General features: G+C 62.9%; 54 protein-coding genes (2 of these 54 running past the window's edge). 23 read left to right on the top strand and 31 right to left on the bottom strand.

Annotated features, from left to right (window positions below):
* The 3 genes from LB516_RS08795 to LB516_RS08790 all read right to left on the bottom strand — a co-directional run.
* Nucleotides 1–687: the 5' portion of a GlxA family transcriptional regulator gene (locus LB516_RS08795; protein WP_263484891.1), read on the bottom strand. Its footprint begins 327 nt before the window's first position; only the first 687 of its 1,014 coding nucleotides appear in the window; its start codon is at nt 685–687; the stop codon falls past the left edge of the window.
* Between the two features lie 328 nt (nt 688–1,015).
* Nucleotides 1,016–1,150: a hypothetical protein gene (locus LB516_RS28835; RefSeq protein WP_013894968.1), complete on the bottom strand. Its 135-nt coding sequence runs from the start codon at nt 1,148–1,150 to the stop codon at nt 1,016–1,018.
* Between the two features lie 451 nt (nt 1,151–1,601).
* Entirely contained in the window at nt 1,602–1,787 is a 186-nt protein-coding gene (locus LB516_RS08790; protein ID WP_023769849.1) for a hypothetical protein, read from the bottom strand.
* A 219-nt stretch (nt 1,788–2,006) separates the two neighbouring features.
* Between LB516_RS08790 and LB516_RS08785 the strand changes: the two genes are divergently transcribed.
* Nucleotides 2,007–2,906, top strand: coding sequence for a LysR substrate-binding domain-containing protein (locus tag LB516_RS08785; protein WP_015317416.1), 900 nt, complete (start codon nt 2,007–2,009; stop codon nt 2,904–2,906).
* Nucleotides 2,907–2,927: 21 nt separating this feature from the next.
* On the opposite strand, the gene LB516_RS08780 is transcribed toward LB516_RS08785, so the two are convergent.
* The 9 genes from LB516_RS08780 to LB516_RS08740 form a co-directional block, all read right to left on the bottom strand.
* Complete coding sequence (locus LB516_RS08780) at nt 2,928–3,938, bottom strand: alpha/beta hydrolase (RefSeq protein ID WP_224523466.1); 1,011 nt, start codon at nt 3,936–3,938, stop codon at nt 2,928–2,930.
* A 229-nt stretch (nt 3,939–4,167) separates the two neighbouring features.
* Nucleotides 4,168–4,353 carry a hypothetical protein gene (locus LB516_RS08775; RefSeq protein WP_140873527.1) on the bottom strand — a complete coding sequence of 62 codons (186 nt, stop codon included), beginning with the start codon at nt 4,351–4,353 and terminating at the stop codon, nt 4,168–4,170.
* A 177-nt stretch (nt 4,354–4,530) separates the two neighbouring features.
* On the bottom strand, nt 4,531–6,660 hold the full coding sequence (locus LB516_RS08770; protein WP_015317419.1) for an ASKHA domain-containing protein: 2,130 nt from the start codon (nt 6,658–6,660) through the stop codon (nt 4,531–4,533).
* Nucleotides 6,611–7,585: a methyltetrahydrofolate cobalamin methyltransferase gene (locus tag LB516_RS08765; RefSeq protein WP_023769853.1), complete on the bottom strand. Its 975-nt coding sequence runs from the start codon at nt 7,583–7,585 to the stop codon at nt 6,611–6,613. Before LB516_RS08765 ends, LB516_RS08770 begins: the two co-directional genes overlap by 50 nt.
* Before the next feature lie 81 nt (nt 7,586–7,666).
* On the bottom strand, nt 7,667–8,758 hold the full coding sequence (locus LB516_RS08760) for a methylenetetrahydrofolate reductase (RefSeq protein WP_015317421.1): 1,092 nt from the start codon (nt 8,756–8,758) through the stop codon (nt 7,667–7,669).
* Nucleotides 8,755–9,369: a methylenetetrahydrofolate reductase C-terminal domain-containing protein gene (locus LB516_RS08755; RefSeq protein ID WP_015317422.1), complete on the bottom strand. Its 615-nt coding sequence runs from the start codon at nt 9,367–9,369 to the stop codon at nt 8,755–8,757. Before LB516_RS08755 ends, LB516_RS08760 begins: the two co-directional genes overlap by 4 nt.
* Complete coding sequence (locus LB516_RS08750; protein ID WP_224719346.1) at nt 9,362–9,664, bottom strand: virulence factor; 303 nt, start codon at nt 9,662–9,664, stop codon at nt 9,362–9,364. Before LB516_RS08750 ends, LB516_RS08755 begins: the two co-directional genes overlap by 8 nt.
* A 202-nt stretch (nt 9,665–9,866) precedes the next feature.
* On the bottom strand, nt 9,867–10,649 hold the full coding sequence (locus LB516_RS08745; RefSeq protein WP_224719345.1) for a formyl transferase: 783 nt from the start codon (nt 10,647–10,649) through the stop codon (nt 9,867–9,869).
* Between the two features lie 122 nt (nt 10,650–10,771).
* Nucleotides 10,772–11,347 carry a DUF4893 domain-containing protein gene (locus LB516_RS08740; RefSeq protein ID WP_224719343.1) on the bottom strand — a complete coding sequence of 192 codons (576 nt, stop codon included), beginning with the start codon at nt 11,345–11,347 and terminating at the stop codon, nt 10,772–10,774.
* Between the two features lie 120 nt (nt 11,348–11,467).
* On the opposite strand from LB516_RS08740, the gene LB516_RS08735 reads away from it, so the two are divergent.
* Nucleotides 11,468–12,388: an NAD-dependent epimerase/dehydratase family protein gene (locus tag LB516_RS08735; protein ID WP_140661053.1), complete on the top strand. Its 921-nt coding sequence runs from the start codon at nt 11,468–11,470 to the stop codon at nt 12,386–12,388.
* 5 nt (nt 12,389–12,393) lie between these two features.
* Here LB516_RS08735 and LB516_RS08730 read toward each other — a convergent pair whose 3' ends face one another.
* The gene (locus LB516_RS08730) at nt 12,394–13,023 is read right to left on the bottom strand and encodes a DUF1638 domain-containing protein (RefSeq protein WP_140661054.1); all 630 of its coding nucleotides are present in this window, start codon (nt 13,021–13,023) and stop codon (nt 12,394–12,396) included.
* Nucleotides 13,024–13,078: 55 nt separating this feature from the next.
* Between LB516_RS08730 and LB516_RS08725 the strand changes: the two genes are divergently transcribed.
* On the top strand, nt 13,079–13,216 hold the full coding sequence (locus LB516_RS08725; RefSeq protein WP_015317428.1) for an entericidin A/B family lipoprotein: 138 nt from the start codon (nt 13,079–13,081) through the stop codon (nt 13,214–13,216).
* A gap of 79 nt (nt 13,217–13,295) precedes the next feature.
* Here LB516_RS08725 and LB516_RS08720 read toward each other — a convergent pair whose 3' ends face one another.
* Nucleotides 13,296–13,994: a corrinoid protein gene (locus LB516_RS08720; protein WP_015317429.1), complete on the bottom strand. Its 699-nt coding sequence runs from the start codon at nt 13,992–13,994 to the stop codon at nt 13,296–13,298.
* A gap of 288 nt (nt 13,995–14,282) precedes the next feature.
* Between LB516_RS08720 and LB516_RS08715 the strand changes: the two genes are divergently transcribed.
* The 7 genes from LB516_RS08715 to LB516_RS08685 all read left to right on the top strand — a co-directional run bounded on the left by LB516_RS08715 (nt 14,283) and on the right by LB516_RS08685 (nt 22,247).
* Entirely contained in the window at nt 14,283–15,857 is a 1,575-nt protein-coding gene (locus LB516_RS08715; RefSeq protein WP_140615930.1) for a trimethylamine methyltransferase family protein, read from the top strand.
* Between the two features lie 97 nt (nt 15,858–15,954).
* Nucleotides 15,955–16,635, top strand: coding sequence for a 4Fe-4S dicluster domain-containing protein (locus tag LB516_RS08710; RefSeq protein ID WP_224719342.1), 681 nt, complete (start codon nt 15,955–15,957; stop codon nt 16,633–16,635).
* A gap of 106 nt (nt 16,636–16,741) precedes the next feature.
* Nucleotides 16,742–17,479: a dienelactone hydrolase family protein gene (locus LB516_RS08705; protein WP_224719341.1), complete on the top strand. Its 738-nt coding sequence runs from the start codon at nt 16,742–16,744 to the stop codon at nt 17,477–17,479.
* Nucleotides 17,480–17,579: 100 nt separating this feature from the next.
* Complete coding sequence (locus LB516_RS08700) at nt 17,580–18,758, top strand: NAD(P)/FAD-dependent oxidoreductase (RefSeq protein WP_224719381.1); 1,179 nt, start codon at nt 17,580–17,582, stop codon at nt 18,756–18,758.
* Between the two features lie 120 nt (nt 18,759–18,878).
* Complete coding sequence (locus tag LB516_RS08695) at nt 18,879–19,439, top strand: RNA polymerase sigma factor (protein WP_224719340.1); 561 nt, start codon at nt 18,879–18,881, stop codon at nt 19,437–19,439.
* A 2-nt stretch (nt 19,440–19,441) separates the two neighbouring features.
* Entirely contained in the window at nt 19,442–21,628 is a 2,187-nt protein-coding gene (locus tag LB516_RS08690) for a vWA domain-containing protein (protein ID WP_224719339.1), read from the top strand.
* A 349-nt stretch (nt 21,629–21,977) separates the two neighbouring features.
* Nucleotides 21,978–22,247: a hypothetical protein gene (locus LB516_RS08685; RefSeq protein WP_224523140.1), complete on the top strand. Its 270-nt coding sequence runs from the start codon at nt 21,978–21,980 to the stop codon at nt 22,245–22,247.
* Nucleotides 22,248–22,265: 18 nt separating this feature from the next.
* On the opposite strand, the gene bmt is transcribed toward LB516_RS08685, so the two are convergent.
* The gene (bmt, locus tag LB516_RS08680) at nt 22,266–23,288 is read right to left on the bottom strand and encodes a betaine--homocysteine S-methyltransferase (RefSeq protein ID WP_224643638.1); all 1,023 of its coding nucleotides are present in this window, start codon (nt 23,286–23,288) and stop codon (nt 22,266–22,268) included.
* A 121-nt stretch (nt 23,289–23,409) separates the two neighbouring features.
* Nucleotides 23,410–24,267: a helix-turn-helix domain-containing protein gene (locus LB516_RS08675; protein WP_140661059.1), complete on the bottom strand. Its 858-nt coding sequence runs from the start codon at nt 24,265–24,267 to the stop codon at nt 23,410–23,412.
* A 228-nt stretch (nt 24,268–24,495) separates the two neighbouring features.
* Here LB516_RS08675 and LB516_RS08670 point away from each other — a divergent pair, with 228 nt between their 5' ends.
* Together LB516_RS08670 and LB516_RS08665 are read left to right on the top strand one after the other, a co-directional pair.
* On the top strand, nt 24,496–25,506 hold the full coding sequence (locus LB516_RS08670) for a fatty acid desaturase (RefSeq protein WP_181166283.1): 1,011 nt from the start codon (nt 24,496–24,498) through the stop codon (nt 25,504–25,506).
* A gap of 94 nt (nt 25,507–25,600) precedes the next feature.
* Complete coding sequence (locus LB516_RS08665; RefSeq protein WP_224719338.1) at nt 25,601–26,428, top strand: phosphate/phosphite/phosphonate ABC transporter substrate-binding protein; 828 nt, start codon at nt 25,601–25,603, stop codon at nt 26,426–26,428.
* Here the strand turns inward: LB516_RS08665 and LB516_RS08660 are convergent.
* The 4 genes from LB516_RS08660 to LB516_RS08645 all read right to left on the bottom strand — a co-directional run bounded on the left by LB516_RS08660 (nt 26,393) and on the right by LB516_RS08645 (nt 32,553).
* Nucleotides 26,393–27,748, bottom strand: coding sequence for a M24 family metallopeptidase (locus tag LB516_RS08660; RefSeq protein WP_224719337.1), 1,356 nt, complete (start codon nt 27,746–27,748; stop codon nt 26,393–26,395). The genes LB516_RS08665 and LB516_RS08660 overlap by 36 nt on opposite strands.
* A 7-nt stretch (nt 27,749–27,755) precedes the next feature.
* Nucleotides 27,756–30,326, bottom strand: a complete 2,571-nt coding sequence (locus LB516_RS08655) for an FAD-dependent oxidoreductase (RefSeq protein ID WP_224719336.1) — start codon at nt 30,324–30,326, stop codon at nt 27,756–27,758.
* A complete protein-coding gene (locus LB516_RS08650) occupies nt 30,323–30,808 on the bottom strand; it encodes an endonuclease domain-containing protein (protein ID WP_140723883.1) in 486 nt (161 codons plus the stop codon). The genes LB516_RS08655 and LB516_RS08650 overlap by 4 nt, the downstream gene beginning before the upstream one ends.
* Nucleotides 30,809–30,975: 167 nt before the next feature.
* Complete coding sequence (locus tag LB516_RS08645; RefSeq protein WP_015317444.1) at nt 30,976–32,553, bottom strand: trimethylamine methyltransferase family protein; 1,578 nt, start codon at nt 32,551–32,553, stop codon at nt 30,976–30,978.
* Between the two features lie 259 nt (nt 32,554–32,812).
* On the opposite strand from LB516_RS08645, the gene LB516_RS08640 reads away from it, so the two are divergent.
* From LB516_RS08640 to LB516_RS08610, 7 genes are all read left to right on the top strand, one after another.
* Complete coding sequence (locus LB516_RS08640) at nt 32,813–34,720, top strand: phospholipase D-like domain-containing protein (protein ID WP_224719335.1); 1,908 nt, start codon at nt 32,813–32,815, stop codon at nt 34,718–34,720.
* Nucleotides 34,721–34,884: 164 nt separating this feature from the next.
* Nucleotides 34,885–36,060: an MFS transporter gene (locus LB516_RS08635; RefSeq protein ID WP_015317446.1), complete on the top strand. Its 1,176-nt coding sequence runs from the start codon at nt 34,885–34,887 to the stop codon at nt 36,058–36,060.
* 96 nt (nt 36,061–36,156) lie between these two features.
* The gene (locus tag LB516_RS08630) at nt 36,157–37,317 is read left to right on the top strand and encodes an MFS transporter (RefSeq protein WP_015317447.1); all 1,161 of its coding nucleotides are present in this window, start codon (nt 36,157–36,159) and stop codon (nt 37,315–37,317) included.
* Nucleotides 37,318–37,415: 98 nt separating this feature from the next.
* Nucleotides 37,416–39,485: a prolyl oligopeptidase family serine peptidase gene (locus LB516_RS08625; RefSeq protein WP_224719334.1), complete on the top strand. Its 2,070-nt coding sequence runs from the start codon at nt 37,416–37,418 to the stop codon at nt 39,483–39,485.
* A gap of 244 nt (nt 39,486–39,729) precedes the next feature.
* Entirely contained in the window at nt 39,730–41,109 is a 1,380-nt protein-coding gene (locus tag LB516_RS08620) for an aspartate aminotransferase family protein (RefSeq protein WP_224719333.1), read from the top strand.
* Nucleotides 41,110–41,243: 134 nt separating this feature from the next.
* A complete protein-coding gene (locus LB516_RS08615; RefSeq protein ID WP_015317450.1) occupies nt 41,244–41,609 on the top strand; it encodes a hypothetical protein in 366 nt (121 codons plus the stop codon).
* Nucleotides 41,610–41,690: 81 nt separating this feature from the next.
* Entirely contained in the window at nt 41,691–42,335 is a 645-nt protein-coding gene (locus LB516_RS08610; protein WP_015317451.1) for a cytochrome c oxidase assembly factor Coa1 family protein, read from the top strand.
* 281 nt (nt 42,336–42,616) lie between these two features.
* Here LB516_RS08610 and mmsB read toward each other — a convergent pair whose 3' ends face one another.
* Together mmsB and LB516_RS08600 are read right to left on the bottom strand one after the other, a co-directional pair.
* Nucleotides 42,617–43,501: a 3-hydroxyisobutyrate dehydrogenase gene (mmsB, locus tag LB516_RS08605; RefSeq protein ID WP_015317452.1), complete on the bottom strand. Its 885-nt coding sequence runs from the start codon at nt 43,499–43,501 to the stop codon at nt 42,617–42,619.
* A gap of 26 nt (nt 43,502–43,527) precedes the next feature.
* The gene (locus LB516_RS08600; RefSeq protein WP_224719332.1) at nt 43,528–44,694 is read right to left on the bottom strand and encodes an isobutyryl-CoA dehydrogenase; all 1,167 of its coding nucleotides are present in this window, start codon (nt 44,692–44,694) and stop codon (nt 43,528–43,530) included.
* A 144-nt stretch (nt 44,695–44,838) separates the two neighbouring features.
* On the opposite strand from LB516_RS08600, the gene LB516_RS08595 reads away from it, so the two are divergent.
* Nucleotides 44,839–45,453 carry a dimethylsulfonioproprionate lyase family protein gene (locus LB516_RS08595; protein ID WP_224719331.1) on the top strand — a complete coding sequence of 205 codons (615 nt, stop codon included), beginning with the start codon at nt 44,839–44,841 and terminating at the stop codon, nt 45,451–45,453.
* Nucleotides 45,453–46,928, top strand: a complete 1,476-nt coding sequence (locus LB516_RS08590; protein ID WP_224719330.1) for a cobyric acid synthase — start codon at nt 45,453–45,455, stop codon at nt 46,926–46,928. Before LB516_RS08595 ends, LB516_RS08590 begins: the two co-directional genes overlap by 1 nt.
* A 167-nt stretch (nt 46,929–47,095) precedes the next feature.
* Here the strand turns inward: LB516_RS08590 and LB516_RS08585 are convergent, their stop codons facing one another.
* Nucleotides 47,096–47,266: a hypothetical protein gene (locus tag LB516_RS08585; protein ID WP_023769888.1), complete on the bottom strand. Its 171-nt coding sequence runs from the start codon at nt 47,264–47,266 to the stop codon at nt 47,096–47,098.
* A 51-nt stretch (nt 47,267–47,317) separates the two neighbouring features.
* Nucleotides 47,318–48,103, bottom strand: coding sequence for a TSUP family transporter (locus tag LB516_RS08580; RefSeq protein WP_140724190.1), 786 nt, complete (start codon nt 48,101–48,103; stop codon nt 47,318–47,320).
* Between the two features lie 114 nt (nt 48,104–48,217).
* On the opposite strand from LB516_RS08580, the gene LB516_RS08575 reads away from it, so the two are divergent.
* Entirely contained in the window at nt 48,218–48,649 is a 432-nt protein-coding gene (locus LB516_RS08575) for a TerB family tellurite resistance protein (protein WP_015317458.1), read from the top strand.
* A gap of 16 nt (nt 48,650–48,665) precedes the next feature.
* Here LB516_RS08575 and LB516_RS08570 read toward each other — a convergent pair whose 3' ends face one another.
* The 5 genes from LB516_RS08570 to LB516_RS08550 form a co-directional block, all read right to left on the bottom strand.
* Nucleotides 48,666–50,288 carry an ABC transporter ATP-binding protein gene (locus LB516_RS08570; protein ID WP_224523110.1) on the bottom strand — a complete coding sequence of 541 codons (1,623 nt, stop codon included), beginning with the start codon at nt 50,286–50,288 and terminating at the stop codon, nt 48,666–48,668.
* Nucleotides 50,285–51,154 carry an ABC transporter permease gene (locus LB516_RS08565; RefSeq protein WP_140615978.1) on the bottom strand — a complete coding sequence of 290 codons (870 nt, stop codon included), beginning with the start codon at nt 51,152–51,154 and terminating at the stop codon, nt 50,285–50,287. Before LB516_RS08565 ends, LB516_RS08570 begins: the two co-directional genes overlap by 4 nt.
* Entirely contained in the window at nt 51,151–52,098 is a 948-nt protein-coding gene (locus LB516_RS08560; protein ID WP_224719329.1) for an ABC transporter permease, read from the bottom strand. The genes LB516_RS08565 and LB516_RS08560 overlap by 4 nt, the downstream gene beginning before the upstream one ends.
* 34 nt (nt 52,099–52,132) lie before the next feature.
* Nucleotides 52,133–53,611: an ABC transporter substrate-binding protein gene (locus tag LB516_RS08555; RefSeq protein ID WP_224719328.1), complete on the bottom strand. Its 1,479-nt coding sequence runs from the start codon at nt 53,609–53,611 to the stop codon at nt 52,133–52,135.
* A 161-nt stretch (nt 53,612–53,772) separates the two neighbouring features.
* Nucleotides 53,773–55,053: an acetylornithine deacetylase/succinyl-diaminopimelate desuccinylase family protein gene (locus tag LB516_RS08550; protein WP_224719327.1), complete on the bottom strand. Its 1,281-nt coding sequence runs from the start codon at nt 55,051–55,053 to the stop codon at nt 53,773–53,775.
* A gap of 215 nt (nt 55,054–55,268) precedes the next feature.
* Here LB516_RS08550 and LB516_RS08545 point away from each other — a divergent pair, with 215 nt between their 5' ends.
* Nucleotides 55,269–55,697 (top strand): L,D-transpeptidase, encoded by a 429-nt coding sequence (locus LB516_RS08545; protein ID WP_224719326.1) that lies wholly within the window; start codon nt 55,269–55,271, stop codon nt 55,695–55,697.
* A gap of 66 nt (nt 55,698–55,763) precedes the next feature.
* Here the strand turns inward: LB516_RS08545 and LB516_RS08540 are convergent, their stop codons facing one another.
* Together LB516_RS08540 and LB516_RS08535 are read right to left on the bottom strand one after the other, a co-directional pair.
* Nucleotides 55,764–56,747: a lipid A biosynthesis lauroyl acyltransferase gene (locus LB516_RS08540; protein WP_224719325.1), complete on the bottom strand. Its 984-nt coding sequence runs from the start codon at nt 56,745–56,747 to the stop codon at nt 55,764–55,766.
* Between the two features lie 126 nt (nt 56,748–56,873).
* Nucleotides 56,874–56,940 carry the 3' end of a zinc-binding dehydrogenase gene (locus LB516_RS08535; RefSeq protein WP_224719324.1) on the bottom strand. The gene runs 962 nt beyond the window's last position, so only the last 67 of its 1,029 coding nucleotides appear in the window; its start codon lies beyond the right edge, outside the window; the stop codon is at nt 56,874–56,876.

The following is a 56,940-nucleotide window of genomic DNA, read 5'->3' as shown; positions in this document are numbered from 1 at the left end:
CGAGTTCTGCACGCCGAGGCGGGCGCGCAGCGGCAGGCGCTGGCGGTCGGTCGGACTGCGCACACGATCGGTCAGCACCTGCTCGCACACGCGGTTGACGAGGTTCTCGTCGAAATCGTCGCCGATCAGCTTCAGCATCATGTCGAGCGCGGCGGTGCCGCCGGCGCAGGTGTAGATGTTCTGGTCGATCTCGAACAGGTCGGCAAAGACATTGGCCTTCGGGAACGCTTCGGAAAAACCGGGCAGGTTTTCCCAATGGATGGCACAGCGCTTGTTGGACAGGAGCCCGGCGGCGGCGAGGATATGTGCACCGGTGCACAGGCCGCCGACGGCGACGCCGCGATTGTATTCCTCGCGCAGCCAGGCAAAGGCGGACTTGTTCTGGTAGCGCTCGACATTGGTGCCGCTGCAGACGATGGCCATATTCGGGCGATCCGGCCCCGCCATCTTCTTGCGTTCCTCCTCCAGCGAGGTGTTGACCGCACACTCGACGCCGTTCGAGGCGCGCACCGGCTTGCCGTCGATGCTGGCGAGGCGCCAGCGATAGGCCTCGTAGCCGAGCATCCGATTGGCCGAGCGCAGCGGGTCGAGCGCTGTCGCAAAAGCGATCATGGTGAAATCGGGGATAAGGAAGAACACAAACGATCGCTTGATCGGATGCTTGACGGCGTTCACGGGGAACCTCATCTGGCCATGACGCGAACAGGATGTCGCGAATAGCATAGCGTCATCAGGAAAAACCATTCCTGTCAATCGTCTAGACGGCTTTGGGAAGATTAAATTTGCGACATGGGTCGCAAATGGGCAATCGCCGCGCGGTGCTGCTCGAACCAGGCCACCGTCAGGTTGTGAAAGGCGATGGAAGCGCAACAAAATAAACGCCGCCTCGGCGGACCGAGGCGGCGGCAGTCAACCCTGAAGCCGCGGCAGGGGCGCGGCTCTGGAGGTGTCTTGTATTTTCGATTTCTACGCAGTTCCGGCCGGGAAAATACGGTTTTCCTGGAACCGCGCTCGCTCAGGCGACGAAGCCGAGACGTGCCGCGGCCATGGCGCCGGTCTGGCCGGGCATGGTGTTGGCAAGACGCTGACGCTCGAGAGCGGTGGTCAGGTTCATTTCGCGGCGGGCGAAGAGGCGGGCAAAAAGCTTCATGATCATCTCCAATCGGTTGCTCGCGCGTCGGCCCGAAAATCGAATTGATTTTCGGAAAGCACGATGCGCAGACTCAAAGTGTTAGAGCGTACTTTGTGCGTCCAATAGGACGCACGTCGCTCTAAACGGGTCGCCTCCGCTTGATGGAATGGGGCAGCTCGTTTGCTGACGGTGATATAGGCTTGTGTGAGCAGGAACTAAATCGCAAAAGCGAAGCGCTTGATATGAAAAGCGACACCAGATGCGACAAATTTTGGCAAGCTACGAGCAAGATGCCTAGGATTTATGAATTTTTACAGCGGGTTAATCAAAAAATCGAGCTGCTATGCGGCTTGCTCATATGCGCCATGCAGCGGCGGCATGGCTCATGAATTCGTTTGAATACAAATAAAATAGAGAAGGCCTGCCGGGCGGGCTGCGCGGCAGGCCTTCAGCACGGGGTACACACGATTTACTTTGCTCCAGCCCAGGATCCGACGCCGCTGCGAATGCCGGTCTTGGCGTCGGAAGCTTCCGGCCAGCCGATATCCTTCTGCAGCTCGATCGGCAGTGAACGGATGGCGCGTTCGGTCTGGTAGCGGGCGCGGGCCGCGTTGAATTCGGTCGCGATGCGGCCGAGGGACGATAGGATAGACATTTCGATCTCCTTTGCTACGGCACGGCAGGCGCCGGCAATGCGTTACGTCAGGTCTGTTTCAGCTTCATTTCACGTCGAATGCAGGTCTGCGCCGTGGTCGTTTCGTGGCCGCTTTTGGCAGCATGCTGCTTCGATGGAGTTGACTATGCTCCCGGTCTGATGTTCAATCAAACGAAATGGAATGATGTTTTGTATCAGAAAAATTGAAGGTCGATCGTCATGAACGCCCCACTCAATCACCCGCTGCCGCTGCTCGACCTCGACGTTTTGCGCACCTTCGTGGCGATTGCCGAGACCGGCAGCTTCACCACCGCGGCCAATGCGGTGTTTCGGACGCCGTCGGCCGTCTCCATGCAGATCAAGAAGCTGGAGGATATTCTCGGCCGCTCGGTGTTCGCGCGCGACGCGCGTTCGGTGACGCTGACCACGGACGGCGAAATGCTGCTCGGCTATGCCCGGCGGCTTTTGTCGATCAACCGCGAGGTGGTGTCGAAGTTCATCATCCCCGATATTGTCGGGGTGGTGCGGCTCGGCTCACCTGACGACTATGGCGAGCGCGTGCTGCCGCATGTGTTGAAGCGTTTCGCGCAGTCGCATCCCTCGATCGCCGTCGACGTCACCATCGACCAGAGCAGCAATCTGCGCCGGCGCATGGATGACCGGGCGCTCGACATCACGCTGTTGACCAATTCGTACAAGACCAGCGCGCTCGGCGCCGAGGTGCTGTTGACCGAGCCGATCGTGTGGGCCGGCGCCAAGGGCGGCTGCGCGCATCTGCGCGAACCGCTGCCGGTTTCGCTTTGGGAAGAGGGCTGTGCCTGGCGGGCCGGCGCGCTCGAGGCATTGGGCCGCGAGGGCCGCAACTATCGCGTCGCTTATATGAGTGCCCATACCGCAGGCCAGCGCGCCGCGATCATGGCCGACCTCGCGGTCGCGCCGCTGCCGAGATCGTTCCTGGGTAACGACATGGTCGAACTCTGCCCTAAGGACGGAATGCCCGATATCGGCACTTACAATCTTGCCATGGTGGTGGCGCCGGACGCCAGCGCGCCGGTCAAGGCCGTCGCCGACCACATCCGCGCGACCTTCGAAGTGTTCAGGGAAACCGGCAAGTTCTGATCGATGTCGTGGGGCCGAGTTTCAATGCTCGGCGATCTCGTCACGTTCGCCGAGCCGATTGATCGTCTGGCCGAAATGGTTGGTGTGCTGGGATGAAGCTTTGGTCGACGACTTGACCGTTTCCCTTTCAGCCCGAGTGTAGGCGTCGTCCGTGAGAAACGCGACGATGTGCTGACGCGCGCGCCGCGCTTCCGGCATGTCAATCAGCGGCCAGACGTGGAACATGCCTTCCTCGTAGATCAGCTCCACCTCGACACCGGCGGCGCTGGCTTTTTGTGCAAAGATGAGATTGTCGGGCGTGAGAAGATCGCGGGAGCCCGTCAGGAGCAGTGTCTTCGGCAATACCGACAGATCGCCATAGACCGGGCTGATACGCCAGTCTGTCGGATCCAATCCGGCACTATAGAGCCGGATTGCCTCACGCCCGCCGGCGATGCCCAACCATGGATCATTCCGCTCCGCCTCAAACACTTCGGGGTTCGCGAGCGAGACGTCGAGGCCGGGTGAAATCAGCACATGGCGCGACGGCACCGGCAAACCCTCGTCCGCCGCCATCATGGTCAGCACCACGGCCATGTTGCCGCCGGCGGAATCGCCCATGAAGACGATATCTTCCGCCTCTGTCTCATCGAGCATCTGGCGGTAGACAGCGCCGACCATGCCGAACATGGCGTGGAAATCGTGTTCCGGGGCGATGGGGTAGATCGGCACGGTGATGCCGTAGCCCAGCCGGTCGGCCATGTCGGCGATCAGATACCAGTGATAGGGCGTGATCTCAAAGACATAAGCGCCGCCATGCAGGTAGAGTATCCGCTTGTGCTCTCCGGCCTTGGGGGCGATTTCGTAGACCGGAAAACCGTCCACGCTGCGCGTCTGGATTTCGAAACGCTGATGCAGCGCGGCCGGCGGATGGTGATCCTCCGTCTTGCGCGCGGCGACGATCCAGCGCTGCAGGTTTTCCGGGCTGGAAAAGGCTTGCTTGCGGCTGTGCCTGAGCACGAAGGACACAACGTGGCTTTTCAAACTTGGCATGCGAATACACGAACTTCGGCTGCAGCCGACTAAGAGAACTCCCCCTTGTAACGAAGATCGTGCCTTGGCCGAGAATGTCAAGATTTACGGCGTGCCCACACGCTGGTGTGATCCGCGCGTCGTCGGCGCCGCGGCAAAAGTGCCGTGCGCAATCGGTTGCTGGTGGCCATCGGGGATGTGTGGGATCCCCGGTGGACGCCGAGCAATTTGTATTTGTCGGCGAACGTCGTCACCGCGTGGAGCCTAGCAGCAGCGAGGCGAGTGTGGCCTGCGGATCGTTCGGCGGCGATGCCGGCCAGCCGATGTCCTTCTGGACATGGGCCGGCAAGCTGTTCAGCGCGCGGATCGATTTGTTCCTGGCGTGGGCTTGCCTGATGGCCACACCCAAGCGGCCGAAATTTTCGAACATCGACATTTTCATCTCCCCTGAAGAACGGCGATGGCCAAGGACTGTCCTCAGCCGCCGTTCGATGTGCGGGTAAATGCGCTGTGCATGTATCTGCTGGATTTCGCGAAAACAGCGTTTCGGTTTCCGGATCTGACGATCCGGAAACATTTGCATACAAATAAATCGAGGGAGTGGCCGGCGCGTCTATTCGCGGCTGCGCCGAGCAGCATGACCTTCGCGGGAGCGTCGGCGCGGTGCTGCATCTCCGGCGATGCCATCCTCGCTCACCGTCTTGCGCGGCGGCAGCTTCACCGCCGCCGCCAGTTTCGGGAACGGGTCGACCTTGTTGGGCAGCGCCATGGCGTAGACGAAGTGCTCCTGGAATTTCGGCTCGAGCGCCGTCTCGATCTTTTCGATCTGGCTCACCGTCTCCTCGATCTCGCGGCGATAGCCGCGATTGAGCAGCGCCATGCGAGCACCCGCGCCGGCGGCGTTGCCCACGGCCGAGACCTTGTCGAGGTCGCAATCGGGGATGAGACCTAGCACCATGGCGTATTTCGGATCGATGAAGGAGCCGAAGGCACCGGCGAAGTGGATGCGGTCGACATGCTCGGTGTTCTGTTTTTCCATCAACAGCTTGGTGCCGGCATAGAGCGCCGCCTTGGCCAACTGAATGGCACGCACGTCTGTCTGGGTGATGGTGATCTTGGGTTCGCCTTCCTTCAGCACGTAGGAGAAGGTGCGGCCGTTGGCAACGACGCGCGGCGAGCGCGCGGCAAGCGATCCGTCGACGACGCCATCCTCGGAGATGACGCCGGCGAGATACATTTCGGCGACGATCTCGATGATGCCGGAGCCGCAGATGCCGGTGACGCCGGTCGCCTGCACGCTGTCGAGGAAGCCGGGCTCGTCGGACCACAGTTCCGAGCCGATGACGCGGTATTTCGGCTCCAGCGTGTCTGGATCGATGCGCACGCGCTCGATGGCGCCGGGCGCGGCCCGCTGGCCACCGGAGATTTCGGCGCCTTCGAAGGCCGGACCGGTCGGCGAGGAGGCAGCGACGACCCGTGTGCGGTTTCCGAGTACGATCTCGGCATTGGTGCCGACGTCCACGATCAGCATCATTTCGTCCTGGCGGTGCGGACCTTCGGACAGGGTCACGGCCGCCGCGTCGGCGCCGACATGGCCGGCGATGCAAGGCAGCATGTAGAGCCGTGCGCCCTGGTTGAGCTTCAGCCCGATGTCGGAGGCCTTGATGCGAACGGCGCCCGACACGGCAAGCGCGAAGGGCGCGCCGCCGAGTTCGGTCGGATCGATGCCGAGGAACAGGTGATGCATGATCGGATTGCCGACGAAGACGGAATCCAGGATGTCGTTGCGCTGGACATTGCCTTCCGCGCAAACCTTATCGACGAGGCCGGAGATTGCCTCGCGGACAGCAACCGTCATGCCTTCGCGGCCATCCGGGTTCATCATCACATAGGAGACGCGGCTCATCAGATCCTCGCCGAAGCGGATCTGCGGGTTCGACGTTCCGGACGAGGCGGCGACCCGGCCCGACAGCAGCGACACCAGATGCATGGCGATGGTGGTCGAGCCGATGTCGCAGGCCAGGCCATAGGCCTCGTTCTTGAGGCCCGGCCACAGCGCGATGACGCGCGCTGTCTCGGTGTCCGTATCCTTGTAGATGGCGGCGGTCGCCGTCCAGTTGCCCTTGCGCAAAATACCTTGCACTTGCGGCAGCAGATAAAAATCGAAGTCCAGGCTTTTGAGGTTCCAGTCCTTCATCAGGGCGATCTTCAGGCGGTCGAGATCGCCAAGCGGCTTGTGCATGTCTGGTTCTTCGATCTCGACGTAGCACATGCGGATCGCGGAATCGCGGGCGATGACCCTGGTGTCGGCATCCTTGCGGATGGTCTGGGCGTTGATGACAGTGTCCTGCGGCACGTCGATGACGAGATCGCCGAGTATCTGGGCGGAGCAGGAGAGGCGGCGCCGTTCGGGCAGGCCGCGCACACGTTCATAGCGCTCTTCCTTGGGGCCTTTGGGCGATATGTGGTCGTTTGAGGAGGTGATCTTGTGCTTGGCGAAATTGCCTTCCTGCACCTCGATCTGGCAGCGCCCGCAAGTGGCGCGTCCGCCGCACACGCTCTCGACATAGACGCCGAGCTGGCGCGCGGCGTCGAGCACGGGCGTGCCGACAGGGAACCGCCCGCGCTTGCCTGACGGCATGAACAGCACGAGCGGATCGGTTATGTTTGCAGGCGAATTCACGATTGCGCGCTTATCCCCGGCCCATGCGGGCTTCACGGCCACCGCGTCGGCGGCCGCCATTGCCGCCGCCTTCGCCCGGCGCATTGACCGCTGTCGGCGCCGCCACCGCGTGGCCGCCTTCGGCCGGCTTGTAATCCTTGTAGGTCTTGATCCATTTGGTGCAGTTCTCGTCGGTGCCGTTCAGCACGTTGGCGCCGCGCACCGCTTCCATTTCCTGCGGGCGCACCGGGTTCATGATCGCCGAGGTCATGCCGGCGCCGATCACCATCGGGATGAAGGCGGCGTTGATGCCATGGCGGTGCGGCAGGCCGAAGGAGATGTTGGAGAGGCCGCAGGTGGTGTTGACCTTGAGCTCTTCGCGGAGCCGACGCAGCAGGGCGAACACCTGGCGGCCGGCATCGCCCAGCGCGCCGATCGGCATCACCAGCGGATCGACTACGACGTCATGCGCCGGGATGCCGAAATCGGCGCAGCGCTGCACGATCTTCTTGGCGACGGCAAAGCGCACGTCCGGATCCATCGAAATGCCGGTCTCGTCGTTGGAGATGGCGACGACCGGCACATTGTATTTCTTGATCAGCGGCAGGATGGCCTCGAGCTTTTCCTCCTCGCCGGTGACGGAATTGACCAACGGGCGGCCCTTGGCGACTTTCAGCGCGGCTTCGATCGCGGCGGTGACGGAACTGTCGATCGACAGCGGCAGATCGACCAGGCCCTGGACGATCTCCAGCGTCTGCACCAGAAGGCCAGGTTCGGTTTCGTTCGGGTTGACCGAGGTGACGCCGGCATTGACGTCGAGCATGGTGGCGCCGCAGGCGGCCTGCTCCAGCGCGTCCTTGATGACGGTCTCGAAATTGCCAACCACCATCTCGGCGGCGAGCTTCTTGCGGCCGGTCGGGTTGATGCGTTCGCCAATCACGCAGAAAGGCTGGTCGAAGCCGATGATGATTTCTCGTGTCGCCGAGGCGACGATGGTCCGGGTCATGAAATCTCTCCGTCGTGATATAAAGAGTTCTTTATATCGTTATCTCTTGTCGATCAAGCGAATGGTCGCTCTCCGCGGAAGTCAATGCGCGGTCTTCACCATGTCCACCTGGGTTTCGGTAATGTCGTCGTGCAGGATGCGGTCCAGCCGGTCGGCAACCATCTGGTCGTCGCGGCGGATCTCGCGTTTCCACGGCTGGCGGCCCTTCAGCACGCCCGATTCATCGACGATCTCGGCGACATATTCCTCCTGGCGATAGGCCATCACATGGATGCCGGAGACACCGGGAATTTCCTTCACCTCGTTGATGATGTCGGTGCAGAGCTGCTTGCCTTCCTTCTTCTGGTCCTGGGCGCCTTCCAGCCGCTTGATGATAGCGTCAGGGATATGGATGCCCGGCACGTTGGAGCGGATCCATTTTGCCGTCTTGGCGGAAGCGAGAGGGCCGACGCCACACAGGATGAACACTTTCTCGGTGTGGCCGAGATCACGTGCCTTCTGCATGAAGGTCTTGAACATCGGCACGTCGAAGCAATACTGCGTCTGCACGAACTGCGCGCCGGCGGCGATCTTCTTGCCGAGATGGATCGGGCGAAAGTCGAAAGGCGGCGCGAACGGATTGACGGCAGCGCCCAGGAACAGCTGCGGCGGCGTCGTCAGCTTGCGGCCGGACAGAAACTTGCCGTTGTCTCGCATGATGCGGCAAGTTTCCAACAGCGACATGGAATCGAGGTCGAACACCGGCTTGGCGCCCGGCTGGTCCCCGGCCTGCACGCCGTCGCCGGTCAGGCACAGCATGTTGGCGACGCCCATCGCGGCGCCGCCCAGCACGTCGCCCTGGATGGCGATGCGGTTCTTGTCGCGGCAGGCGATCTGCATGATCGGGGCGTAGCCCATGCGGGTCAGAAGTGCACAGATGCCGACCGACGACATATGGCAATTGGCGCCGGACGCATCGACGGCGTTGATGGCGTCGACCCAGCCGTCGAAGATCTTCGCACGGTTGTAGACATCCTCCGGATCGGCGCTGTCGGGCGGGTTCAGTTCGGTCGTCACCGCAAACTCGCCGCGCCTGAGCACGCGCTCCAGCCGGCCGCGCGAGGTGTGGCCGGGCAGGGGATCGAGCGGCAAATGGATGCCGGCCGGATTTTCGTCGAGCTGGCGGCCGGTCACGCGGAGGCTCCGGTCTTCGCGGCAGCGGCGGCTTCACGGGCTGCCGCGGCCTGCGCGGTCACCCGCAGCCAGGCAGAGGTTTCGCGCAACGACTGGTCGACCGGCTTCTGCACGGTGAGGATCCTGTCGGAGTTGACCATGTTCTGCGAACCTTCCCAGGCCTTGACCCAGACGCAGGGCATATCGGGTTCGACCTCGCAATTGCCGTTGGCGCGCACGCCGCCGCAAGGGCCGTTGCGCAACTGCTTGGGGCAGTTCATCGGGCAAGACATGCCGGTCGAGGACAGGATGCACTGACCGCACATGCGGCAGTCGAACATGAAGCCTTTTACGCGCTTTTCGACGAACTTGATTGGAGCCTCGACGCGGCCATAGCCGATACCCTTCCACAACGGGTGCAGCAGCAAGAAGGTGTCGGCGAAGCGGGCGTAGAACCATTCGAGCAAGCGCGAATGCCTGATCGACCACAGCCGTATCGCGAAGGAGCGCTGTACGCGCCGCTGCGGCGAGACATCGGCCGGCTTGTAGTCGGACTTCGGCGCCGCCTTCTTGACCTGAGTGGCCTGCGTAATGGCCACGCCTTCCTTGCTGACGGGAGTGGTTTCAGACATTTTCTTTGCCGCCGGCCTTGACCAGAGCGACCAGCCGCTCGCGGTCATATTTCGCGTCGATCTCGTTGAAGGCCTTTTCGACCTCGGCTTCGAGATCGTTACCGACCGGAACTGGATCAGCCTTGCGCCATTCGGCCAGATAGTCGTCCGTGCCGCCGGCGCCGGTGCGCATGGCGCACATGTCGATCGCCTCGGTGAAGCGCAACGGCAGTTCGCGCTTGGCGTTCTGCCGGCCCTTCCTGACGATGACCTGGGCAGGAATGTCGCGCCAGTAGACGACGATAAGATCGGCCATGAATTCTCGCTCCTCGATCCCCGAGCATTGCCGCAAGCGCAGTGGGCCCGCTTGTTATGGGACGACGCGCGCGCATTCAAAAGCGACGCATTTGGATGTCGTAAAATGAAAGGTGCGTTTATTCGTTTGCGACCCATGCCGCGACGGGGTCACTGCAGCGGTAATGGCGGCGGAATTTGCGCTGTTCCGGACACTGGATACGTTACCAAATGCCGGTTCTCAGCCCTGTCCAGACGTAGAACCAGATCGTCGGGTGGTACCACTGCTTCGATGGCAGCCCTGGATCGAACGTTGCAAGTTTTCCGGCCAGCGCGTCGCTGACCGCCTCGACGCAGATGTCGCGCGAAAACGCCGCCTGGCGCAGCGCATAGCTTGAGATGGTGTCACCTTGTTTCGGCTCGCCGCGCACCTGCTTCAGCACGCCACCAGTGTCGACGCCCGCATCGACCAGATGGACGGTGGTGCCGAAATTCTGCGGATCGCCTGACGTCAACGCCCAATAGCCGCCATTCATGCCGCGATATTTCGGGGTGATGCCGGCATGATAGTTGAGCACCGGACACGGCATTTTGGCCAGCATCTCCCTGGAAATCAGCCGGCAGCCGTTCAGCAGCACGACGCCGGGCTTGATCGTCTCGATTGCCTGCAGACATTCCGGCCCGTTGGCGGATGCCACATGGATGATGACCTGGCCTTGCCGCGGTTCCGTTTCAAGCTTCTCCTCGGCAATCAACCGGGCGGCGTGTTTGACATTAAGCCGTTTGCCGAGCCTGCTCAGCACCATAGTGCCGAGCTGGCCGATGGCAGAGATCCAGCCCTGGCGTCGGGCGCGGCCGCGCAGCAATTGCTTTTTAGATTCAGGGATTTCGAGGACGACGCTGACAGGGCCGACGCGGTCGGCGAGGTCGTTGATCATGGCCCAGACATGCGCGCCGCCACCGGTGACGACCACAATAGGTCGCGGATTTGGTTGCGACGCTGCCATTGATCTTTCCGTGCTCCAGGGACCGGCCGATGTGGCCGGACCTTAGGGCGGGCGGGTTAATCCTTGGTATGCCGGAAGCCTTACCAACCCATGAAGACCCCGGTCAGCGCATGAAGACCCGGTCAGCGCTTGAACTCCATGATGTCGAGCTTCGATTCATAATAGGGCGCGGGGAACTCGATGCGCCATTCCTTGGCGCTGTTTCGGAAGGCGTAACCGACCTGGTCGGTTTGCGGGCCGCTGCCATAGGGCTTTGCCCGATCGTCGTTGACGGAGCCGGAGCCAAGATAGATCGAGCGCTTGTCGCCGTCGTCGAAGAAGCGGCCCTGGGTGCGCTGAGAACCGCTGATCTTTTCCAGCCGCCAGCCGGAGCCATCATCGGTGACCCTGCATTTGAACCAGCCATAGACAACGAGCGGGCTCAGTCCGCCGGCCTTGATCGTGCGGCACCGCCAGTTGCCCGTGAGATCCTTGTCGGAGAAGGCGACCAGCGGCTTGGCCAACAGCGTGTCGAGCTGCTTGAGCTCGGCGGGGTTGCCCGCCTTTGCTTCGGCGAGCGCCCCCTTGCGGGTGTCGCCATATTTGTCGAGCCGCGCCTTATCGGCAGGCGTGATCAGTTTTTGCACTTGTCCGTCGGCAAGGGCGGGCAAAGTACAGCAGAGGAGACCAAGGGCGGCGATCAATGAGCGAAGGATCATCAAAGAATTCCCTGTTTTGTCTGGAACGGCGCTGCCGCCGCCTGGCGCATAACTTACCGGGTCGCTGGCGCCTGTCATCCGTGCTTAACAGCGTCTCGGTCAAAACTCATGGTGTGACGCATGCGAATCTTGCTTACGGGATCGTCGGGTTGGCTGGGCAGCGCGCTGGCGCCACTCCTGCGTGAGCTTGGACATGACGTGACCGGCCTCGATCCCGTTCCATCGGCCGAAACGCGGATCGTCGGTTCGATTGCCGACCGTGACCTCGTCATGCGTGCCGTCGGAGAAAACCGGATAGAGGCCATTATTCACAGCGGCGCGCTGCACAAGCCCAACATAGACAGCCACGCCAACAGCGATTTCATCGCGGCCAACGTGCAAGGCACGCTAAACCTGCTCGACGCGGCGGTGGCGGCCAATGTGCAACGCTTCGTCTTCACGTCAACGACCTCGCTGATGATCTCGCAGGCGATACGCGACGGCTTCAAGGGCGGTGCGCGCAAGGCGGCGTGGCTGACGGAAGCGATGTCGCCCGAGCCGCGCAACATCTATGGCGTCACCAAGCTATCCGCCGAGCATCTCTGCCGTCTCTACCACCTCCAGCACGGCCTGCCGGTGGTGGTGCTGCGCACGGCACGTTTCTTCCCCGAGGCCGACGACATGGCGCATGCCATCGAGCAGTCGGACGCCAACACCAAGGCGAACGAACTGCTGTTTCGGCGGCTGATGGTAGAGGACGCGGCGCAGGCGCATGTCGCCGCCTTGGAGAAGGCACCGGAGCTCGGCTTCGACACCTTCATCATCTGTGCGCCGACGCCGTTCCAACCCGAAGATTGCGAGGCGTTGATCAGGGACGCGCCGTCCGTGGTGGCGCGGTATTTTCCTGAATTTCCCGCTCTCTACGCGAGGAAGGGCTGGACGATGTTTTCCTCGATCGACCGGATCTATGACGCGTCGCGGGCGAGGGACAGGCTGGGTTTTGCCTGCAGGACGAGCTTTGCCGACGTGCTGGCGGCGCTGGCAGCCGAAGACCCGGCCTGAAGCCGTCAGGCGTTCGCGGCCGCCCGCGCCAGGCCTGGCGTCAGGTCGCCAAAACCGGTGGAGCGGCGCTCATAGGCGAGGCCGAGCAGGGCGGCGGCCTTTTCCGCGACCTTGTCGAGCTCCGGATCATCGGTCTGCGCCAGATAGATCAGCTTCTCGTAATTGCCGAAATAGTCCTTGATCAGCTCCGGGTGCTTATCCAGCCCGAGCGGCTTCATGAAGAAGGCATCGAACTGGCGGCACAGGAAGTCCGTCATGTAGAAGGACATCATGTCGTCGTCGGCGACCTTCCCATAGGCGTCCATGCCTTGATAGAACGCGAAGCAATGCGGGCCGGCCATGCGTTCGACGCCATGCTTCTCCAACACGCGGTCAAGCAGGCCGCCAGTGCCGCAATCGGCATAGCCGACGAAGATGTGTTCATAGCCTTCCGCCCTGGCCTTCTCGATCGCCTTTTCCATGGCCGGCGCGATGCGGTCGGGATGGAAATGAAACTCCGCCGGCAAACACGTCAATTCGAGGTGATCCAGCCCGAGCTGTTCCTTGACGGCCAACACCTCGCGCGCAATCATCCCGCAGGCGATGACGAGCAGCCTGTCTGTCTGATTCGGTTTTGTTTTTTTCGTCTTGACCAAGTCGAGCCGGCTTTTCGCTGTGGGGCTAATTTATCTGTCGAGGGAGACACCGTCCATGAAACTGCTACGCATAGCGCCGATGGCTATCCTTGCCTGCGCTCTTGCACTTACGGCCTGCGCCAACACCGTTCGGGGTGTCGGCAAGGATGTCAAATCGACGGCGAGGGCGGTCAAAGACACCGTCGCCAATTGATCGGCGGCCGTCCCTCATCTGGGGACAAAAAAGCCGCGCTGCAAGGCGCGGCTTCTTTTCGTCGCCCTGATGCCTTGGATCAGGCCGAAGCACGCACGTTGTGCTTGCGCTTCATGAAATCCTTGGCGGTCTCGACCGCTACCGCCGCGTCGCGGCAATAAGCGTCGGCGCCGACGGCCTTGCCGAATTCCTCGTTGAGCGGCGCGCCGCCGACCAGCACGACGTAGTCGTCGCGAATGCCCTTTTCCTTCATCGTGTCGATGACGACCTTCATGTAGGGCATGGTGGTGGTGAGCAGTGCTGACATGCCGATGATGTCGGGCTGGTGCTTTTCAATCGCGTCGAGATACTTTTCGACCGCGTTGTTGATGCCGAGATCGATGACGTCGAAGCCAGCACCCTCCATCATCATGCCGACGAGGTTCTTGCCGATGTCGTGGATGTCGCCCTTGACGGTGCCGATCACCATCTTGCCCTGTTTCGGCGCGCCGGTGGCGGCGAGCAGCGGACGCAGGATGAACATGCCGGCCTTCATGGCGTTGGCGGACAACAGCACTTCCGGCACGAACAGGATGCCGTCGCGAAAATCCTCGCCGACGATACGCATGCCTTCGACCAGCGCCTCGGTAAGCACCTTGTAGGGCGCCCAGCCGCGCTCGAGGAGGATGTTGGTGCCTTCCTCGATCTCTTCCTTCAGCCCGTCATAGAGATCGTCGTGCATCTGCTGCACCAGCTCGTCGTCGGAAAGCTCGGAAAGGATGATCTCGTCGTCGGACATTTTTATCCAGCTCCTCACGGCATCGCGACTGTGTCGCAAGGCACAAAATAATGGTGTTCATACCTAACCCGCAACGGGCGGGTATCCATAGCTGATTTGCGACTTCCCGCAAAAGGAAAGCGACTGGAAAATCTATCGGTTTTCTTGTCGATTTTGCGACAGGCGTTGGCGCGGACGGGCCGTTTCGAATAGGGTGCATGGCTACGATCCGGGCAAAGCCGCGTCATGCGGCCGCAACGGTTACGGACCAGCCATAGTCAGGCGGGCCATATTCAGGGAAGAGCGATCATGAGTGAACACGCGGCAGTCGACCAGGAAGCGTCAAACGCGCGGCGTGGGCGCGGCGCCAGTGGCGGAGCGGCGGCCAGGCGTGCGGCGCGCTCAGGCGGCGGCCCCGGCACCCAGCTCACCTATATCAAGCGCAAGATCAACGTCTACGAGGTGCTGAACGAGGAAGGCCTGGCGCTGATCGAGAAGAACACCGACACGGTGCTGGAAGAGATCGGCATCATTTTTCGTGATGACGCCGAAGCACTGCAGCTCTGGAAAGAGGCCGGCGCCGACGTCAAGGGCGAGCGCGTGCATTTTCCCAAGGGGCTCTGCCGTTCGCTCTTGAAGACCGCGCCGCCCATCTACACCCAGCATGCCCGCAATTCAGAACGCTCGGTGCAGATCGGCGGCAATGCGACGGTGTTCGCGCCGGTCTATGGTCCGCCCTTCGTGCGCGATCTCGACGGCGTCAGGCGCTACGCGACGATCGAGGATTTCCAGAATTTCGTGAAGCTTGCCTATATGGCGCCGTCGATCCACCATTCGGGCGGCACGGTGTGCGAGCCGGTCGACGTGCCGGTCAACAAGCGTCATCTCGACATGGTCTACGCGCACATCAAATATTCCGACAAGCCGTTCATGGGTTCGGTGACCGCACCGGAGCGCGCCGAGGACACGGTGGCGATGGCCAAGCTCGTCTTCGGCGACGACTTCGTCGAGAACAACACGGTGCTGACCAGCCTGATCAACGCCAACTCGCCGATGGTGTTCGACGAGACCATGCTTGGCGCCCTGAAGGTCTATTCGCGTCATAACCAGGCCTGCATCGTCACGCCGTTCATCCTGGCCGGCGCGATGAGCCCGGTGACGGTCGCCGGCACGCTGACGCAGGTCCTGGCCGAAGTGCTGGCCGGCGCCTCGTTCACGCAGCTGATCCGTCCGGGCGCGCCGGTGCTGTTCGGCACCTTCGCCTCGTCGATCTCGATGCAGTCGGGCGCGCCGACCTTCGGCACACCGGAGCCGTCGCTGGTCTCCTATGGCGCTGCCCAACTCGCCCGCCGGCTCGGCTTGCCGTTCCGTACCGGGGGCTCGCTCTGTGCTTCGAAAGTTCCGGACGCACAGGCAGCCTATGAGAGCGCCAACACGCTGAACTCGACCATTCTCGCCGGCACCAATTTCGTCCTGCATTCGGCAGGCTGGCTCGAAGGCGGGCTGGCCTCCTGCTACGAAAAATTCATGATGGATATCGACCAGCTCGGCATGACCCAGAAATTCTCCGAGGGCGTCGACCTGTCGGAGAACGGCCAGGCGATGGACGCCATCCGCCAGGTCGGCCCGGGCAGCCACTATCTCGGCTGCGACCATACCCAGGCCAATTTCCAGACCGCCTTCTACCGCTCGTCGATCGCCGACAACAACTCCTACGAGCAGTGGCTGGCCGAGGGCCAGAAGACCGCACCGCAGCGCGCCAACGATCTGGCGCGGCGCTGGCTGGAGGCTTACGAAGCGCCGCACCTTGATGAAGGCATCGATGAAGCCCTGAAGGATTTCATCGCCAAGAAGAAGGGGTCGATGCCCGACGCCTTCACCTGAAAGGAGCCCGAGTCAGGCGGGGCTAAAGTCGCCAACATCATCCACAAGGAAGTCTGGCGGAGCGCCTTCTCCGATCCGGACAAGAAGGGATGATTGCGTGCGCGGTATGATCGAGGAGATCACGGCCGCGCTTGGCGCCAACGGCCTCATCCTGCGTGGCGGCTTTCTCTTTCCCGATGACGAGGGTGGCCCTGATGGCGCCTCGGGTGAGCCGGCAAAGTCTGTCCTGCTGGTAGGGCAGGCGGGCGCCGCGCCTTGGCCGCATTTCCTGCGCTGGCGGGGCCAGCAGCCACAGGCGATCGCCGATCCGCTCGACACCTGGTCGCGGGAGGTCATCGGCGAGGTGGCGCAAGAGTTTGGTGCCCGCGTCGTTTCGCCGTCGGACAAACCTTACCTGCCGTTCCAGCAATGGGCTGTTCGGGCGGAAGGGCTGAGGCCGTCGCCGCTCGGGATCCTCATGCATCCGCAATACGGGCTTTGGCATGCTTATCGCGGCGCGCTGCTGTTCGAGGACGAGATAACGCTTCCGGAATTTCGGGAGACGATCCATCTTTGCGACACCTGCGTCGACAAACCTTGTCTGAAATCCTGTCCGGTCGCCGCTTATTCGACGGATGGTTTCGCCTACCAGGCCTGCCTCGCGCATGTGCGGGGGGCGAATGGCGAGCCGTGCCGGGCCGGTGGTTGTCTTGACCGCAATGCCTGCCCCTATGGCGCGCAGTTTCGCTATCCGCCGGAGGTCCAGGCCTTCCACATGGCTGCGTTCGCTGGTCCTTAGCGCATCACGCGATCCCGCACGAAATGTTGACCGCCGGGCTCAGGGAACGCCTTGCCGTGGCGGCTTGCGCGGATATGTATCGCGCATCTGGCAAACGGAGCACGCAATGATGAAGCAGGACCTTCACATCAAGACCCGTGACGGTGTGGCGAAGGCAGGCCTGTTCCGCTCGGCCAAGGTTTCTTCAGCCAAGGCTGGCGTCATTCTCTACCAGGACGCCTTCGGTCCGCGCCCGGCGCTTGACCTGATGGCGGAACGGCTGGCGGGCGAGGGCTATGCGGTGCTGGTGCCCGATCTCTTCTACCGCGATGCTCCTTATGGCCCGTTCGACGCCAAGACCGCTTTTGTCGAAGAAAGGACCAGGGCGCCGCTGATGGCGCTGGTCACCGGCACGACGCAGGAAATGACCATCAGCGACAGCGCCGCCTTTGTCGACGCGCTCGCCGGCGAAGGCGTCACGGGACCGATCGGCACGGTCGGCTATTGCATGGGCGGGGCGCGGGCGCTCAACGCGGCCGCGACCTACCCCGACAGGATCAAGGCCGCCGCCAGTTTCCATGGCGGCAACCTCGCCAGCGATGCCGCCGACAGCCCGCACCGCAAGGCGGCCTCCATCAAGGCGCGTGTGTATGTCGGCATGGCGGGCGTCGACCGGAGTTTCCCACCGGAGCAGTCGACCAAGCTGGCCGAGGCGCTGAGGACGGCGGGAGTCGACTATCTGCTGGAGAATTATGTCGGCATGGCGCATGGCTGGTGCGTGCCCGACCACAGTGTCTACGACGAAGGGGGAGCCGAGCGTCACTGGAAACGGCTGACGGCGCTGTTTGCCGAGACACTGACCTGAGTCTCGCGCGGCTATTCCCGCCTGTTGGCTGCCCGATCCGTTCGCGGTATCAGGGCGGTCTCGCTGAATGAGCGGGAGCCGCGCGGGAACGATCAACCTGATGCAATCCTATGATGTCGTGATCATCGGCGCCGGCGCCGCCGGAATGATGTGCGCCGTGGAAGCCGCCAAGCGCGGCCGTTCGGTGCTGATCCTCGATCACGCGGCGGCACCTGGCGAAAAGATCCGCATCTCCGGCGGCGGCCGGTGCAATTTCACCAACATTCATGCGAGCCCGAAGAATTTCATCTCGAGGAATCCGCATTTCTGCATCTCGGCGCTCAGCCGCTATACGCAGCGCGACTTCATTGCGCTGGTCGAACGCCACGGCATTGCCTATCACGAGAAGACATTGGGGCAGCTGTTCTGCGACGGCTCGGCGCGCCAGATCATCGATATGCTGGTCTCGGAAATGCGGGGCAGGGGCGCCGAGCTGGTATTGTCGACCCGCGTCGAGGCTATCGGTAGAACCGAGGAAGGGTTTGAACTCGCCCTCTCCACGGGCTCGGTTTCCTGCCAGTCCCTGGTCGTGGCCTGTGGCGGCAAGTCGATCCCCAAGATGGGCGCGACGGGCTTCGGCTACGAGCTTGCCGAACGGTTTGGCCTTGCCGTCGTCGAAACACGGCCTGCCCTGGTGCCGCTGACCTTCGACGCAAAAACGCTTGAGCGGCTTTCGCCCCTGGCCGGAAACGCGGTCGACGCCGAGATTGCCTGCGGCAGGACGCGGTTTTCCGAGGCGATGCTGTTCACGCATCGCGGCGTCAGCGGGCCATCCATCCTGCAGATATCCTCCTATTGGCGCGAGGGCGATGAGATCCGCATCGCCATGCTGCCGGGCACGGATGTGGCTGAACTCATCCGCGCTGCCAGGCGTGGCAATGGCCGGCAAGCGGTGCAGACCGTGCTGGCAAATCATTTGCCGAAACGACTGGCTCAGGCGATAGCCGAGCAAACCGGGCTGGACGGCAACCTCGCCGATCTTTCCGAGGCTCAGATCAAAACCGTCGAGGCTGCGGTCAACGACTGGCGCATCAAGCCAGCCGGTTCGGAGGGCTACCGGACGGCCGAAGTGACGCTCGGCGGGGTAGACACCAACGGCCTCGACCAGAAGACGATGCAGGCGAAGCTGGTGCCGGGCCTGTTCTTCATCGGCGAGGTCGTCGACGTCACCGGCTGGCTCGGCGGCTATAATTTCCAATGGGCGTGGTCGTCGGGCTGGGCGGCGGGCCAGGCGTGTTGACATTCAGGTGAGGCCGGCCTGCCCTCACTCGGTACGCCCTGGACGCAAACGCCCAAATTCGAGAAAAATCTTTCCATCACCCCAAGGATTAGCCATTAGCCTTCGTCCAACAGGCAAATGATGGCGATGATACTGGATGAGAGCGAAGCCTCCGACGCCGAACTGATCGGGCGGGCGAAGGGCGGAGACAGGGGGGCCTTCGGCAAATTGCTGGAGCGTCACTATGACTTCGTCTATCGCGTCGCCTATCGCTGGTGCGGCAGGAAGGCCGATGCCGAAGACATCGCCCAGGAAGTCTGTGTCAGGCTGGGCAAGGCGATCCGCGATTATCGCGGCAGCGGCGCGTTCACGACATGGCTCTACACCATGACGATGAACGCCGCGCGCGACACGATGCGCAAGACCCAGCGCGAGACGGTCAAGACCGAGGCCTATGGCGTCCATGCGCTGATTTCGGGCGAAGGCCCGGCCGAGGGTGAAGACCCGACCGAGGCGTTGTGGGCGGCGGTGCGGCAATTGCCGGACAAGCAGCGCGATGCCGTGATGCTTGTCCATGGCGAAGGCTTGAGCCACGCGGCCGCCGCCGAGGCGATGGCGATCTCGGAGACGACGGTTTCCTGGCACATCCATGAAGCGAAGAAACGGCTGAAGACGTTGATGCGTTCAGCCGGGGAAGTGTGACCATGGTCGACGACAACGAACTCAGAAAGCTGCGCAATGCAGCGGTACCGGCGCCGGGCGAGAGCGCGAAGGCACGCGCCTTCGAAGCTGCCCTGCGCGCCTATGATCAGGAAAATATTTCCGCCGTCACCCAAGGATCGGTTGGCGGCCTTCGTCTCACGGAGCGAGCACAAAAGCTCTGGAGCGAGATCATGCAAAAGAAACTCATTGCCACGCCGGCCCTTGCCGGGCTCGTCGCCCTGCCGATCGCTGGGTACGCCACCTTCCATTTGCTGAGGGAACAGCCGTCGCCGTTCGGCGGCGACGAGAAGATCACCGAGACGCTGGCCGACAAGCCGGCGACGCAGAAGCCAACCGTCGCCGAGCCGAAACAGGCTCCCACGGCGCTGGAGAAGGACAAGAAGGCAGACTTGGATGTGGAAAGCCGCGACGCCAGCAATGCTCTTGCGCCGGCCGCACCACCGAACTCCGAATCGGGTGCCGCCGGTGGCGCAGCACAACCGAGCGCGCCGGTGAGCCCCACTGTATCGTCGAGGTTTGACCTAAAGACCTACAGCGGCAAGAAGGTGGAGTATGGGACTTTGCCAACCTCCAGGCCGGCCCCCGCACCCAGTGGTGAGGTTTCACGGGAGAGTGCCGGCCTCATGCCAAACGCGCCTAATGCCGCGCGGGCCAATCGCGTCCAGCGAGCCGAGCCCAAGCTTATGGCCCCGCAGCAGCCGGCGGCCATCCCGGCCGACCAGATCGCGCCGCAGGAGGAAAACCGCGATCGCGTCCAGGATTTCAAGACCAATCCCGTGCATGCGGCACTGCAAGACCCGGTCTCGACCTTCTCGATCGATGTCGACACCGCGTCCTATTCCTTCGTGCGCGGCTCGCTGAAGCAGGGCTACCTGCCGCAAGCCGACGCGGTCCGCGTCGAGGAGATGATCAATTACTTCCCTTATGACTGGAAGGGGCCGGAATCGGCCTCAACGCCGTTCAACTCGACCGTCAGCGTCATGCCGACGCCGTGGAACGCGCACACCAAGCTGATGCACGTCGCCATCAAGGGTTTCGACATCAAGCCGACCGAGCAGCCGAAGGCCAATCTGGTCTTCCTGATCGACGTGTCGGGCTCGATGGACGAACCGGACAAGCTGCCGCTGCTCAAGTCGGCGTTCCGGCTGCTGGTCAGCAAGCTGAAGGCCGACGACACCATCTCGATCGTCACCTATGCGGGCGATGCCGGCACCGTGCTGATGCCGACAAAGGTTGCCGAGAAGGACAAGATCCTCAATGCCATCGACAATCTGCAGCCCGGTGGCTCGACGGCAGGCGAGGCCGGCATCAAGGAAGCCTACAAGCTTGCCCAGCAGTCCTTCATCAAGGATGGCGTCAACCGAGTGATGCTTGCCACTGACGGCGACTTCAATGTCGGCCAGACCGATGATGACGACCTGAAGCGGCTGATCGAGAGCGAACGCAAGACCGGCGTGTTCCTGTCGGTGTTCGGCTTCGGCCGCGGCAATCTGAACGATGAAATGATGCAGACCATTGCCCAGAACGGCAACGGCACCGCCGCCTATATCGACACGCTGGCCGAGGCCGAGAAGGTGCTGGTCGAAGATGCCTCCTCGACGCTGTTCACCATCGCCAAGGACGTCAAGATCCAGGTCGAGTTCAACCCGGACAAGGTGTCGGAATACCGGCTGATTGGCTACGAGACCCGGGCGCTCAACCGCGAGGATTTCAACAATGACCGCGTCGATGCCGGCGATATCGGCTCGGGCCGTTCGGTCACCGCGATCTACGAGGTCACGCCCAAAGGCGGTGGCGGCGAGCAGATCGATCCGCTGCGCTACGGCCAGGCGACAGTCAACAATGGTGGCGTCGCCAATGCGGACGAATATGCCTTCGTCAAGATCCGCTACAAGCTGCCCAACGAGGACGTCTCGAAGCTGATCACCTCGCCGGTGACCTCGGCCAACGAGATCGGGTCCTTCGATCAGGCGAGTACCGACCAGCGTTTCTCCGTCGCCGTCGCGGCCTTCGGCCAGAAGCTGCGCGACGAGGATGCGACCGCGAAGTTCGGTTACGACAAGATCATGGAGATTGCCACTGCCGCCCGAGGAGCCGACCCGTTTGGGTACAGGTCCGAGTTCCTTTCGCTTGTGCGCCTTGCCTCGGCGCTGGGCGGCAACCGGTAGTGGCGATGACAGCCGGTTTCTTTCAGATGATGGGATCGTTCTGATAACCGGCCGACGGGCGCTGAGGCAGGCCGGCGAGGGATCTTTGCCCTTGCCGGCCTTTTTTCGGATCTGTCGATATTCAGGTGAGACCGGCCTGCAAACAGTGGCTCCTGCGCTTCCGGCGCTCACGTACTTAAGTACGCTCCGCTCCGGTTCTCGGAAGTCACTGTTTTCGGCTCGGCCTGACCTGAATCTCAACCGATCCAGGAGCAACGCGCAGGATCGTTAAATTGCTCGGCATTTCCGGTACCGGATCGCAATTTCCTCTCGCTACACCGGTCATGTCTAAGGCTTGAGGGAGCCGGAATTGAAAATCACAACCATCGCAAACCCGACTCCGCCGGCACGGGACGCTTCGGCGGGTTTATCAGCCCCGTCAGCCGAATCCAGACGCATCAGCGACGATGTCGCGCAGGCGCGCCACACCGCCATGTCGGCGCTGACCAATGACCGTTTCCGCGCCATGCTGGAGCAGATTTCCGATCCGAGCGCATCCAGTGCGCTGGCAACAATGCGCGGCGACAACGTGGTCGATTTCCAGTCGGCGCAGTCAAGCTACGCCGACAACAGCGAATAACCGCAAAAAGAAATCGCCTCAGGCGCGGCTGCGCCGCCGCTCGCGGCGCGCTTCGCTGGTCTCGGTGGTGTTTGCCGTCGCCACCTTGTTGCGCATCGGGCCAATGCGCTCGACGATTTTTTCGACGGTCGGGCGATCCGCCCTGGTGTGGGCGTCGAGCGCCTTGCGCATCGCGGCCAGATGCTGGAACGAGGTGCCGCAGCAGCCACCGATGATCTTGGCTCCGCCATCCACGGCGAGCCGGACATAATCGGCCATCAGTTCCGGCGTGCCGGAATAGTGGATCTCGGTGCCACGGAATTCGGGAATGCCGCAATTGCCTTTGACGATGACAGTCGCCTCCGGCTTGGCCTCGGTCATGTCGAGCAGCGAGGCCAGGATGTCGGAAGCGCCGACGCCGCAATTGGCGCCAACCCCGAGCGGCGCTTGCGACAGGCCGTCGGCGACGCCGTGGATGTCTTTCGGCAGCAGGCCCATCATGGTGCGGCCGGCGGTGTCGAACGAGCCGGTATAGGTGTAGGGCAGGCCGACGCGGATGGCGGCTTCGGCCGCCGCGCGGATCTCGTCGGGAGCCGACATCGTCTCGATCCAGGCGACTTCGGCGCCACCTTCCTTGAGACCCTCGATCTGCTCGGCAAAGGCGTCGACCGCTTCGTCATAGGTCATGGCGCCAAGCGGCACCAGCAATTCCCCTGTCGGACCGACCGAGCCGGCGACGATCACCTTGCGGCCGGCCTTGTCGGCGACAGCGCGGGCGATCTCGGCCGCGCGCTTGTTCAGCGCATGCACGCGGTCCTGCGCATGGTGCAGTTTCAGCCGGTGGCGGGTGCCGCCGAACGAGTTGGTCAGGATGATGTCGGCGCCGGCGTCGACGAAATTCTGGTGCAGGCTGGTGATGGTGTCGGGCGCGGTTTCGTTCAGCAGTTCCGGCGCCTCGCCGGCCTCCAGACCCATGGCGAACAAATTGGTGCCCGTGGCGCCATCGGCCAGCAGCACACCCTTTTCAGCCAGCAGCGCATCGATCGGATTGCTCGTCGTCATCGGATTGGCTTTCGTGTCCTGGAATTCGAACCGTGTCTTGGAATTCGAACATGTCTGGGAATTCGAATAAGGATATAAAGAAGTCTTTATGTCCAGTCAATGAAAATGCGGTGCTGAGCGCTCAGGCAGAGCCTGATGCGAACGACATGCCGGCCAGGTTGCGCGCGAAGGCGGCCGCTTCGTGCGGATTGATGTCGGCGGCGCGGATCAGATTGTCGAAATGTTGGGTCAGGGCCTGGACCGGCTGGGTGGCGTTCAGCACCACATACATGTCGCCGACATAGATCGCCGCGCGATAGGGGCCGAATATGGTCAGCGGGATCGAATAGCGCATGCGGCCATCATAAAGGAACAGGCGGAAGGTCGGGTAGAGGTCGTCGAGCAGCGTCGCCATATGGGCAAGCTGCTGCTGGCGGTCGGCCGCCGGGAAACGGTCCCACACACCGAGGCCGCGGGCGAAGATCTCCAGCGTGTGGCGCGGCATGCAGACTTCCATGTCGGTTTCCGGCCGCCGGTTGTACTCGATGCGGTATTGCGTTTCGCTGGCCTGCGCCAGTCGGCTCCTGTTGGTGATGTTGGCTTCGTAGTCGACGAGCGCGTGGGTGCGCAGGAGATCGGGAATGCCAGCCGGCACATAGCGGATCTTCGTGCCCGCCGCTTCCGCGAACCATTTGGCGAGCAGCGTGCGGTCGAAACCGTCGGGCGCTTCCTCGATCTCCAGGCTCTCGCGGATTTCGCCGGTCACGCCCTCGTCCTGGCTAAGACCAAGCAGCCAGTCTAGCGACACTTTGAATTCGGCGGCGATGTTGAGCAAGGTTTCGGCGCGCGGCAGGCGGGTCGAGGCACCTGACATCAGTTGCGACAGCGCCGACCTGTCGATGCCGACTGCTGACGCGAAAGCCGATTGGTTGAGGTCGGAGCGTGTCAGGAGGAGCTTCAGACGCTCCCGGAAGATTGCCGACAGGTCGCGCTTGTCCATCATCTCACTCCTTGCATCGGGAGGAAAATTTTTCGCCGAAGCGGCCGAAGAAGCGCTTCAGGCGTAAACGAATCCCTAAGACTGTTTACAATGTATAACATATGCAGCCAAGAATGCGCAGACGCAACATTTTGTGCGCTTTGTCGCGTTGAGTGGAATCATATCTCCTGACACAATGCTGTCAGGAGCCGGTTGGGGTTCCGGCGACTGAGGACAGTGGTCGATAGCATGACTGGCAAGAGCATCCGTCGAAGCAGCAGATCGGCCATCGAATGGCCGACCGTGGTTCTCGCTTTCTTCTGCTACGGCACATGGTTGGCCGCCGGCTTCTTCCTCTGGCCGTCATATCCCATAGCTGCACTGATCGTCATGGCCGTCACGCTGGCTTTGCAATCCTCTATCATGCACGAGGTGCTGCATGGTCACCCGACCCGCAACGGCCTCGTCAATGAAGCTTTCGTCTTCCTGCCGATCGGCCTTGCCTGGCCGTTCCGCCGTTTCAAGACCATTCACCTGCGCCACCACGCGGACGAGCGGCTGACCGATCCGCTCGACGATCCCGAGAGCTATTACCAGGCGCTCTGGATGCACGAAGAAATGCCGCCGCTGATGAAATTCGTGCTGAAGGTCAACAACACCATGGCCGGTCGCCTCGTCCTGGGGCCATGGCTGTCCTGCATCGGCTTCTTCATCGATGACGCCAAGCACGTGATTGCCGGAGACAAGGCGATCCGCAAGGCCTGGCTGCTGCATGCGATAGGCCTTGCCGTGGTGCTGCCGGTCGTGCAGTTCGGCTTCGGCATGCCGGTTTGGCTCTATGTGCTGGTGCCGGTCTGGCTCGGCCAGTCGCTGATCTCGATCCGCACCTATGCCGAGCACCAGTGGTCGGAGCATCCGGAAGGCCGCACGGTGATTGTCGAGCGCTCACCGCTGTCGTTCCTGTTCCTCAACAACAATCTGCACTTCGTCCATCACAAGAGCCCGACCATCGCCTGGTACCGGCTGCCGAAGCTGTTTCGTGACCGGCGTGAGGAATGGCTGCGGATGAACAATGGCTATGCCTATCCGAACTATTTCGCGCTGCTCAGATCCTATGCTTTCAAGGCCAAGGAGCCGATCGTGCATCCGGTTCTGCGGCGCGCGCCCGAGCCGGGCAGGGCGTTCAAGCCGCGCGTCAGGGCGCGCAGCATCAGTGGGCTTGGCAGCGCGCCGGTTCCCGCCGAACCGCCCAAGGAATAGTATCCGCGTGTAGAGTGGATAACGTGTCGGCCAATTCTGATTGGGCGCCGCGTTTTTGCGATCCTTTGTCCCGGCATGGTGGTTTGATATCGGCATGAGCGAATTGATTGCGGCGTTGCCAATGTATGACTGGCCGGAGGCGCGCGACGAGGTCGACGCGCAATGGGCGTCGTTGCGCGATTCATTCCGGCGAAGGGGCATCGATGCGCCGCAATCCATCGTGCGCCGCAATGGCGACCTGCCGCCGGTGCCGGGCGGCATTCGGGACGGTGAAGGTAAACTCGTCGCGCCCGATCCGGTGACGCTGCCGCCGGACGAACTCGATTTCCACAAGCTCTGGATGCATCCGGCGCTGCTGTTCGCGCAGACCTGCTGGGGGCCGATGGAACTCGGTCTGTCCCGGCATGTGCAGGTGGTCGGTCAGCCAAGCTATGACGCTTATGAAGGCGGGCAGGGCGAACTTTATTCGAGCGCGCTGGTGATGCGGTCGGGCGAGGGGCCGGAGGTTCGGTCGCCCACCGATGGCAAGGCCTTGCTGCCGCTCGATCTCATCCGGGGCAGGCGCTTCACCTTCAACAGCCTCGATTCCATGTCGGGCATCATCGCGCTGACGCGCGACCTGAAAGCGGCCGGCGAAAAGCTGGACATATTTTCATCGCACAGCGAAAGCGGCGGCCATCGCGACTCGATCGTGACGGTCGCCGAAGGCAAAGCGGACGTCGCCGCGATCGATTGCGAAAGCTGGGCGCTGGCACGGCGTTTCGAGCCGGCGGCGCGCAAGATCGTGATCGTCGGCTGGACGGCGCGACGCAAAGGCTTGCCCTACATCACCGCCAGGACGACGCCGGAAAAGACCGTGCGCGCGATGCGCGAAGCGCTTGCCGGGCTAGCCGAGCAGCCTCGAATCCAACGGGTAGGTTGAAAGCTTTTCGTTGCCGGTGTCGGTGATCAGGATCTGTTCCTCGATCTTGACACCCTCACGCCCGCCAAGCCGGCCGATATAGCTCTCCACACACAGCACCATGCCCGGTTCCAGCACGCCGTCGGGTGTGTCGGATGTCCAGTCGCTGGCATGCGGCAAGGTCGGATATTCGTCGGCCAGTCCGACGCCGTGGTAGAGTACGCCGTAGCGGGTTGGGAAGCAGTCTCCAGGCGGTACAGCCGAGCGTTCGACCAGTTCGTGAAACGAGACGCCGGGCTGCATCAAAGCGGTGTTGTACTCGATCTGGTCGGCGGCGATGCGGAACAGGTCGCGCTGTTCGTTGGTCGGCTTTGTATCGCCACAGAGCCAGGTGCGCGAGAGATCGGCGCAGAAGCCGTAAGGGCCGATCAGATCGGTATCGAAGGCGACGAGATCGCCGGCCTCCATGATCCGCGACGAGCATTCCTGGAACCACGGATTGGTGCGCGGTCCCGACGTCAGCAGCCGCGTCTCGATCCATTCGCCGCCGCGCGCGATGTTGCCGCGATGGAGTTGCGCCCACAATTCGTTTTCGGAGATACCAGGCTTGAGCGCCTGTTCCATCTCGCCCATCGCCGCCTCGCAAGCGACGATGGCGCGGCGCATGGCAAGGATTTCATCCGGCGATTTGATCAGCCGCGCGTTTTCCATCACCGCCTCGCCATTGCCGATGGAAATGCCGAGGCGGTGGAGTTCTTCAACGCCTTCCGGATTGATGTGATCGACGGCGATGCGGTTGTGGCCGCCGCCATGCTCCCTGATCAAATCGGTGATACCGGCGGCCCAACGGCGGACTTTCTGCTCGGTCAGCTCGCCGCCATAGAGATACATCCACGACACGGCCGGCCGCACTTCGTCGACGATGCCGGAATGGTCGGACAGGTGCTCGCAGGAAAAGTAGTCGAACAGCACCACCGGCCCGTCGGTGGCGACGAAGCAATGCCGCGTCGGATTGTGCGCGACCCAGAGCTGCATGTTGGTCGAGTCGGTCGCATAGCGGATGTTGACGGGATCATAGAGCAAGGCGCCGGCGTAGCCGCGGCGCTTCAGCTCGGCGCGGATGCGCTCGAGCCGGTATTTTCGCATTGTCGGCAGGTCGGGCGCGCTAACACCCGCCGCCGCCCATTCCGCTTCGGCTTGCGCGCCATAGCCCAGCACATGCTGGTTGAGCGAAGCCGCCTTCTCGCGGGAGGCGTCGCGCAGCGCCTCGATCGAGCCTGATACAAACGGCATGATCTTGCGGTGTCGGCCGAAGCTTCCCTTTGGCGCCCCGCTGTCCATCCCGTCCTCAGGTCCGCATCTTCTCGCCGCTTGGGTCGAAGGGTGCCTCGACATTGATGCGGGCCGGACGCCGAGACCCAAGAATCTCGATCTCGAACAGCCCCGCGCTTTCATCCTCGGCAAGGGCGGCCGGCACATAGCCTTGCGCCATCGACTTTTGCACGTAGTGCGCATAGCCGCCCGATGTCACCCAGCCGACCACGCGCCAGTCGCCGTCGACGATGCCGCGCACGGCCGACGCGCCTTCGGCGGCCTTCGAGCCACGTATTTCCTTGCCTGACGTGTCGAAGCGCGGCGCGCCGTAGCCATGCGGCTTTTCAACCGTGCCGTAATCCTTGTCGACCTTGGCCCAGATCGGCTCGTCGCCCATCACGTCGGCATCGGCGGCGTCGACGATGAAGGAGACGCGACGCAGCTTCGGCCCTTGCGCCTGTTCCTTGGCGGCGGCTTCACGGCCGATGAAGTCGTTCTTCTCGAGCTTGATGAAGCGGTCCATGGAGCCTTCGAACGGCCCGTAGATCGGCCGCAACTCGCGGAACCAGGTCGGGAAATTCTTTTCCAGGCGCATCGACAGCAAGGCGCGCATGCCGAAATCGACGATCCCGAATTCCTCGCCAGCGTCCTTGATCGCCTTGTAGACAAGGCGCTCATAGGCTGGCGCCATCCAGATCTCGTAGCCGAGGTCACCGGTATAGGTAATGCGGTTGACCAGGCAGGGCGCGCCGCCGACCGCCATTTCGCGGAAATCCATGAAGCGGAACGCCTTGGTCGAGATGTCGACATCGACCAGCTTCTGCAGGAGGTCGCGCGATTTCGGGCCGGCGATCGACAGGCCGACCAGTGTCTGGTCGAAACGGTGGATGCGCACCGAACCATCCTTGGGCAGGTGCTTTTCGAACCAGCGCATGTGGTATTTCTGCGCTGCCGACGAGCCCCAGATCATGAAGCGGTCTTCACCGGCCTTGGCGATGGTAAAGTCGCCGATCAGCTTGCCGAACTCGTTGATCATCGGTGTCAGCACGATGCGGCCGGTCTTCGGCATGCGGTTGGTCATCAGCCGGTTGAGGAACTCTTCCGCGCCCGGCCCCGACACTTCGTATTTGGCGAAGTTGGCGATCTCGGTGACGCCGACGCGCTCGCGCGTGGCGCGCACTTCCTCACCGATCGGTCCAAAGTCGTTGGAGCGGTGGAAGGAGACGACGTCTTTCGGCTCGCTGCCCTTAGGCGCGAACCAGAGCGGGGTTTCGAGACCCCAAGAGTCGCCCATCACGGCATTGTTGGCGAGCATGGTGTCGTAGAGCGGCGTCGTCTGCGCCGGGCGGGCAGCCGGCAGTTCCTCGTTGGGGAAGCGGATCGAGAAGCGGCGCGAATAGTTTTCGCGCACCTTGGCGTTGGTGTAGCGCAGCCCAGCCCATTCGCCGAAGCGGGCGACATCCATGCCCCAGACGTCGAAGCCCGGATCGCCATGCACCATCCAGTTGGACAACGCCAGGCCGACGCCGCCGCCCTGGCTGAAGCCGGCCATGACGGCGCAGGCGCACCAGAAATTGGTCAGGCCCTGCACCGGGCCGACCAGCGGATTGCCGTCGAGCGCGAAGGTGAAGGGGCCGTTGATGATCTGCTTGATGCCGGCCTTTTCGATGCCGGGGAAATGCTTGAAGCCGATTTCCAGCGACGGCGCGATGCGGTCGAGATCGGGCGGCAGCAGTTCATGGCCGAAGTCCCACGGCGTGTTGACCGGCGACCACGGCTTGCAGGCCTTTTCATAGGTGCCGAGCAGGATGCCGTTGCGCTCCTGGCGGGTGTAGATCTCGCCCTTGAAGTCGAGCACACCGATCATTTCGCGGCCGGTCGACTTGTTGAACTCCTCGACCTCCGGCATCGGCTCGGTCAAGAGATACATGTGCTCCATGGCCAGCACCGGCAGCTCGACGCCGACCATGCGGCCGATCTCGCGCGCCCACAGGCCGCCGCAGTTGACGACATGTTCGGCGTGAACCGTGCCTTGTTCGGTGACGACGTTCCAGGTGCCGTCCGGCTGCTGTGTCAGGTCGACGACGCGGTTGCGCAGCACGATTTCGGCGCCGAGTTTTTTGGCCGCCTTGGAATAGGCAATGGTGGTGCCGGAGGGGTCGAGATGGCCTTCGACCGGATCCCACATGGCGCCGACGAAATTGGTCTCGTCCATCAGCGGGAACATCGCCTTGGCCTCGGACGGCGTGATCAGTTCGGTGTCCATGCCGAGATAGCGGCCTTTGGCGTGGGCAAGGCGCAGGAAGTCCATACGCTCGGGCGTATCGGCCAACATCACGCCGCCGGTCAGGTGCAGCGAGCAGGACTGGCCCGAAATCTCCTCGATCTCCTTGTAAAGCTGGACCGTATAGGCCTGCAGCTTGGCGACGTTCGGATCGCCGTTCAGCGTGTGGAAGCCGCCGGCCGCATGCCAGGACGAGCCGGAGGTGAGCTCCGAGCGCTCGATCAGCATGATGTCAGTCCAGCCGGCCTTGGCCAGGTGGTAGAGCACCGAGCAGCCGACGACGCCGCCGCCAATGACAACCGCTTTTGCATGGGATTTCATGAGGATACGTCCGTTTTTGAAGAGATTGAATCGGAGGAATGGGACACGAAGACAAAGCGGAGGTCGGATACAGCGATGTTTTCGATCAGCTTGCCGTCAAGCGCGGCAAGGATGGTTTCACAGACGGAAGTGCGATGTTTCACGACGTCATGGCTCCAAAGGCGCAGGATCGAATAGCCCTGAGCGCGCATGAAGTCGTCGCGGCGGCGGTCATAGGGACTGTCCGCATGCTGGTGTCCGTCGACTTCGACAACAAGCCATTTTTCGCGGCAGGCGAAGTCAGCGTAGTAGGGTTCGATAGAGAACTGTCGCGTGAACTTGTAGCCGCCAAGCTTGCGGGCTTTTAGTTCGAGCCAAAGCAGTGCTTCCGCTTGATTGTCGCCTTGCCTGAGTTTTCTGGCTCTTTGGGTTGTGCCTGTTTTTCGGCGACTGCGCGTTTGAGGAGCGCCTTCCCCCACTCCGTCGCTGCTTCGCAGCGCCACCTCTCCCCCCTCCGGAGGGAGAGGAAGGGAGCCAACTGGGCTAGGCTCGCGCTTTTCCTCTCCCCCGTCGATCGGGGGAGAGGTGTCGAGCGAAGCTCGACGGAGTGGGGGTCGACTATTCATCGAATCCATACGAATGATCGGCTCATCAAAACGAACACTGCCGCTCAAAAATCGGTCGGCGCGCCGCCTTCGGCTGTGCGCTTCGCAACAAAGGCGTTGAGCTCCTCACGGATGGCGGGATCCATGTAAGGTTCGTCATAGGACGCCAGCCGCTCCTTCCACACCTTGTTGGCCTTTTCCATTGCCGTTGGCGAGCCGGCTTCCGCCCAGGTCTCGAAATTGCGCCAGTCCGAAAGGATGGGCGAATAAAACGCGGTCTTGTAGCGGTCCTGCGTGTGCTGGGTGCCGAAGAAGTGGCCGCCGGGGCCGACCGACTGGATGGCGTCGAAGCCGAGCGCTTCATCGGAAAGGTCAAGCGGGGTCAGGAATTCGGCCACCATCTGCAACAGGTCGATATCCAGAATGGTCTTTTCGTAGGAGCAGCGCAGGCCGCCTTCCAGCCAGCCGGCCGCATGCATCATCAGGTTGCCGCCGCCCTGGACGGCGCCCCACAGCGAGAACACGCTTTCATAGGCTGCCTGCGCATCGACGGTGTTGGCGGCGCAGGTGTTGGAGGTGCGGTAGGGGATGTTGTAGCGGCGGGCCAGCTGGCCCCCGACGAGCTGTGCCTTCATGTATTCGGGCGTGCCGAAGGCCGGCGAACCGGACTTCATGTCGACGTTAGAGGTGAAGCCGCCATAGCCGACCGGCGCGCCCTTCCTGACCATCTGGGCGAAGGCAATGCCGGACAGCGCCTCGGCATTCTGCTGCACCAGCGCGCCGGCGATGGTGACGGGCGCCATGGCGCCCGAGAGGGTGAAGGGCGTGACGATGACGACCTGGCCCTTGCTCGACATCTGGATGATGCCTTCCATCATCGGCACGTCGAGCTTGAGCGGCGAATTGGTGTTGATGATGGTGAAGACGGACGGTTCCGCGAGCAATTGCTCATGGCTGATGCCGCGCGCGATGCGGGTGATCTCGATGCCGTCGACATTGCGCTCCTTGCCGAGCGAATAGATGTGGAACACCTTGTCGGTCAGCGTGGCGAGGTCGCGGATGCATTCGAGATGGCGCACCGACGGGTGGATGTCAGTCGGCTCGACCGGATAGCCGCCCGTGCAATTCAGGATGTTGTGCATCTGCGCCAGCCGCAGGAAATTGCGATAATCCTGCTGGTTGCCGGGCCGGCGGCCACGATCGATGTCGGAGCAATTGGGCGCCGAGGCCATCATCGAGATGATCAGATTGTCACCGCCAAAGCGCACATTGTGCTCGGGGTTGCGGGCATGGATGGTGAATTCGGACGGGCAGTTCGACACCAGCTCCAGGATCATGTCGCTGTCGAAGCGCACGCGCTCCGAGCCCTCGCGTACGTCGGCGCCGTGAGCCTTCATGATGCTGCGGGCTTCGTCGTGCAGGACGTCTACGCCAATCTCGCGCAACACCCGCAAGGAGGCGAGGTGGATCGATTCCAGCTCGTCCTCGGACACCAGCTTGGTCGGCGTCAGCGGATTTTTCAGTTGGCGGAAAGCCGGCTGCTCGAACGCGGCCGAGCCACCGGCGCGCTTGCCGGCGCGACCGCCGCGGCGGGCACGGTCGGGCGCCAATGCCGGTTCTGAGGGTTGTAGGGCGGCGGTCATGATGGTCCTCGTAGGATGCGATAACGGGCGGCATAATGGACCGGCGCCCCTCCGGCCATTGCGGAGGCGGCGACCACTAGAGCGAGGGAAGCGACATGCCGGAACGGCAGCCAGGTGGCCGCGACTCCGCCCTGGCCACGCCGGCGCGCCGGCAGGCGTCTGAGTGAGGCCGTCGGATGGTGCAGATTTAAAGAGGCGTTACAGTACCGTCTTTTACTTCTGACATACTTGCGCGTTGAACTGTTTTTGGAGGGACGCCATGCCTGACGTCGTCAAAGTGCGTGCCGCGACAAACAACGAAGTCGCGTTCCTTTCCTGGGATCTTGACGGGATGATCCCAGGCTGCCTCGGTTTCGAGATCGTGCGCCTCTATCCCGATACAGGCGAGGAGCGTTGCCTTGCGTCCTGGGTGCCCTTCAAGGGTCAGCGCAATCCCCGATGGATTCCTCAGGATACCGGTGTCTGGCCGGTGCAGAAGACATTCTGGCGCGATCTGACTGTCAGGCGCCGCCGCGACAGCATAGGCGTCAGGCCGGACGGCGAAATGATCGCCTACCGCGTGCGTCCCGTTGGCGACATGAAGGCGGGCCTCGATCCCGTGCCGGTGCGCCCCGATCAGGTCGTCGACGGCAAACCCGCCTATACCGGACCGGCGCGGCCCCTTGGCTATCTTGGGCAGGGCGCGGTCAGTCCGCCAATCTTCCTGGGCCAAATGTTCGGCAAGGCACGCGTTGCCTTCACCAACGGCGTGCTTTCGACGCAATGGATGTCGCATGCGCTGGCGGAAGCCGGCATCAAGGTCGGCCAGCGCGACAAGATCAGGGCGGTGCTGCAAGACCCGACCAGCAAGATCCGCGCCTATCTGCATGGCGACGTGCCTGACGTGCTGACCAGCCTGTTGAAACGGGCCAAGGCCGAAGGCGGTACGGTCAGGCTTGCGCTCTATGAGCTCGGCGACGACGAATTGTGCGACGCCATCATCGCGGCCAGGGATGTAGTCGAAGTCATCCTCTCCAATTCGGGCAGGGATGACCAGACCAAGGCCTGGGATGCCGGCAACGCACCCTACAGGAAGCGTTTGCACGATGCGGGCGTCGTGGTGACGGACCGCCTGTTCAACAACAACCATATCGGCCACAACAAGTTCGCCGTCTACCGCGACATCCAGGGCAACCCGCAAGCGGTCATGACCGGCAGTACCAACTGGACGTCGACCGGCATATGCGGCCAGTCCAACAACGCTTTTGTCCGCGACGATCCGGCGATGGCGGAGGTGTTCGACGGCTATTGGGAACGCATGAAAGCCGATGGGTTTCCGCCACCGGCTTCGGAAAGTGCTGCCGGCCACGTCGCGCAGACGCAGGGCGTGCCGTTCCGCAAGGAGAACCACATGCCAAACCCGCTCAACGGCGCCTCGGCGGTGTTGGACGGCATGACGGTGTGGTTTTCGCCCAACGACCCGAACCGCAACAAGAAGGACATTTCGGTACGTCCGGTCGACCTCCAGGACGTCTTTGCCCGCATCAAAGCGGCGAAGCGGGCCGTACTGTTCCTGGTGTTCAACCCTTCGCTGCTCGGCGAAAATTCGATCGTAGACCAAGCGGTTGCGGCGGCGAAAGCCGATCCGAACCTCATCGTGCAGGGCGCGATCAGCGACGAAACGGCCATGCCCAACTATGTCGCTCCCACCAAGGATCCGGTCACCCACAAGTCGAACAAGGACGGCAAGTCGCCCTTTGTTTATCCGGAGAAGGTCTGGGAGGCCCCGAATGTCTCCATTGTACGGGCGGCGAACCTGACCGGGGCCACGATCGCGACGGATTTCCAGGCCGAAGTGCTCACCGTCGGCCACGCGATCGTGCACGACAAGATTGTTATCATCGATCCGATGGAGGACAACGCCACCGTCATTACCGGCAGCCATAACCTCGGTTACAAGGCGTCCTACGAAAACGACGAGAATTTGGTCATCGTGGAAGGCGACAAGACCTTTGCCGCGGCCTATGCCGTGCACATGCTCGACGTCTTCGACCACTACAAGTTCCGGGCCTGGCGCAGGACGATCGGCAAGGGGCCTTCCGACGCTGACGGGATTGCCATCGACGACAAGTGGCTGAAGCCCTATGCGGACGGCAAGAAAGGCGCAATCGCCCGCTACTTCCCGTAGCCGTCGCGTTCTGCATCCAAGTTCATTCGGGACCGATTGGCGTCGGCCGGTCGGTCGATTTCCTTGGTGCAAGCGGATCTCCGGTTCGGCTCTTCCTTTCCTCTGGTCGAACCAGTAGCTAGTCGTGCTTGCTGGCCGATGGCCGCATTGACATGGATGACGGCATGGTCGCGACCGGCTCGAGCGAAGGCGAAGCGGGAACGCAATGGGCGGCGCTCGCGGGCGTCACCGCCGCATTAGCCATGTTCGGAGCGGCGCAAGGGTTGAGCTCGCCGCTGTTCACGCTCCTGATGCAGAAGCAAGGCATGTCGCCCGCCCTGATCGGCTTGTCGGCGGCGATGATGCCGGTTGGCCTGATTCTTTCGGCCTCTTTCGTGCCGGCTGCCGTGCGGCTGGTCGGGGCGCGAAACCTGGCGGTTGGCTGCTCGCTGATTGGGGCGATGTGCTTCCTGGCCATCTTCTGTCTGCAAGACTGGGTTGCCTGGTACGTCATCCGATTCATCATCGGCATCGTCATCAACCCGCTCTATGTGCTGGGCGAAGTCTGGGCGCTGTCGCTGGCGCCGCCGTCGCGGCGCGGGCGAGTGATGGGCGTGTTCAACACACTGATGGGCGCCGGCTATGCCGCCGGCCCCTTTACGCTCACTCTGGTCGGTATCGAGGGCTGGGCACCTTTCAGTGTCGGCATTGGCGGGTTTGTGCTTTGCGCCGTCATTTTGCGCCTTGTCTCCTCGAAGCTCGCCGGTTTCGAAGATGACGGCCAGCCTGCCGGCAGCTTTGTCGGTTTTGCCCGGTTGGCGCCGGCGCTGCTGCTGGCGGTGCTGGTCTCGGCCGCCGTCCAGCAAAGCACCTATGCCCTGGTTCCCGTGTTTGGGGCCGGCTATGGCTTGCCGGAGGCGGTGCTCGCCGCGCTGGTGATGTCGCTGTCGCTGGGCAACATCCTTCTGCAGATCCCGCTCGGCCTGCTCGCCGAACGCTTCGGTGGCCGACCGATGATCCTGGCCTGCGCGGTGGCGACGACCGTTTGCGCTGTTCTGCTCCCGCTGCTGATTACCACACCGCTGATCTGGGGCGTGCTTCTGGTGATGGGCGCGGTGGGCTACGGTGTCTATACGATGGCGCTGGTCGAACTCGGCAGCCGCTTCAGGGGTTCGCTGCTGGTCACCGGCAATGCGGCGTTCGCCTTGCTATGGGGTGTCGGCGGTATCGTTGGTCCGCCGGGCGCGGGCCTGCTGATGCAGGCGATCGGGCCGGTGGGTTTGCCAACCGTGATCATTGGCCTCGACGCTTTGCTGGTCGCGTTCGCGCTTTATAGATCGGCCAACCGCGGAGGGTCCTGACAGGGTCTGGCTGGAGCCGGGCATCCGTCCGGGCCGCGGGGCTTACCGCCGCCGGGCCGAACCGCTAAGTCTGCAACCGCGACAGCGTTATGGATCATGGACCTGGTGGATACGAGAAGCGACGAGACGATGCAATGGGCAGCGATCACCGGTGTGATCGCGACCGTGTCCGTTTTCGCCATCGCGCAGGGCCTGTCCTATCCGCTGCTGAGCTTCATCCTGCAGCGCCAGGGTGTCTCGCCCGCGATGATCGGCCTGTCGGCGGCGATGACGCCGATCGGGTTCATCGTCTCGTCGCCAATTATTCCAGCGCTGGCGAGGCGGTTCGGAGCAGGGCGCACGGCTCTGACTTGCGCGGCGCTTTCGGCTGTCGTGCTGGCGCTGATCGGCTGGACGCAGAACGTCTATCTCTGGTTTCCGCTGCGCTTGCTGATCGGCGTCGTGACCAACCCGCTCTATGTGCTCAGCGAAATCTGGGTAATCGCGCTGGCGCCGCCGGCCCGGCGCGGCCGCATCATGGGCCTCTATTCGACGATCATTTCCGCCGGCTTCGCGACCGGTCCGCTTTGTCTGCTCGCCGTTGGCACAGAAGGCTGGCCGCCGTTCCTTGTCGGCATTGGCGCCTTCGTGCTCTGCGGCATCTGCCTGGCGTCGGTTCTGCCACGGCTGCCCAGAGTAGACGAGGCCGGGCATCAGGTTTCGGTGATGGGTTTCATGCCGCTCGCCTGGCTGCTTCTGTCGGCGGTGGTCGTAGCCGCGGGCTTCGAGCAGGCGGTGCTGGCGCTGCTGCCCGTCTACGGCACGCATTATGGCATCGCGGAGGCTCGCATGTCGGCGCTGCTATCGGTCATGATCGCCGGCAACATCGCCATGCAGGTTCCGCTTGGCCTGCTGGCCGAGCGGCTGACGGCCCGTTTCGTGCGCTTCATCTGCGTCCTGCTGACGCTGTTTGGCTGCGTGCTTTTGCCGATGCTGATCGAAACGCCGCTGATCTGGCCTTGCGTCTTCGTCTGGGGAGCTGTGTCCTACGGCATCTACACGATGTCCATCATCGAACTTGGCGAGCGCTTCACCGGTTCGGCGCTGGTTGCCGGCAATGCGGCATTCTCCCTGATGTGGGGTGTCGGCGGCATTGTCGTCCCGCCGCTAGCGGGCGGCATAATGGATGTGACCGGTGCGAGCGGCCTGCCGCTGACGCTCGGCGCGATCTGCGCCGCGCTTGCGTTGGCGACGATCATCCGTCGGCGGGTGCGGTGAAGCAACGCCGCAAGGGCCGCGAAAGGCCGTATCGCACCTTGAATGTCAGCGCCGCCAACGCAATGTAGGCGAAGCCGTTCAAAATCCCGGAGACCTGCATGACCGCTTCGACAACCAGAGCCCAGCCCTTTCAGAAGACCGGCGATCCGTTCCTCTGGCTGGAGGACAGGACAAGCAAGGAATCGCTCGACTGGGTGCATCGCCAGAACGAGGTCACGGTGGCGGAATTGCAGGGCGATCCATCCTATCAGGCGTCGTTCCAGACGGCGCTCGACCTGATGACGGCCGAGGACAATATCGCGGTTGGCGCGGCGATCGCCGGTCATGTCTACAATTTCTGGCAGGACAAGACCAATGCGCTCGGGCTGTGGCGCCGCACGACGGTCGCTTCCTACAAGACCGACAAGCCCGACTGGGAGACGATCATCGACTTCGACCAACTGGCTACGAAGGAGGGGATAAAATGGGTGTTCGGCGGCGCCGTCAGGCTCTACCCCGATTTCAACCGCTGCCTGGTCTCGATGTCGCCCGATGGCGGTGACGCCAGCGCGATGCGCGAGTTCGACATCGCGGCCAAGTCCTTCGTGGAAGACGGTTTTCACGCGCCGGCCTCGAAATCGGGCTTCGGCTGGCTGGACGAGGATACGGTCATCGTCTCGGCCGCTTTCGAAGAGGCCGACAAGACAGAGTCCGGATATCCGCGTGTGGTCAAGCTCTGGAAGCGGGGCACGAGGCTGGAAGAGGCGACCCCGATCTTCGAGGGAGAGATCGAGGATCTTGCTGTTGGCGCCGGTGTCGAGTTCGACGGCGAGAAGCGTCACCTGTTTCTGGCGCGGACACTCAATTTCTTTGCATCGCACAGTTTCCTGCGGCTGCCTTCGGGCGAGAACCGCCGTATCCCGCTGCCCGACGACGTCACCGACACCTCGCTCTTTAGGGATCAACTGGTGTTCGGGGTGCGCACACCATGGACGGCGCCGGACGGCACCGCATGCCAGCCGGACGGGCTTTACTCCTTCGACTTCGCGCATTGGATCGAAAACGGCGATTTTGGCGCCATCGAAACCTTGTTGGCGCCGGCGCACCGGGTTTCCATTGCCGGGCTCGCCAGAACGCAGGACCGCCTGTTCATCAGCTTGATGGACAATGTGCGCGGCAAGGTTCTCGTCTGCGAGCGCGAGCGCGGTGCCTGGTCGCTGAAACCCCTCGTGCTGCCTGAAAACGGCACTGTCGGCATCAGCCATGCCGAGCATTTCGGCTCCACCGTCTCCTTTTCCTTCACCGATTTCCTGACGCCAAGCTCGATCATCTGGTCCGATGACAATGGCGAGACGCTGGCGACCGTGAAATCGCAGCCAGCCCGCTTCGATGCCTCGCCGCTGATCTCGGAGCAGTTCGAGGCGCGCTCGAAGGACGGCACGATGATCCCTTATTTCGTCGTCAGGCGGCGCGACCAGAACGGTCCGGTACCGACATTACTCTACGGCTATGGCGGTTTCGAAGTGCCGCTGTTGCCCGGCTATGCCGGCGTGCGCGGCAGGCTGTGGCTGGAGAAAGGCAATGCCTATGTGCAGGCCTGCATTCGCGGCGGCGGCGAGTTCGGACCGGCCTGGCACCAGGCGGCGCTGAAAGGCAAGCGCCAGAACGGCTTCGACGACTTCTCGGCGGTGGCCGAAGATGTCGTCAGGCGCGGTATTGCCACGGCTCAATCGCTCGGCATCCAAGGCGGCTCCAATGGCGGCCTGCTGACCGGCGCTTCCCTGACGCAGCATCCCGAGCTTTTCGGCGCCGTCATCATCGAGGTGCCGCTGCTCGACATGCTGCGCTACACCGAATTGCCGCCGGGCGCTTCGTGGATGGCCGAATATGGCGATCCGTCGAAGCCGGAAGACGCCAAGTGGCTTTCCGCCTATTCGCCCTATCAACATGTCAAGGCCGATGCCGCCTATCCGCCGGTGCTCTTGACGACCTCGACCGCCGACGACCGGGTCCATCCCGGCCATGCGCGCAAGATGGCGGCCCGCCTGCAGGAGGCAGGACACGGCAGGACGCTGTTCTTCGAGGAGACCGAGGGCGGACATGGCGGGCGCGGCGACCGCCGGCCGCAGGCGGCGCAGACGGCGATGAAGTATGTCTTCCTGCAGCGGGCACTGGGCGGAAAAGCCTGACCTCATTCCATGGCACCCCTGAGCAAAGGGTGGTTCACCTCGACCGCCCTTTGCTCTAAGGTACCTTCATGGCTCTCGCTAGACTATCAGCTCGCGCATTCCGGGTCGCGGTGACACCGTCGTCACGCACGCTGCGCGCCGAGCTTTTGCGGCTGTGCGCCCGCATCGGCTATTCGCCGCCTGCCGTCCTCTGACGAATTCGCCCCGGCACCGCCGGAATGATTTCAGAGGAAAGACCAGATCAATGACCTATCAGAATTATTCGCTGAAGCAGCTTCAGCAGATCGACGCCGCGCATCACCTGCATCCCTTCACCGATCATAAGGAGCTGCGTGAGGCAGGCGCCCGCGTCATCACCCGCGCCAATGGCCCGTTCATCTACGATTCCGAAGGGACGGAACTGCTGGACGGTATGGCCGGCCTGTGGTGCGTCAATATCGGCTACGGCCGCGACGAGCTGGCCGAGGCCGCCTATGCACAGATGAAGGAACTGCCTTACTACAATTCCTTCTTCAGATGCTCCACGCCGACGCCGGTGCTGTTGTCGAAGAAGCTGGCCGAGATCGCACCACGCAACGTGAACCAGGTGTTTTACGGCTCGTCCGGTTCGGAGGCCAACGACACCGCCTTGCGCCTGGTGCGCCATTACTGGGTGCTTGAGGGTAAGCCGGAGAAGAACCGCGTCATCTCGCGCAAGATGGCCTATCACGGCTCGACCATTGCCGGCACTTCGCTCGGTGGCATGGATGCCATGCACAAGCAGCTCAACGGTGCGGTGCCCAACATCGTCCATGTGATGATGCCCTATGCCTACGAGCTGGCTCTGCCGGGCGAAAGCGACCACGATTTCGGCCTGCGCGCGGCAAAGTCCGTCGAGGACGCCATCCTCGAGGCCGGCGTCGACAAGGTCGCGGCCTTCATCGGCGAGCCGGTGATGGGCGCTGGCGGCGTCAAGATACCGCCGACGAGCTACTGGCCCGAAGTGCAGCGCATCTGCCGCAAATACGATGTGCTTTTGATGCTGGACGAGGTCATTACCGGCTATGGCCGCACAGGTGAGTGGTTCGCGGCGCAGACCTTCGGCATCGAGGCGGACACCATCACCACGGCCAAGGCGCTGACCTCGGGCTATCAGCCTCTTTCGGCGCTGCTGGTTGGCGACCGCATTGCCTCGACGCTGGTCGAGAAGGGCGGCGAGTTCAACCATGGCTACACCTATTCGGGGCACCCGGTGGCTTGCGCCGTGGCCTTGAAGAACCTGGAGATCATCGAGAGGGAAGGGCTGGTCGACCGTGTCAGGAACGACACCGGACCTTATTTCGCTAGCGCGTTGCAGGAGCGTATTGCCGGGCATGATCTGGTCGGCGAGGTGCGCTCGATCGGCCTGATGGGCGCGATCGAGATCGTCAAGGACAAGGCGACGAAGGAGCGCTTCCTGCCGTCGGGGAGTGCCGCGGTGACGGTGCGCGACCACGCGATCGCCAACGGCATGATGCTGCGCGCCACCGGCGACACGATGATCCTGTCGCCGCCGCTGATCTGGACCCGCGATACGATCGACATGGCTTGCGAGCGCATCGGCAAGGCGCTCGACCTGGCACAGGCGGACCTGCGCAAGCGATAGGAGCAAACCTCGATTGGGCGTTTTTGCGAAGAAACGCCCAATCCCGGAAATATGCGCTATGAGCGGGAACGAATTTCGCCTTCGGCGCGTAATGTAAGGGGCGGCCGATCCGGCCGCGACAGGGGATTGCCCACATGAGAAAGACCGGCAAAAGCCGACGCGTGCAAGAGGCGGCCAGCCTTGGCGCGGACCTGATGCTGGCGCCGCTGGTGGTGATGATGCGGCTGCCGCTGATGGCCATGGAGGCGCGAAGCGGCGAGCCCTGGAGCGCGGAGACGGCAATGGCTGTCAGCGAGAAGACCGTCGCCATGGCCGAGGGCGCGCTTGCGGCGCAAATGTCTTTCCTGCAATCGGCGTCACGTTTCTGGCCGGAGGTTCTCTCGGGTCGAACGCCGTCGCTGTTCAACGGCGTCGCGGCCGAACGGTCGATCAGCGCAGCGCTGAAGCCGGCCGGCCGCGCGGTGAGGGCAAATTTTCGCCGCCTTTCCACAAAGGGTTGAGGCGGAAGCCCCGGAACTTTTTTGCGCATCGTCGAAGTCTTGCGCTAGAACCAATCGGCATACACGCCGATGGGGAACAACATGGCCGGACAACCGCTCAACCAACCGGCTGAAATTCCAGCCGAACTCGATCGCTGGAACTGGGGCGCCTTCTTCCTCAACTGGATTTGGGGCATCGGCAACAGCACCTTCATCGCGCTGCTGGCGCTGATCCCCGTCGTCAACCTCATCATGATCTTCGTGCTCGGCGCGCGCGGCAGCCGCTGGGCTTGGCAAAACCGGGCTTGGCGCGACGCCGAGCAGTTCCGCAAGACGCAGCGCAATTGGGCGATTGCCGGCCTTGCCGTATGGGTGGTCAGTATCGGCGGTTGTGCGACGATGGTCGGCAGCATCCCTTTCGTGCTCAAAGGCAGCGACGCCTACCGCATGACCATGGACGCCGTCCGCACCGATGTTCGGGTCAAGGCCGCCATCGGCGACGATTTGGCCGACAATTTCTGGGTCGGCGGTCATCTCAACGTCAATGCAAATGGCGCGGGCGACGCCCAGTTCAGCATTCCCGTCCACGGCGCCAAGGGCAAGGGCACCGTATATTCCCATCTGGTTCGCAATGCCGGCACATGGAGCACGCGCCTGCTCGTGGTCCGCGTCGACGGCGTCGATGCACCGATCGTGCTGACCAATGAAGACCATGTGCCGATCCCGGGTGCGGCGATCGGAATATAGACGGATCGTCGGTAATAAAGGGGCCGGAAATGCAAAAACCGCGCCCCATCGGGAACGCGGCTTTGCCAGATACGCATGGCGTTTCGCTACCAAGACACTTGCGAAACTTACGGGCTCCGGTACGCGAGACCTGATCCGGAGCGCCGGGCGGATGCGATATGTCCGCCTCGCAATCTGTTTTACAGGGACATCGTTACCGCGGAGTTATCGAGAGCTTAAGCAAATCTAAATTTGCGGCCTTGGTCTGGAAGAACCCGAAAAAACTAGACTAAATCCGCTGTTTACGCCGAGTTGCCGCGCAGAAAATTTATTATGCCGGAGAAATCGGCGCCGCCATGGCCCTGGGCGTTGAAAAGGGCATAGAGCTGCGCCGCTTCTGCGCCAAGCGGTGTCACCGCGCCCGCGCCAAGCGCTGCTTCCTGCGACAATTTCAGGTCTTTCAGCATAAGAGCCGCCGCAAATCCGGGCTTGTAATCCCTGTTGGCGGGCGAAGTGGGAACCGGGCCAGGCACGGGGCAATAGGTGGTCAGCGACCAGCACTGGCCCGACGAGGTCGAGGCGACGTCGAACAGCGCCTGATGCGACAGGCCGAGTTTTTCCGCCAGCACGAACGCCTCGGCGACGCCGATCATCGAAATGCCGAGGATCATGTTGTTGCAGATCTTCGCCGCCTGTCCGGCGCCGTCACCGCCGCAATGGACGATGCGGCCGGCCATCGGCTTCAGGATCGGCTCGGCGGCCGAGAAAGCATCGTCGGCTCCCCCAGCCATGAAGGTCAATGTACCGGCCGTGGCACCACCGGTGCCGCCCGAAACCGGCGCGTCGATGGACAGCAGGCCGTGCTTTGCTGCAATCGTATGCGCCTTGCGCGCCGATTCGACGTCGATCGTCGAGGAATCGATGAACAGCGCGCCGTTCCTGGCCTTGGGAGCAATGTCCCCATAGACCGACAGCACGTGCTTGCCGGCCGGCAGCATGGTGATGACCACGTCGGCATCCTTCACCGCCGCGAGCGCATTGGCCATAACGACGACGCCATGTTCGCGCGCGACCGCGAGGTTTTCCGGCATCAGGTCGAAACCGTGCACGGCATGCCCAGCCTTGACCAGGTTTGCGGCCATCGGATTGCCCATATTGCCGAGGCCGATGAAGGCGATCGTCGTCATAGTCTCTCTCCCGGAGTTTGCTGGCGTCAGCGGCCGATCAGGGCGCGCGCGATGATGACGCGCATGATTTCGTTGGTGCCTTCGAGGATCTGGTGCACCCTGAGATCGCGCACCAGCTTCTCGATGCCGTAATCATGCAGGTAGCCGTAGCCGCCCAGCAGTTGCAGCGCGTCGTTGGCGACGTTGAAGCCGGTGTCGGTGACGAAGCGCTTGGCCATTGCCGACCATTTGCCGGCGTCCGGCGCCTTGCGGTCGAGTTTGGAGGCCGCCGCATAGAGAAAGATGCGCGCCGCCTGCAACTCTGTCTCCATGTCGGCCAGCCTGAACTGCAGCGCCTGGAACTGGTTGATCTTCGAGCCGAATGCCTTGCGCTCGGCGGTATAGGACAGCGCCTTGTCGAGCGCCGACTGGGCGCCGCCCAGCGAACAGGCGGCGATGTTCAGCCGGCCGCCGTCGAGCCCGGCCATGGCGATGCCGAAGCCGGCGCCTTCGCCCGACAAGAGGTTCTCCGCCGGCACCTTGCAGTCCTCGAAGATGACCTGGCGGGTCGATTGCATGTGCCAGCCCATCTTGTGCTCATTGGCGCCGAAGGAGAGGCCGGGCGCATCCTTGGGCACGACGATGGTGGAGATGCCTTTCGGGCCGTCGGCGCCGGTGCGCACCATGACGGCATAGACATCGCTGTCGCCGGCGCCGGAGATGAACTGCTTGGCGCCGTTGAGGATGTAATCGCCGCCGCTTTTCACCGCGCGCGTCTTCAGCGCCGCCGCATCCGAACCCGAGCCAGGCTCGGTCAGGCAATAGCTCGCCAGCCATTCCATGGAGGTGAGCTTCGGCAGGAAGCGCTGGCGCTGCTCATCATTGCCGAACCGGTCGATCATCGAGGCCACCATGTTGTGGATCGAGATGAAGGAGGAAAAGGCCGGGTCGGCGTGCGACAGCGCCTCGAAGATCAGTACGGCGTCGAGCCGGCCGAGCGCGGAACCGCCGACATCGTCCCTGACATAGATGCCGCCGAGGCCGAGCGGCCCCGTCTCGCGAATCACATCGGCGGGGAAATGTCGCCTGCGGTCCCAGTCGAGCGCATTGGGCGCCACGCGATCGGCGGCGAAGGCCCGCGCCATCTCCTGGATGGCACGCTGTTCCTCATTGAGTTCGAACTGGCTGGTGCTCGCATCGACCGCGGCGTCCATGGCGTGCTCCCTGTAGGCTGGCCAGCTAGCCCGCTGGCCTGTCGTTTTTGGCTTTGCGCGCGCATCAATCTAGACCAATGATGCCGCCGCGCAACCCGACCTATCGCGGAGCGGCTGTGCACCAATGCATGCCCGGAGCAAGATGTGACGACAAAATTCGATAAGCTGCTGGAAAAGTTCCACGCCTATCTCGCTTCCGTCGATGACGCTCTGGTGCGCGACGCCGTGGCACGCACAGGTTGGGACATGCCGGCCCGAAAGTTGGAGCCGCATGCGCTTGGCTGCCTGCGCCATCTTGATCGCGGGGCCGGACTGGCACCGCCGGATGCGAGGCCGCTGGTGCGATTGCTGGCCGAGCAGCGCAACGAACTGCATTGGGGACAGACCTACACCGAGGCTGATTTCGGCAGGGCCTTCATCGACAATTACGGCTGGCTGGAAATCTTCGGCACGCGTGGGCACTTCGTCAACGAAGAGGCTGCCGCCGGGCTGCTGATTCTTGGACCCGGGATCGTCTACCCCGACCATCATCACGTCGCCGAGGAAATCTATATTCCGCTGACCGGCGGTACGGAATGGCGCATGGGCGAAAGCGGTTTTCGCAGGCGGGAGGCCGGCGAGGTCGTCCACCATGCCTCCAACGTCAACCATGCCATGCGAACGGGCAAGGAGCCGCTGCTGGCGCTCTATATCTGGCGCGGCGGGCCGTTGGCGCAAAAATCCACGATCACCGGCACCGCGACGCAGGTCAGAGGCTGATGGCCAGGGCAATCATGCTGCAAGGCACAGGGTCGGATGTCGGCAAGACGGTGCTGGTCGCAGGCCTTTGCCGCGCCGCGAAAAAGCGTGGCCTGAAGGTGCGGCCATTCAAGCCGCAGAACATGTCGAACAACGCCGCCGTCGCCGATATCCCCGGCGACAACAACCATGGTGGCGGCGAGATCGGCCGCGCGCAATGGCTGCAGGCGATCGCCTGCGGCGTGCCGCCATCGGTGCATATGAACCCGGTGCTGCTCAAGCCGCAGACCGATGTCGGCGCGCAGGTCATCGTCCAGGGCAAGGTGTTCGGCGAGGCGCGGGCGCGCGACTACCAGGCGCTGAAGGGCCGGCTGATGGATGCAGTGCTGGAGTCCTGGGGCAAGGTCGGCGAGGGCGCCGACCTCGTCATCGTGGAGGGCGCCGGCTCGCCGGCCGAAATCAACCTCCGCAGCCGCGATATCGCCAATATGGGCTTTGCCACGCGCGCCGATGTGCCGGTGGTGCTGGTCGGCGACATCGATCGCGGTGGCGTCATCGCCTCGGTCGCGGGCACGCATCTGATCCTGCCGGAAGAAGACCGGCGCATGATCGTCGGCTATCTCATCAACAAGTTCCGGGGCGATGTCTCGCTGTTCGATGACGGCATCAAGGCGATCGAGAAGTTCACCGACTGGCGCTGTTTCGGCGTCGTGCCGTGGCTGAAGGCCGCGGCACGGCTACCCTCGGAAGATTCCGTGGTGCTGGAGCGGCTGGCATCCGGCGAGGCGCGCGCGCTCAAAGTGGCGGTGCCGATGCTTGGCCGCATTGCGAATTTCGACGATCTCGACCCGCTCAAGGCCGAACCGCAGGTCGAAGTGGTGTTCGTGCCGCCGGGAAAGAAGCTGCCGGCCGATGCCGGGCTGGTGGTCATTCCCGGCTCCAAGTCGACGATCGGCGATCTCCTGAAGTTGCGCGAGAATGGTTGGGATCGGGATCTTGCGGCGCACCGCAAGCGCGGCGGCCATGTCGTCGGCATCTGCGGCGGGTTCCAGATGCTCGGCCGCATGGTACGCGATCCCGACGGCATCGAAGGTTCCGTCACGGAAGCCGAGGGGCTCGGCCTGCTCGATGTCGAGACGGTGATGGAGCCGGAAAAGACTGTGCGCAATGTCACCGCCCGCTCGGTACCGTTCGATCTGCCGCTCGAAGGCTACGAAATCCACCTCGGCCGCACCACGGGTCCGGACACCAGGCGCCCGTCGGCGATCATCAATGGCGCCGAGGATGGCGCGATCTCGGCGGACGGCAAGGTGATCGGCACTTACATGCATGGCCTGTTCGGCGCCGACGGCTTTCGCGGGAAATTCCTCGAAAGCCTAGGCATCAAGGGCGGTGGCCTCGACTATCGTGCCGAAGTCGAGCGGGCGCTGGACGAAGTCGCGGCCGAGCTGGAGACCCATCTCGACTGCGACGCGATTTTTTCGCTGGCGCGTTGAAGGTCGGGCCTTCTCGCTGGCCTTCGGCCAGTACGTGCCGAACGACCAGACATCTCGATTGGCATTGCCCATCCTTCCGCCAAGCGAATCTAGCAGAGCCCGCATTAGAATCAAAAACGCCCGGCTTGGCCGGGCGCTCTCAGTCCCCGCTTGTCGAGGGAAACTTGTCAGGCGCCGCGCATCAGGCAGCCGGCGGCCAGCACGATGTAGGCGATAAGAACAATCCACACCGATGCGATCGGAATGAACGCGAGGACGCCAAGCGCGGCAAGAATGCCGATGATGGCGATGACAACGGAGATGATGAAAACAATCTGGGTAGGCGCGCTGAGATTCATGTCTGGCTCCTCCAACATGATTCGAACATCAGCACTGTAACAGGCGCGTGATCACAGACCAATCATGACACGCAACGGGTTGGCCGGATCGGCCAGCAGCTTCACCGCCAGAGCCACGCAGACGATGACCAGCAGCGGCTTGATCAGCTTGGCGCCGATACGCATGGCCAAGCTCGCGCCAACGCGGGCGCCGAGGAACTGGGCGACGCCCATCATCAGGCCAATCTTCCATGAGATGACGCCTACAGCGGCAAAGATGATGAAGCCGCCGATGTTGGAGGCGAAATTGAGCAGTTTGGTGTGCGCCGTTGCCTTGAGCACGCCGTAGCCGGCGAGCGTCACGAAGGCCAGCATGTAGAAGGAACCGGCGCCCGGCCCGAATACGCCGTCATAGAAGCCGATGGCCGGCACCACGGTCACGCCGAACAGGAAGGGCGACAGGCGCTCGGCCCGGTCGACATCGTTCATGTTGGGCTTGAGCGCGAAGTAGAGCGCAATGGCAATCAGCACCAGCGGCAGGGCCGCGCGTAACAGGTCGCCGGGCACGACCGTGGCCAGCAGTGCGCCGATGGCGCCGCCGGCGAGGGCAAGCAGCGCCGATGGCAACTGCCGGCGCAGGTCGACATGGCCTTTCGAGGCGTAGTGGATCGTCGCCGACCCGGAGCCGAACATGCCTTGCAGCTTGTTGGTTCCAAGCGCCTCGACCGGCGAAAAACCGGCGAGCAGCAGCGCCGGAATGGTGATCAGCCCGCCGCCGCCGGCAATCGAATCGACAAAGCCCGCGGCAAAGGCGGCGAAAGCGAGCATGGCGATGGTCTGGGCGGTGAGGTCGATCATCTGATATGTCGAGATGTCCGTCGGCTGCAGCGCGCGTTCGACCACGGCCACCCCGTTTGCGCAAGGCCGATTCCGCGCTAATTCTGTTGACGAGGAATCGGAAAGGGGCCGTTCATGGCATTCGCATTGCTGGACCAGATACGCTCGATCTTCGACGGCGACCCGGGCGTGCGCAAGGTCGCGGACGATCCCGTCCTGTCGGCGGAACTGCTGATGCTGTTCCGGATGATCCTGGCCGATGGCACGGTGAGCGAGAGCGAGATGATCGCCTTCCGGCGCATCTGCAAGGATGCTTTCGGCATTCCGGAAACCAGCATCGACGCGGTCATCGAATATCTCAACGAATTCGGCTACGAGACCAACGGCTCGCAGGCGATCGCGCTGTTTCGCGACCTCGACGTCGGGCGGCGCAAGCAATTGGCGCAGCACATGGCGGAAATCGCCAAGGCGGATTCGCAACTGGCCGAGACCGAGGTGCGCCTGTTGCGCCGCACGCTCGATTTGCTCGACATCAGCCCGGTCGATGTGGTGAAGCCGGAAGAGTAGCGGGCGGATCGGCAACTCACCCTTGTTCCTGCATCCGTTTCGCGATCGCCCGGCGCAGATCCGGCGCCGCAGCGACAAGCGCCTTGGCCGCCTCTGATTGTGGCTGATCGAGCAGTTCGCTCGTCCTGCCGCGCTCGACGATCTTGCCGTCATGCATGACAAGCACCTCATCCGTGATGGCGCGGGCGACGGCCAGGTCATGGGTGATGAAGAGATAGGCGATGCCGAGTTTCTGGTTGAGTCCGGCGAAGAGGTCCAGGATCTGTGCACGGATCGAGACATCGAGTGCCGAGACCGGCTCGTCGGCGACGACAAGCTTGGGGCGCGTGATGATGGCGCGGGCGATCGACAGGCGTTGGCGCTGGCCGCCGGAAAATTCGTGCGGATATTTGTGCATGTCGCGTTGGTCGAGGCCGACCTCGTGCAGCGCATGCGCCACCATCTCGCGGCGCTCGGCGCGCGTCGGTTTTTTCTCCAGGACATGCAGGGGTTCGGCGACCAGTTTTTCGACCTTCTGGCGCGGATCGAAGGAGCCGTAGGGGTCCTGGAAGACAACCTGCATATCGCGCCTGGCCGGCTTCAGCTCGGCCTCGCTCCTGCCGGTGATGGGTTCGCCGCGAAAGCGGATCACGCCCGAACTCGGCCGGTCCAACGCCAGGATCATGCGGGCAAGGGTCGACTTGCCGCAGCCGGAGCGGCCGACCAGCGCCACCGACTGGCCCGGCGCCATCGACAGGGAGACATCGTCGACCGCACGTATGTCGGGCGCGCGCCTGAACAGTGAGATGCGGCGGCCGGGGTAGTCGCGGCTGACGCCCTCAACCTGCAGCAAGGGTTGGTCCATCCCGACACGATGAGGCTTGGCGCGCGCCGGAACATGCATCGAGGCCTGTGCCAGCTGGCGCGTATAGGGGTGGAACTGTTCCGAGAGCGTACGCGCCGTGTCGCCGGCGTCCATCACCTCGCCATGGCGCAGGATGGTGATGCGGTCGGCCATCTCTGTTACGACAGCGAGATCATGCGAGACCAGCAGCAGACCCATGCGGTTCTCCGCCACGAGATCGCGCAGGAGGTCGAGGATCTGTGCCTGCAGCACCACGTCGAGCGCCGTCGTCGGCTCGTCGGCGATCAGCAGCTTCGGCTTCAGCGCGCAGGCGATGGCGATGACGACGCGCTGGCGCTGGCCGCCCGACAATTCGTGCGGATAGCGCGACAGCGGGAATTTCGCTTCGGGCAGGCCGACGCGGTCGAGCATTTTTCGCGCCCGCTCCTCGGCGTCGGCACGGCTTGCCCTGGTGTGCCAGCGTATGCCTTCGGCGACTTGTTCGCCGATCGTCTTGACCGGATTGAGCGCCGTCATCGGCTCCTGGAAAACCATGCCGATGTCGTCGCCGCGCAAGGCACACATCTGGTCCTCGGTCGCGCCGAGAATATCGATGCCGTCGAATGTGATGCGCCCGGTGGCGCGTGCGGCATGGGGCAGGAGCCGCATCACCGTCAGCGCGATCATCGATTTGCCGGAGCCGGATTCGCCGACCAGCCCCATCACTTCGCCGGGCGCGACGGAGAGCTCCATATCTTTCAGGATCTGTGTGTCGCCGATGACCAGCGACAGATTATCGACTTCGAGCAGGCTCATCGCTGCCGCCGCGACTTCGGGTCGAGAATGTCGGCGATGCCGTCGCCCAGAAGATTCAGGCCGAGCACGGTGACGACGATCGCCATGCCGGGGAAGATCGCCATCCACGGCGCCACCACCATGCGCGTCTGGGCGTCGAACAGCATGCGGCCCCAACTCGGCATTGGGGGCTGAGCGCCGAGGCCGAGATAGGAAAGCCCAGCTTCGGCCAGGATGCCCAGCGCGAACTGGATTGTGCCCTGCACGAGGAGCAGCGTGGCGATGTTGGGCAGCACGTGTTCGATCGATATCTGCGTGCTGCTCTTGCCGGCGGCGCGCGCGGCGAGGATGAATTCGCGCGGCCAGACGGCCAGCGCGCCGGCGCGGGCGACGCGGGCGAACACCGGAATGTTGAAGATACCGATGGCTATGATCGCGTTGACGGCGCCCGGCCCGAAGATGGCTGTTATCATGATGGCCGACAGCAGCGCGGGGAACGCGAAGACGAGGTCGTTGATGCGCATCAGCGCCTCGTCGGCGAGGCCGCCGCGCGCGGCGGCGAAGGCGCCAAGCGGCACGCCGACACCCATGCCGATCCCGACGGCGACCAGCGCCACGGCGATCGAGTTGCGGGCGCCAACCATGATCATCGACAGGATATCGCGGCCGAAATGGTCGGTGCCGAACCAGTGCGCCAGCGAGGGACCTTGCGTCTTGTCCGCTATGACGAGCCTCGTCACATCGAAGGGTGTCCAGACATAGGAGACGACAGCCATCGCCAGGATCAGCACGGTGATGACGAAACCGGTAACGAAAGCGGTGTTCCCAAACGCCTTGGCCAGGATGCCGCGGAACGTCTCGTCGGGGATGTCGATGCGCAGCGTCATTGCCGGGTCCTCAGGCGGGGATCGACCACCGCATAGGAAAGGTCGACGACGAGGTTGACGGCAATGACGGCGGCGACCAGCAGCATGACGACGCTCTCGACGACGATCAGGTCGCGCTGGGTGATCGCCTGGAACACCAGCCGGCCAAGTCCGGGCAAATAGAAGACATTTTCGATGATGATGGTGCCGGCGAGCAGGAAGGCGAACTGCAGGCCAAGGATGGTCAGCACCGGGATCATGGCGTTGCGTAGCGCGTGCCGCCACAGCACGGCTCGATAGGGCAGGCCCTTGGCGCGGGCGGTGCGGATGTAATCCTCGTTGAGCACCTCGATCAGCGCCGAGCGGGTGACGCGCGCCAGGATCGCCGCTTGCGGCAAGGCAAGCGCCACCGCCGGCAACAGCAGCGATTTCAGTGCCGGCCAGGCGGCGGCGCCCCAACCAGGAAAACCACCGGCCGGGACCAGACGCAGCCAGACGGCGAAGACATAGATCAGCATCAGCGCGAACCAGAAATTGGGCACGGCAACGCCAAGCTGCGCGACGCCCATTGAAATCGTATCGCCGGCCCGTCCGCGCCGGCTGGCCGAAAACAGGCCGACCGGAATGGCGATCAAGGTGGAGAGCGCGAGCGCGATCAGCGCCAGCGGCAGCGAGACGGCCAGCCGTTCACGCACGAGATCGATGACCGGGACCGAGTAGGTATAGGAGCGGCCGAAATCGAGGGTGAGCAAGCCGCCGGCCCAGTGCAGATAGCGCAGTACGATCGGCGCGTTGAGGCCCATCTGGTTGCGCAAGAGTTCCACTTGGTCGGCACTGGCGTTCATGCCCAGCATCAGCCGCGCCGGATCGCCGGGGAGGATCTCCAGCACGGCGAACACCACCATCGAGGCAAGCACCAGCGTGGCTAAAGCGACGGCGAGGCGCTTGAGGAGGTAGGCGCTCATGGAAGGCGAGGGAGTGGCGCGCGCACCACGAACCTCACTCGCTCCACTTCACCTTGGTCAGGTCATTGGCCTGGATCGGCGCATTTTCCCACAGGCCTTGCAGCTTGGCGTTCCAGACACCGACCTTGGGCAATTCGTAGAGGAAGCCGACCACGGCGTCGTCGGCCAGGATCTTCTGCGCCTCGCCAAGCAGTTCCTTGCGCTTGGCCTCGTCTGAGGTGAGGTTGAGGTCGGCGATCACCTTGTCGAAGGTCGGATTGTCGTAGTTGAAGTAATAGTCCTTGCGCGCATAGATATCGATGTCGTTGGGCTCGGTATGGGAGACGATGGTCAGGTCGTAATCCTTCTTGGTGAACACCTGGTCCAGCCACTGCGCCCATTCGACCGGGATGATCTCCAGGTTGATGCCGACATCGCGAAGTTGCGAGGCGATGATCTCGCCACCGAGCCGTGCATAGCTGGGCGGCGGCAGTTTCAGCGTTGCCTTGAAGCCGTTCTCCAGTCCGGCCTCCTTCAGCAGTTCCTTGGCCTTGTCGACATTGTGCGGATAGAGGCCGGTGAGGTCGACATAATCCTTGTTCGCCGGCGACATATGCGAGCCGATCGGCAGGCCAAGGCCGGCCGAGGCGCCGTCGATGATCGCCTTGCGGTCGAGCGCGTAGGAGATCGCCTGCCTGACCTGCAGCTTGTCGAAAGGTGGCTTCTTGTTGTTGATCGAGAGGATGGTCTCGCCTTCGGTCGAACCGATCACCACCTTGAAACGCGGATCGTCCTTGACCTGTGCGAGGCTGTCGGGATCGAAGAAGGGGAAGGCTTGGATGTCGCCGGACAAAAGGGCCGGCACATAGGCCGCGGCATCCGGCACGATACGGAACTCGACCTTGTCGAGGAACACCGGAGCGCCCCAGTAATGGTCAGATTTGACCAGCGTGATCGATGATCCCTTGGCCCAGTTCTGGAACTTGAACGGGCCGGTGCCAACCGGGTTTTCCTTGTTGGTGTCGGCGGATTTCGGCGACACCATCACCGCGTCGCCCCAGCCCATATTGTTAAGGAAGGATCCTTGCGGGTTTTTCAGCGTGACTTTCACCGTCGCCGGATCGATGACATCGACCTTGTCGATGGCCGCGAACAGGCCCCTCTGCGCGTTGACCGAATTGTCGGCGCGGGCACGGTCGAGCGAGAATTTCACGTCATCGGCGCTGAAATCGGCGCCGTCGTGGAATTTGACGCGGGTGTGCAGCTTGAAGGTGTAGACCTTGCCGTCATCGGAAATGGTCCAGCTTTCCGCCAGATCCGGCAGCACCTCGCCATTGGGTCCGATCCGGGTCAGGCCCTCGAAGACATTGGCGTAGAGCACTTCCTTGATCGCCGCCGCGGCACCAGCGGTTGGGTCGAGATGCGGCGGTTCGAGCGGAATGCCGATGACCAGGTCGGTTCGGGCCGCAAAGGCGGAGGTTCCTGCGGCCAATGCGAGAACCGCGGCGGCCAGAATGGTTTTCCACAATCTCATCGTGCAACTCCCCATGCGTTCAGGACACGTGCTCAAGCCGGGCGATAGAAGCGTGATTTCGCGTGGGAGTAAATTGCGTTTCGTGCTGCTAGGCGGGATGGCGGGGAATGTTTTTGCCGTGCCAGCCCCGTCGGCGGGCCGAAGCTTATCGCGATGCAGGGTTATCCCGTGGCCGTGCCGCGCAGCAGCACGTTGAGCCCGATCGCCATCACCTTGGCCGATTCCACCATGTCCGATATGCCGACCCACTCGTCCGGCCGATGGGCGAGGTCGAGAATGCCCGGGCCATAGGCGATGCAGTCGTGGATATGTCCGATGCGGGCGATGTGCTTCTGGTCGTAGGTGCCGGGCGAAATGACGTAGTCGGGCTCGCGGTCGAAGATCGCATGAATGCCTTGCGCCACCGCCTTGACGACGGGCGCGTCGCGCTCGGTCATCAGCGGCAGTACTTCCATCAGATCGCGGATCTCGTAGTCGAATTTTTTGCGCTCGCGCTTCAGCCGGTCGAGAATGCCGGTCACTTCGGCTTTGACCGTGGCCAGATCCTCCTCGAGAAGGAAGCGGCGGTCGATGGTCAGACGGCAGGAATCGGGCACGTTGGGGGAGGGCAGGCCGGGGCGGAAATCCTCGGTCTGGCCGCCATGAACGGAATTGATGTTCATGGTCGAGCGCCTGGCGCCTTCCGGCACCACCGGCATGCGCGTGATCTTGCGGTCGAGTGCCGGGAACAGTTCGTTCTCGAATGCCTGCAGCACCGCGCCCATATGGCGCACCGCATTGTCGCCGAGAAACGGCATCGAGCCGTGCGCGATCTCACCCTTGGTCTCGATCTCCGCCCACCAGACGCCGCGATGGCCGAGGCAGATGCGGTCCTTGTTGAGAGGCTCGGGAATGATGACGTGATCGACCCTGGGTTTCGAGAAATAGCCGAGGCCGGCCAGGTGGGCGACGCCGCCGAAGCCGCCGGATTCCTCATCGACCGTTCCCGAGATCTCGATGGCGCCCGGAAAGTCCGGGAAGACTTCCAAAAAGGCTTCGACAGCGATGATGGAGGCGGCGAGGCCGCCCTTCATGTCGCAGGCGCCGCGTCCATAGACCTTGCCATCCCTGACGATGCCGGCGAACGGATCGACGGTCCAGCCGTCGCCGGCTTCGACAACGTCGATATGCGAATTGAAATGGACGCAGGCACCAGGTGACCGTCCATCAAACCGCGCAACGACATTGATGCGCGGATAGCGATCGGTGTCGCCGGGCGTGCCGTCGGCGCGGATGAACTCGGTCTCGAAGCCGCTCTTCCTTAGCCGCGCACCGATATAGTCGGCGCATGGCCCGTAGGCTTCGCCGGGTGGATTTATGGTCGGAAAGCGGATCAGGTCGGCGGTCAGCGCCACCAACTCGTCGCGCCTGATGTCGATTGCCTTGAGGAGTCCCCCGTTCATGCCGCGAGTTGAGCAGCGATCCCAGTGGTTTTGCAAGCCCGTGATCAAACCCGTGCAACGTGTCGTTGTGGCAACTATCGCGGGAAATCGTTCAAATTCACTGCTTTGGATTGGCGAATTGGTCAAAGACTGTGTGTTATCTGTTCACCGCCATTAAAAAGGTGAAAAACAACGTGATGGCGAGCAGGCAAGGGCAATCAAAGGGGTTTGATCGCATGAAAATGTCATTTCTCAAGGCAGCAGTATTGGTCGTTGCGCTGTTTGGCGCATCGGCCGCAAGTCTGGCGGCCACATTGGTGGCGAACATCGACGTGTCGTCGCAGACGATGACGGTTCGTTATGGGGATTCTGTCTATCGATGGGCCGTCTCGACCGCCCGTCCGGGCTATTTCACGCCGCGCGGCACCTACCGGCCGCAGCGCACGGCGCGGATGTGGTATTCGCGCAAATACGACATGTCGCCGATGCCGTACTCGGTGTTCTTTCGTGGCGGCTATGCCATCCATGGAACGGGCGCCGTCAGGCAGCTCGGCCGTCCGGCTTCGCATGGTTGCGTAAGGCTGCATACGGCCAATGCCGCGGCCTTCTATTCGATGGTCCGCGAAGTGGGCTTCGGCAATACGCGCATTGTCGTCACCAATTAGACACTTGAAGATTGTTGGTACTGGCTTTGTCTGCTGGCGGAGGAACGCTTCCCGCCAGCGGCTTGCTCAGTTGTTTGAGACGGGAGCCGGCTTGGTGCGGTTTTTTCGCCGCCACTTGCTGATCTCCCACCTTTTGTGGAACCACATCCATTGGCCTGGATCCTCTCGGACCCAGCGCTCGACGACGTCATTCAGCATCTGGGTGGTGGCGTGGACATCGACGCTGCCGTCGGCGGTGCGCGGCAGGACCAGCTTGTCCTCGATCTCGAGCCGGAAGCGGTTGCCCGGCAACCTAATACAACGCGCCGGATAGACGTCGCAGTCATAGTGGCGGGCAAGGGTGCCGAGCACGCGGTTGCTCTGGCAGGGACGGCCGAAGAAGGTCGTGTCCAGGCCGTTGGAGAATTTCTGGTCGACGAGAACGCCGATATTGCCGCCATTCTCCAACACCCCCGCCAGCGCGAACGAGGCACCAGCCATCGAAGGCAGCAAGCCTCCCATGGTCGATCGCCTTGTCGAAAGGATGTAGTCGGCGAGGTAGGGGTTGTTGGGCGGCCGAAACAGCGCCGTGATGTTCATGCCGAAGGTCGCGGCCGCCACCGGCAGCAGCTCGAAATTGCCGAGATGGCCGGTGAAGACGATGTGCGGCTGCTTCTCGGCCGCGATCTCCACGAAATGCTCTGTTCCCTTGACCTCGATACGGCCGGGCTTGCCGGCGGCTGGGTCATAGTCGAACAGGGCGTCGAGGAAGATGTATTCGGCGGCAAGGCGGGCCATGTTGCCCCACATGTCGGAGGCGATGGCCCGGATTTCGTCCTCGCTCTTTTCCGGATAGGCCTTGCGCAGATTGTCGAGGGCGACCTGGTGGCGCCCGACCCTTGGACCGATGAGGCGTGCGGTGCGGTCGGCAAAATTCAGCGCGCTGTCGACCGGCAGCAGGCGCAGCAGCGACATGATGACCATCGCGAGACGCGCAACAAACCAGTAATTCACCTGGCGCAATTGTCTGCCATAGCGAAATTTCAGATCGCGGCGAAGCTTCTTGAGCACGGAAATCGGGGCTCTAGAGCATGATGCCGAAAAGTGTGAAAGGGTTTTCGGATGACATCATGCTCTATTCCTTGATTTAGAGGCGGATTCAGATTTCAGGTCAATTCGACCTGAAATCATCCGACTCTAGGCGACGCGCAGGATGATCTTGCCGAAAACGTCGCGGCCTTCCATGCGCTTCAGCGCGGCATCG

It is taken from the genome of Mesorhizobium sp. CO1-1-7 (assembly GCF_020164885.1).
GTDB lineage: Bacteria > Pseudomonadota > Alphaproteobacteria > Rhizobiales > Rhizobiaceae > Mesorhizobium > Mesorhizobium australicum.
The sequence above is the reverse complement of the archived record's forward strand: the minus strand, read 5'-3'. Positions and strand labels throughout refer to the sequence as shown.

Coding starts and splice junctions, on each gene's coding strand:
- LB516_RS08740 (WP_224719343.1), bottom strand. CDS start 11,347: ATGATCCTTCGCTCATTGATCGCCGCCCTTGGTCTCCTCTGCTGTACT.
- LB516_RS08600 (WP_224719332.1), bottom strand. CDS start 44,694: ATGGACGCCGCGGTCGATGCGAGCACCAGCCAGTTCGAACTCAATGAG.
- LB516_RS08625 (WP_224719334.1), top strand. CDS start 37,416: ATGACCGCTTCGACAACCAGAGCCCAGCCCTTTCAGAAGACCGGCGAT.
- LB516_RS08570 (WP_224523110.1), bottom strand. CDS start 50,288: ATGAGCCTGCTCGAAGTCGATAATCTGTCGCTGGTCATCGGCGACACA.
- LB516_RS08635 (WP_015317446.1), top strand. CDS start 34,885: ATGGTCGCGACCGGCTCGAGCGAAGGCGAAGCGGGAACGCAATGGGCG.
- LB516_RS08765 (WP_023769853.1), bottom strand. CDS start 7,585: ATGACCCGGACCATCGTCGCCTCGGCGACACGAGAAATCATCATCGGC.
- LB516_RS08790 (WP_023769849.1), bottom strand. CDS start 1,787: ATGTCTATCCTATCGTCCCTCGGCCGCATCGCGACCGAATTCAACGCG.
- LB516_RS08615 (WP_015317450.1), top strand. CDS start 41,244: ATGAGAAAGACCGGCAAAAGCCGACGCGTGCAAGAGGCGGCCAGCCTT.
- LB516_RS08560 (WP_224719329.1), bottom strand. CDS start 52,098: ATGAGCGCCTACCTCCTCAAGCGCCTCGCCGTCGCTTTAGCCACGCTG.
- LB516_RS08640 (WP_224719335.1), top strand. CDS start 32,813: ATGCCTGACGTCGTCAAAGTGCGTGCCGCGACAAACAACGAAGTCGCG.
- LB516_RS08700 (WP_224719381.1), top strand. CDS start 17,580: ATGCAATCCTATGATGTCGTGATCATCGGCGCCGGCGCCGCCGGAATG.
- LB516_RS08675 (WP_140661059.1), bottom strand. CDS start 24,267: ATGGACAAGCGCGACCTGTCGGCAATCTTCCGGGAGCGTCTGAAGCTC.
- LB516_RS28835 (WP_013894968.1), bottom strand. CDS start 1,150: ATGAAGCTTTTTGCCCGCCTCTTCGCCCGCCGCGAAATGAACCTGACC.
- LB516_RS08695 (WP_224719340.1), top strand. CDS start 18,879: ATGGCGATGATACTGGATGAGAGCGAAGCCTCCGACGCCGAACTGATC.
- LB516_RS08575 (WP_015317458.1), top strand. CDS start 48,218: ATGGCATTCGCATTGCTGGACCAGATACGCTCGATCTTCGACGGCGAC.
- LB516_RS08585 (WP_023769888.1), bottom strand. CDS start 47,266: ATGAATCTCAGCGCGCCTACCCAGATTGTTTTCATCATCTCCGTTGTC.
- mmsB (WP_015317452.1), bottom strand. CDS start 43,501: ATGACGACGATCGCCTTCATCGGCCTCGGCAATATGGGCAATCCGATG.
- LB516_RS08545 (WP_224719326.1), top strand. CDS start 55,269: ATGAAAATGTCATTTCTCAAGGCAGCAGTATTGGTCGTTGCGCTGTTT.
- LB516_RS08565 (WP_140615978.1), bottom strand. CDS start 51,154: ATGACGCTGCGCATCGACATCCCCGACGAGACGTTCCGCGGCATCCTG.
- LB516_RS08775 (WP_140873527.1), bottom strand. CDS start 4,353: ATGTCGATGTTCGAAAATTTCGGCCGCTTGGGTGTGGCCATCAGGCAA.
- LB516_RS08580 (WP_140724190.1), bottom strand. CDS start 48,103: ATGATCGACCTCACCGCCCAGACCATCGCCATGCTCGCTTTCGCCGCC.
- LB516_RS08750 (WP_224719346.1), bottom strand. CDS start 9,664: ATGGCCGATCTTATCGTCGTCTACTGGCGCGACATTCCTGCCCAGGTC.
- bmt (WP_224643638.1), bottom strand. CDS start 23,288: ATGACGACGAGCAATCCGATCGATGCGCTGCTGGCTGAAAAGGGTGTG.
- LB516_RS08555 (WP_224719328.1), bottom strand. CDS start 53,611: ATGAGATTGTGGAAAACCATTCTGGCCGCCGCGGTTCTCGCATTGGCC.
- LB516_RS08745 (WP_224719345.1), bottom strand. CDS start 10,649: ATGGCAGCGTCGCAACCAAATCCGCGACCTATTGTGGTCGTCACCGGT.
- LB516_RS08780 (WP_224523466.1), bottom strand. CDS start 3,938: ATGCCAAGTTTGAAAAGCCACGTTGTGTCCTTCGTGCTCAGGCACAGC.
- LB516_RS08550 (WP_224719327.1), bottom strand. CDS start 55,053: ATGAACGGGGGACTCCTCAAGGCAATCGACATCAGGCGCGACGAGTTG.
- LB516_RS08670 (WP_181166283.1), top strand. CDS start 24,496: ATGACTGGCAAGAGCATCCGTCGAAGCAGCAGATCGGCCATCGAATGG.
- LB516_RS08735 (WP_140661053.1), top strand. CDS start 11,468: ATGCGAATCTTGCTTACGGGATCGTCGGGTTGGCTGGGCAGCGCGCTG.
- LB516_RS08725 (WP_015317428.1), top strand. CDS start 13,079: ATGAAACTGCTACGCATAGCGCCGATGGCTATCCTTGCCTGCGCTCTT.
- LB516_RS08715 (WP_140615930.1), top strand. CDS start 14,283: ATGAGTGAACACGCGGCAGTCGACCAGGAAGCGTCAAACGCGCGGCGT.
- LB516_RS08720 (WP_015317429.1), bottom strand. CDS start 13,994: ATGTCCGACGACGAGATCATCCTTTCCGAGCTTTCCGACGACGAGCTG.
- LB516_RS08770 (WP_015317419.1), bottom strand. CDS start 6,660: ATGGCGGCCGCCGACGCGGTGGCCGTGAAGCCCGCATGGGCCGGGGAT.
- LB516_RS08665 (WP_224719338.1), top strand. CDS start 25,601: ATGAGCGAATTGATTGCGGCGTTGCCAATGTATGACTGGCCGGAGGCG.
- LB516_RS08785 (WP_015317416.1), top strand. CDS start 2,007: ATGAACGCCCCACTCAATCACCCGCTGCCGCTGCTCGACCTCGACGTT.
- LB516_RS08655 (WP_224719336.1), bottom strand. CDS start 30,326: ATGAAATCCCATGCAAAAGCGGTTGTCATTGGCGGCGGCGTCGTCGGC.
- LB516_RS08610 (WP_015317451.1), top strand. CDS start 41,691: ATGGCCGGACAACCGCTCAACCAACCGGCTGAAATTCCAGCCGAACTC.
- LB516_RS08645 (WP_015317444.1), bottom strand. CDS start 32,553: ATGACCGCCGCCCTACAACCCTCAGAACCGGCATTGGCGCCCGACCGT.
- LB516_RS08590 (WP_224719330.1), top strand. CDS start 45,453: ATGGCCAGGGCAATCATGCTGCAAGGCACAGGGTCGGATGTCGGCAAG.
- LB516_RS08690 (WP_224719339.1), top strand. CDS start 19,442: ATGGTCGACGACAACGAACTCAGAAAGCTGCGCAATGCAGCGGTACCG.
- LB516_RS08705 (WP_224719341.1), top strand. CDS start 16,742: ATGATGAAGCAGGACCTTCACATCAAGACCCGTGACGGTGTGGCGAAG.
- LB516_RS08630 (WP_015317447.1), top strand. CDS start 36,157: ATGGACCTGGTGGATACGAGAAGCGACGAGACGATGCAATGGGCAGCG.
- LB516_RS08660 (WP_224719337.1), bottom strand. CDS start 27,748: ATGGACAGCGGGGCGCCAAAGGGAAGCTTCGGCCGACACCGCAAGATC.
- LB516_RS08755 (WP_015317422.1), bottom strand. CDS start 9,369: ATGTCTGAAACCACTCCCGTCAGCAAGGAAGGCGTGGCCATTACGCAG.
- LB516_RS08620 (WP_224719333.1), top strand. CDS start 39,730: ATGACCTATCAGAATTATTCGCTGAAGCAGCTTCAGCAGATCGACGCC.